The sequence below is a fragment of the Arthrobacter sp. AG1021 genome (genome assembly GCF_003633665.1).
Lineage (GTDB): Bacteria > Actinomycetota > Actinomycetes > Actinomycetales > Micrococcaceae > Glutamicibacter > Glutamicibacter soli.
In genome coordinates, this window is record NZ_RBLB01000012.1 from 1 (window position 1) to 56,696 (window position 56,696).

50 protein-coding genes and 1 pseudogene are annotated in these 56,696 nt (G+C 66.0%); 25 read left to right on the forward strand and 26 right to left on the reverse strand.

All coding sequences use genetic code 11. The features are described from left to right. A pseudogene (locus DFO58_RS16970) lies at positions 1 to 148 on the reverse strand (serine hydroxymethyltransferase); the annotation flags it as partial. A 153-nt stretch (positions 149 to 301) separates the two neighbouring features. On the opposite strand from DFO58_RS16970, the gene DFO58_RS16975 reads away from it, so the two are divergent. Further along, the gene (locus tag DFO58_RS16975; RefSeq protein WP_120991801.1) at positions 302 to 961 is read left to right on the forward strand and encodes a GntR family transcriptional regulator; all 660 of its coding nucleotides are present in this window, start codon (positions 302 to 304) and stop codon (positions 959 to 961) included. Here the strand turns inward: DFO58_RS16975 and DFO58_RS16980 are convergent. Beyond that, a complete protein-coding gene (locus DFO58_RS16980) occupies positions 927 to 2,477 on the reverse strand; it encodes a PucR family transcriptional regulator (protein ID WP_120991802.1) in 1,551 nt (516 codons plus the stop codon). The genes DFO58_RS16975 and DFO58_RS16980 overlap by 35 nt on opposite strands. Positions 2,478 to 2,714: 237 nt before the next feature. On the opposite strand from DFO58_RS16980, the gene DFO58_RS16985 reads away from it, so the two are divergent. The 8 genes from DFO58_RS16985 (at position 2,715) to DFO58_RS17020 (ending at position 11,917) form a co-directional block, all read left to right on the forward strand. Next, the gene (locus DFO58_RS16985; RefSeq protein WP_286163659.1) at positions 2,715 to 4,289 is read left to right on the forward strand and encodes a cytosine permease; all 1,575 of its coding nucleotides are present in this window, start codon (positions 2,715 to 2,717) and stop codon (positions 4,287 to 4,289) included. Positions 4,290 to 4,374: 85 nt separating this feature from the next. Further along, positions 4,375 to 4,854: a nucleoside deaminase gene (locus tag DFO58_RS16990; protein WP_120991803.1), complete on the forward strand. Its 480-nt coding sequence runs from the start codon at positions 4,375 to 4,377 to the stop codon at positions 4,852 to 4,854. Positions 4,855 to 4,989: 135 nt separating this feature from the next. Then, positions 4,990 to 5,784 carry a creatininase gene (locus DFO58_RS16995; protein WP_120991804.1) on the forward strand — a complete coding sequence of 265 codons (795 nt, stop codon included), beginning with the start codon at positions 4,990 to 4,992 and terminating at the stop codon, positions 5,782 to 5,784. A 1-nt stretch (position 5,785) separates the two neighbouring features. Continuing rightward, positions 5,786 to 7,528 carry a BCCT family transporter gene (locus tag DFO58_RS17000; protein WP_220668570.1) on the forward strand — a complete coding sequence of 581 codons (1,743 nt, stop codon included), beginning with the start codon at positions 5,786 to 5,788 and terminating at the stop codon, positions 7,526 to 7,528. Between the two features lie 266 nt (positions 7,529 to 7,794). Beyond that, positions 7,795 to 9,051, forward strand: a complete 1,257-nt coding sequence (locus DFO58_RS17005) for an aminopeptidase P family protein (RefSeq protein ID WP_120991805.1) — start codon at positions 7,795 to 7,797, stop codon at positions 9,049 to 9,051. Positions 9,052 to 9,147: 96 nt separating this feature from the next. Then, the gene (locus DFO58_RS17010; RefSeq protein ID WP_120991806.1) at positions 9,148 to 9,558 is read left to right on the forward strand and encodes a cupin domain-containing protein; all 411 of its coding nucleotides are present in this window, start codon (positions 9,148 to 9,150) and stop codon (positions 9,556 to 9,558) included. A 126-nt stretch (positions 9,559 to 9,684) separates the two neighbouring features. Beyond that, positions 9,685 to 11,031: an MFS transporter gene (locus tag DFO58_RS17015; RefSeq protein WP_120991807.1), complete on the forward strand. Its 1,347-nt coding sequence runs from the start codon at positions 9,685 to 9,687 to the stop codon at positions 11,029 to 11,031. Between the two features lie 73 nt (positions 11,032 to 11,104). Beyond that, entirely contained in the window at positions 11,105 to 11,917 is an 813-nt protein-coding gene (locus tag DFO58_RS17020; RefSeq protein WP_120991808.1) for an IclR family transcriptional regulator, read from the forward strand. A gap of 82 nt (positions 11,918 to 11,999) precedes the next feature. Here DFO58_RS17020 and DFO58_RS17025 read toward each other — a convergent pair whose 3' ends face one another. The 8 genes from DFO58_RS17025 to DFO58_RS17060 form a co-directional block, all read right to left on the reverse strand. After that, positions 12,000 to 14,585: a sialidase family protein gene (locus DFO58_RS17025; protein ID WP_120991809.1), complete on the reverse strand. Its 2,586-nt coding sequence runs from the start codon at positions 14,583 to 14,585 to the stop codon at positions 12,000 to 12,002. Between the two features lie 241 nt (positions 14,586 to 14,826). Then, positions 14,827 to 15,516 carry an N-acetylmannosamine-6-phosphate 2-epimerase gene (locus DFO58_RS17030; RefSeq protein ID WP_120991810.1) on the reverse strand — a complete coding sequence of 230 codons (690 nt, stop codon included), beginning with the start codon at positions 15,514 to 15,516 and terminating at the stop codon, positions 14,827 to 14,829. After that, positions 15,516 to 16,463 carry an ROK family protein gene (locus DFO58_RS17035; RefSeq protein ID WP_120991811.1) on the reverse strand — a complete coding sequence of 316 codons (948 nt, stop codon included), beginning with the start codon at positions 16,461 to 16,463 and terminating at the stop codon, positions 15,516 to 15,518. Before DFO58_RS17035 ends, DFO58_RS17030 begins: the two co-directional genes overlap by 1 nt. An 11-nt stretch (positions 16,464 to 16,474) precedes the next feature. Beyond that, positions 16,475 to 17,416, reverse strand: coding sequence for a dihydrodipicolinate synthase family protein (locus DFO58_RS17040; RefSeq protein ID WP_120991812.1), 942 nt, complete (start codon positions 17,414 to 17,416; stop codon positions 16,475 to 16,477). Positions 17,417 to 17,490: 74 nt separating this feature from the next. Then, complete coding sequence (locus DFO58_RS17045; protein ID WP_120991813.1) at positions 17,491 to 18,297, reverse strand: ABC transporter ATP-binding protein; 807 nt, start codon at positions 18,295 to 18,297, stop codon at positions 17,491 to 17,493. Beyond that, positions 18,294 to 20,312 (reverse strand): dipeptide/oligopeptide/nickel ABC transporter permease/ATP-binding protein, encoded by a 2,019-nt coding sequence (locus tag DFO58_RS17050; RefSeq protein ID WP_120991849.1) that lies wholly within the window; start codon positions 20,310 to 20,312, stop codon positions 18,294 to 18,296. The genes DFO58_RS17045 and DFO58_RS17050 overlap by 4 nt, the downstream gene beginning before the upstream one ends. A 12-nt stretch (positions 20,313 to 20,324) precedes the next feature. Continuing rightward, complete coding sequence (locus tag DFO58_RS17055; RefSeq protein WP_183043247.1) at positions 20,325 to 21,281, reverse strand: ABC transporter permease; 957 nt, start codon at positions 21,279 to 21,281, stop codon at positions 20,325 to 20,327. 115 nt (positions 21,282 to 21,396) lie between these two features. Beyond that, on the reverse strand, positions 21,397 to 23,016 hold the full coding sequence (locus DFO58_RS17060; RefSeq protein ID WP_220668571.1) for an ABC transporter substrate-binding protein: 1,620 nt from the start codon (positions 23,014 to 23,016) through the stop codon (positions 21,397 to 21,399). 141 nt (positions 23,017 to 23,157) lie between these two features. Here DFO58_RS17060 and DFO58_RS17065 point away from each other — a divergent pair, with 141 nt between their 5' ends. From DFO58_RS17065 to DFO58_RS17085, 5 genes are all read left to right on the forward strand, one after another. Next, positions 23,158 to 23,886 carry a FadR/GntR family transcriptional regulator gene (locus DFO58_RS17065; RefSeq protein WP_120991814.1) on the forward strand — a complete coding sequence of 243 codons (729 nt, stop codon included), beginning with the start codon at positions 23,158 to 23,160 and terminating at the stop codon, positions 23,884 to 23,886. A gap of 243 nt (positions 23,887 to 24,129) precedes the next feature. Continuing rightward, positions 24,130 to 24,906 (forward strand): electron transfer flavoprotein subunit beta/FixA family protein, encoded by a 777-nt coding sequence (locus DFO58_RS17070; RefSeq protein ID WP_053799065.1) that lies wholly within the window; start codon positions 24,130 to 24,132, stop codon positions 24,904 to 24,906. 13 nt (positions 24,907 to 24,919) lie between these two features. Further along, the gene (locus DFO58_RS17075; RefSeq protein WP_120991815.1) at positions 24,920 to 25,900 is read left to right on the forward strand and encodes an electron transfer flavoprotein subunit alpha/FixB family protein; all 981 of its coding nucleotides are present in this window, start codon (positions 24,920 to 24,922) and stop codon (positions 25,898 to 25,900) included. Between the two features lie 2 nt (positions 25,901 to 25,902). Then, a complete protein-coding gene (locus tag DFO58_RS17080; RefSeq protein WP_082344883.1) occupies positions 25,903 to 27,729 on the forward strand; it encodes a cytochrome b/b6 domain-containing protein in 1,827 nt (608 codons plus the stop codon). 110 nt (positions 27,730 to 27,839) lie between these two features. Next, on the forward strand, positions 27,840 to 28,490 hold the full coding sequence (locus DFO58_RS17085; protein ID WP_053799066.1) for a class I SAM-dependent methyltransferase: 651 nt from the start codon (positions 27,840 to 27,842) through the stop codon (positions 28,488 to 28,490). A gap of 99 nt (positions 28,491 to 28,589) precedes the next feature. On the opposite strand, the gene DFO58_RS17090 is transcribed toward DFO58_RS17085, so the two are convergent. The 5 genes from DFO58_RS17090 to DFO58_RS17110 are packed head-to-tail and all read right to left on the reverse strand — an operon-like array spanning position 28,590 to position 35,046. Then, positions 28,590 to 30,062 (reverse strand): rhamnulokinase family protein, encoded by a 1,473-nt coding sequence (locus tag DFO58_RS17090; protein WP_120991816.1) that lies wholly within the window; start codon positions 30,060 to 30,062, stop codon positions 28,590 to 28,592. Next, complete coding sequence (locus DFO58_RS17095; RefSeq protein WP_120991851.1) at positions 30,059 to 32,110, reverse strand: bifunctional aldolase/short-chain dehydrogenase; 2,052 nt, start codon at positions 32,108 to 32,110, stop codon at positions 30,059 to 30,061. Before DFO58_RS17095 ends, DFO58_RS17090 begins: the two co-directional genes overlap by 4 nt. 48 nt (positions 32,111 to 32,158) lie before the next feature. Then, complete coding sequence (locus DFO58_RS17100; RefSeq protein WP_220668572.1) at positions 32,159 to 33,466, reverse strand: MFS transporter; 1,308 nt, start codon at positions 33,464 to 33,466, stop codon at positions 32,159 to 32,161. A gap of 2 nt (positions 33,467 to 33,468) precedes the next feature. After that, the gene (gene rhaI, locus DFO58_RS17105) at positions 33,469 to 34,641 is read right to left on the reverse strand and encodes an L-rhamnose isomerase (protein WP_120991817.1); all 1,173 of its coding nucleotides are present in this window, start codon (positions 34,639 to 34,641) and stop codon (positions 33,469 to 33,471) included. A 57-nt stretch (positions 34,642 to 34,698) separates the two neighbouring features. After that, a complete protein-coding gene (locus DFO58_RS17110) occupies positions 34,699 to 35,046 on the reverse strand; it encodes an L-rhamnose mutarotase (protein ID WP_120991853.1) in 348 nt (115 codons plus the stop codon). 261 nt (positions 35,047 to 35,307) lie between these two features. On the opposite strand from DFO58_RS17110, the gene DFO58_RS17115 reads away from it, so the two are divergent. Beyond that, positions 35,308 to 36,315: a LacI family DNA-binding transcriptional regulator gene (locus DFO58_RS17115; RefSeq protein WP_353616390.1), complete on the forward strand. Its 1,008-nt coding sequence runs from the start codon at positions 35,308 to 35,310 to the stop codon at positions 36,313 to 36,315. Between the two features lie 32 nt (positions 36,316 to 36,347). Here DFO58_RS17115 and DFO58_RS17120 read toward each other — a convergent pair whose 3' ends face one another. Continuing rightward, positions 36,348 to 38,114 (reverse strand): plasmid pRiA4b ORF-3 family protein, encoded by a 1,767-nt coding sequence (locus DFO58_RS17120; RefSeq protein WP_120991819.1) that lies wholly within the window; start codon positions 38,112 to 38,114, stop codon positions 36,348 to 36,350. A 183-nt stretch (positions 38,115 to 38,297) separates the two neighbouring features. Further along, positions 38,298 to 39,098, reverse strand: a complete 801-nt coding sequence (locus tag DFO58_RS17125) for an IclR family transcriptional regulator (RefSeq protein ID WP_120991820.1) — start codon at positions 39,096 to 39,098, stop codon at positions 38,298 to 38,300. Between the two features lie 254 nt (positions 39,099 to 39,352). Here DFO58_RS17125 and mhpD point away from each other — a divergent pair, with 254 nt between their 5' ends. The 5 genes from mhpD to DFO58_RS17150 all read left to right on the forward strand — a co-directional run bounded on the left by mhpD (position 39,353) and on the right by DFO58_RS17150 (position 44,113). Next, positions 39,353 to 40,168 carry a 2-keto-4-pentenoate hydratase gene (gene mhpD, locus DFO58_RS17130; protein WP_047120418.1) on the forward strand — a complete coding sequence of 272 codons (816 nt, stop codon included), beginning with the start codon at positions 39,353 to 39,355 and terminating at the stop codon, positions 40,166 to 40,168. After that, positions 40,168 to 41,142: an acetaldehyde dehydrogenase (acetylating) gene (locus DFO58_RS17135; protein WP_183043248.1), complete on the forward strand. Its 975-nt coding sequence runs from the start codon at positions 40,168 to 40,170 to the stop codon at positions 41,140 to 41,142. Before mhpD ends, DFO58_RS17135 begins: the two co-directional genes overlap by 1 nt. Next, positions 41,139 to 42,146 carry a 4-hydroxy-2-oxovalerate aldolase gene (gene dmpG / locus DFO58_RS17140; protein ID WP_120991821.1) on the forward strand — a complete coding sequence of 336 codons (1,008 nt, stop codon included), beginning with the start codon at positions 41,139 to 41,141 and terminating at the stop codon, positions 42,144 to 42,146. Before DFO58_RS17135 ends, dmpG begins: the two co-directional genes overlap by 4 nt. 32 nt (positions 42,147 to 42,178) lie before the next feature. Next, complete coding sequence (locus tag DFO58_RS17145; protein ID WP_120991822.1) at positions 42,179 to 43,360, forward strand: flavin reductase; 1,182 nt, start codon at positions 42,179 to 42,181, stop codon at positions 43,358 to 43,360. Between the two features lie 312 nt (positions 43,361 to 43,672). Next, positions 43,673 to 44,113 (forward strand): hypothetical protein, encoded by a 441-nt coding sequence (locus DFO58_RS17150; protein WP_113607380.1) that lies wholly within the window; start codon positions 43,673 to 43,675, stop codon positions 44,111 to 44,113. A gap of 25 nt (positions 44,114 to 44,138) precedes the next feature. On the opposite strand, the gene DFO58_RS17155 is transcribed toward DFO58_RS17150, so the two are convergent. From DFO58_RS17155 to DFO58_RS17185, 7 genes are all read right to left on the reverse strand, one after another. After that, on the reverse strand, positions 44,139 to 44,387 hold the full coding sequence (locus DFO58_RS17155) for a hypothetical protein (RefSeq protein ID WP_146956027.1): 249 nt from the start codon (positions 44,385 to 44,387) through the stop codon (positions 44,139 to 44,141). Between the two features lie 422 nt (positions 44,388 to 44,809). Next, the gene (locus DFO58_RS17160) at positions 44,810 to 46,111 is read right to left on the reverse strand and encodes a TetR/AcrR family transcriptional regulator (protein WP_120991823.1); all 1,302 of its coding nucleotides are present in this window, start codon (positions 46,109 to 46,111) and stop codon (positions 44,810 to 44,812) included. A 209-nt stretch (positions 46,112 to 46,320) separates the two neighbouring features. Next, a complete protein-coding gene (locus DFO58_RS18845) occupies positions 46,321 to 47,691 on the reverse strand; it encodes a cytochrome b/b6 domain-containing protein (RefSeq protein WP_286163655.1) in 1,371 nt (456 codons plus the stop codon). After that, positions 47,691 to 48,680, reverse strand: a complete 990-nt coding sequence (locus DFO58_RS17170) for an electron transfer flavoprotein subunit alpha/FixB family protein (protein WP_053799073.1) — start codon at positions 48,678 to 48,680, stop codon at positions 47,691 to 47,693. Before DFO58_RS17170 ends, DFO58_RS18845 begins: the two co-directional genes overlap by 1 nt. 1 nt (position 48,681) lies before the next feature. Next, the gene (locus DFO58_RS17175; protein WP_120991824.1) at positions 48,682 to 49,467 is read right to left on the reverse strand and encodes an electron transfer flavoprotein subunit beta/FixA family protein; all 786 of its coding nucleotides are present in this window, start codon (positions 49,465 to 49,467) and stop codon (positions 48,682 to 48,684) included. A gap of 55 nt (positions 49,468 to 49,522) precedes the next feature. Beyond that, a complete protein-coding gene (locus DFO58_RS17180) occupies positions 49,523 to 50,329 on the reverse strand; it encodes a MaoC/PaaZ C-terminal domain-containing protein (protein WP_120991825.1) in 807 nt (268 codons plus the stop codon). After that, positions 50,326 to 51,228, reverse strand: coding sequence for an SDR family oxidoreductase (locus tag DFO58_RS17185; RefSeq protein ID WP_047120426.1), 903 nt, complete (start codon positions 51,226 to 51,228; stop codon positions 50,326 to 50,328). The genes DFO58_RS17180 and DFO58_RS17185 overlap by 4 nt, the downstream gene beginning before the upstream one ends. A 108-nt stretch (positions 51,229 to 51,336) precedes the next feature. Between DFO58_RS17185 and DFO58_RS17190 the strand changes: the two genes are divergently transcribed. From DFO58_RS17190 to DFO58_RS17210, 5 genes are all read left to right on the forward strand, one after another. After that, positions 51,337 to 52,083, forward strand: coding sequence for an enoyl-CoA hydratase family protein (locus tag DFO58_RS17190; RefSeq protein WP_120991826.1), 747 nt, complete (start codon positions 51,337 to 51,339; stop codon positions 52,081 to 52,083). Between the two features lie 2 nt (positions 52,084 to 52,085). Further along, the gene (locus DFO58_RS17195; protein ID WP_047120428.1) at positions 52,086 to 52,931 is read left to right on the forward strand and encodes a CoA-transferase; all 846 of its coding nucleotides are present in this window, start codon (positions 52,086 to 52,088) and stop codon (positions 52,929 to 52,931) included. Beyond that, entirely contained in the window at positions 52,924 to 53,691 is a 768-nt protein-coding gene (locus DFO58_RS17200) for a CoA-transferase (protein ID WP_053799076.1), read from the forward strand. Before DFO58_RS17195 ends, DFO58_RS17200 begins: the two co-directional genes overlap by 8 nt. After that, positions 53,688 to 54,779, forward strand: coding sequence for a nitronate monooxygenase (locus tag DFO58_RS17205; RefSeq protein WP_120991827.1), 1,092 nt, complete (start codon positions 53,688 to 53,690; stop codon positions 54,777 to 54,779). The genes DFO58_RS17200 and DFO58_RS17205 overlap by 4 nt, the downstream gene beginning before the upstream one ends. Before the next feature lie 114 nt (positions 54,780 to 54,893). Then, positions 54,894 to 55,325 carry a hypothetical protein gene (locus DFO58_RS17210; protein WP_120991828.1) on the forward strand — a complete coding sequence of 144 codons (432 nt, stop codon included), beginning with the start codon at positions 54,894 to 54,896 and terminating at the stop codon, positions 55,323 to 55,325. 447 nt (positions 55,326 to 55,772) lie between these two features. Here the strand turns inward: DFO58_RS17210 and DFO58_RS18345 are convergent, their stop codons facing one another. Both DFO58_RS18345 and DFO58_RS17220 read right to left on the reverse strand, forming a co-directional pair. Next, positions 55,773 to 56,051 carry a hypothetical protein gene (locus DFO58_RS18345; RefSeq protein WP_146956024.1) on the reverse strand — a complete coding sequence of 93 codons (279 nt, stop codon included), beginning with the start codon at positions 56,049 to 56,051 and terminating at the stop codon, positions 55,773 to 55,775. 159 nt (positions 56,052 to 56,210) lie between these two features. Further along, complete coding sequence (locus tag DFO58_RS17220) at positions 56,211 to 56,660, reverse strand: MarR family transcriptional regulator (RefSeq protein WP_231735873.1); 450 nt, start codon at positions 56,658 to 56,660, stop codon at positions 56,211 to 56,213. Positions 56,661 to 56,696: the final 36 nt, after the last annotated feature.

Genomic DNA, 56,696 nt, shown 5'->3' on the forward strand with positions numbered 1-56,696 from the left:
CCTGGGCCGTGTGGTTTTCCGAGGCGATCATTTCCAGGCCGCGCTGCTGGCGGGCCAGCTCAGCATCGATCCGCTGCGCCACCTCCGGATCCAGCGAAGCAAGGGACTCGGTCAGTGAATCTACGACAAGTGATTGGGTGTGAAGCAAAGCATTCTCCCTAAATGTACGAATTGCCGACGGTTGATATATCAATGTTTGAACACTAGCGTATGATCTAACTCACAGCGCGTCAACGGGTCGACCAAAATATTTCTCCCCGGCTTCATATCGGGGCAGAATTGAAACGAAGGGAGCATGGGAATGACAAGCACGACCGAACTGATAGCTGGCAGCGAGTCCATGGCGGAACGCTCGTATCGCGTCCTGCGAGACCGGCTGATCATGATGGACATCGGCCCCGGCGATCCAATTAACGAGGCGGCATTGGCAGCGGACCTGGGCATGGGACGCACGCCCATCCGCGAGGCGCTCAAGCGCCTTGAGGTGGACCACCTCGTGGTTTCCTACCCGCGCCGCGGAACCTTCGTCACCAACGTGGACATCACCGAGCTGGCGGCCATCTCGGAGATGCGCATGGTGCTTGAGCCGCTGGCCTCGCGCAAGGCGGCGGAGAACCGCGGAGGCATCCACCGCACCGAGCTGGAACGCACCATGCAGGCCATCTTGTCGCTGGACCCCAAGGGGAACCGCCGCGAACTGATGGAATACGACCTGGAGGTGCACCGCCTGATCTACCGGGCGACGCAGAACCACCACCTGGAGGAAACGCTGGTCCGGCTGGACAATCTGGCCACCCGGATCTGGTGCATGGTGCTGGACCGGCTGCCCGATATCCACGAGCACATTTCAGAGCACGCCACGCTCATCCGGCTCATCCTGGAGGGCGACGACCTGGAGGCTTCGCGCCTGGCCGCCGAGCATGTGGTCAGCTTCGAGCAGACGGTGCGCGCAGTCCTCTAGCGACCGGCTCATGGCCCCGCGGCACCCCTAGGGCCATCCGGCAGGCCAGGTGCACAACCAGGATCCGCCCGTCCTCGCGCGGGTCGCCTCCGATCAGCGCAAAGATCTTGCCCAGGCGCTTGTGCAGCGTCTGGCGTTCCAGGTACAGCTTGGCGGCGGTGGCAGTCGTATTGCATCCGGTGTCCAGCCAGGTCAGCAACGTGGTTACCAGTTGTCGGCTGCGCGGCTGGCCCAGCTCCAGCAGCCCGTTCAGCTGCTCGCGCACATACTCACCCAGTTCCGAGGCGTCGGGGAATTTCACCGCAAGCCGCTCCAGCGCGTAGTCGCCGGCATCGCGCACCCGCCCCTCGGCCGGATTCAACGCGGCAAATGACTCCAGCTGCAGCGCCTCTTCCAGCGAGCGAGCGGCGCGGCCCACGCCGTCCACGACCGGCCCCACGCAGCATTCGACGGAGATCCCGGACAGCGCATTGCGCAGGGTTTCGACCAGCGCCGTCCGGGTGGCGCGCGGCTCGTCGCCGGCCAGGACCTGCAGCGCATAGAGCCGGCTTCCCTCCAGGTAGGTGCGGATTGCCGGCACATGCTGGCGCAGCACGCGCTCCATGCTGGCCCTGATGCGCGACATGTCGTAACTCTGGAACACCATCAGGCATACCGGCATCTCGACATCCAACTGCGCCTGGTGCGCCAATTCCACGACGTAGTTCTCCCCCGCGCCATTCACCACCGCCTGGAGCAGCGAGGTGGTGGCCAGCTGCACCGCGCTGGGGCGGTAATGCTGCGCATAGGCCAGCCCCACGATACTGCCCAGCCGGTCCGCGATCACCTCTAGGCGCTCGCGCGTGAACCCCCCGCCGCTGCGCAGGACCAGCTGCGCGGCCACATCGCTGCCGACGAACAGGTCCGTGGCCACCTCGACGCCCTCGTCCTCGGACGCAGCGGTGCCCGGCATGGCAGATTCCAACATCACCCTGCCGGCCAGGTCGACCAGACTCGCGCGCACCGAAAGCGCGTGAGCGATCATGTCCAGCAGCGGACGCAGGTTGGGTCCGACCGAGGCGATGTGCCGGGCCAGGTACTGCGAGACCTCGTCGGCCTGCTGCAGCGTGACGGCCTGGTCCGAGACGATGCGCCGGTTCACCTTCTCCGCCAGTTCCACAAAGGGCACCGTGGATTGCAATCGGTACAGCGGCAGTGACAGCCGGTCGGCCTCGGCAATGAAATCGGTCGGAATCAGCGTCTCGGGTACCAGCGGTTCCAGCACCAGCGCGGCGACCCCGCGCTCTGCCAGCGACTGCAGGTAGGCGTGCTGCGCCTCGGGCCGCAGCTTGAACACCGCCTCACCGGTGGTCAGTAACATTTCGTTGCCGTGCAGCAGGCTCGCAATTTGCACCACCTCGCTGGGATGCACCCAGCGGACCTGGGATTCCGCGACTTTTGCGGCGCCGGCAAGCAGCTTCGGACGGGCGCTGCGGAATAACGGCTCGTTAATAATTGAGCCCAGTGATACGAGCATGAATACCTCTAAAACTGCAGGTCAGAAACTTGATTCGATGAAGTAGGTGTCATTTTGTCACCTTTTTGATGACAAAATACGACGATATGAGTGTATCGCCGATCACATTCAATCCCTAGGCTTTGTAGCGATCCACTAACCACTAGGTAGCCGCAAACTCGCTGCGGCATGGAATGAGGAGACATGGACGTGCAAAGTCCCAAGGGTTCCGAAGAGGCAACCCATGAAGTTGAGGACATGCTCCAGCCAATTCCCGAATCGGTACGCACCACCAAGCTGTCCGGACAGTTCTGGATCTGGGCCGGCGCCAACGTCGCCCCGATCAACTGGATCCTCGGAGCACTGGGCATCCAATTGGGCCTGGGCTTCGCCGACACCATCACCGTTCTGGTCATCGGCAACGTCATCGGCATGCTCGGCTTCGGCTGCTTCGTCCTGCTCGGACAGAAGACCGGCGCGACCGGCATGCTGCTCGCCCGCGGAGCCTTCGGCCGCCGCGGCGCCTACCTGCCGGCAGCCATCCAGGCGGTCATCGCCATCGGCTGGTCGGCCATCAACACCTGGGTCATCCTCGACCTGGTGCTGGCACTCTTCGGCAAGATCGGATGGGTCGACCCGGAGCAGGAAAACATGCTCATTCGCATCGCCGTTGCTGCGGTCATCATGACCCTGCAGGTCATCATCTGCTACCGCGGCTACCGCGCCATCTCGCGTTTCGAACGCCTGACCATGCCGCCGACCGTGATCGTACTGGTTGCCATGTCGATCATCGCCTGGACGCAGCTGGACATCGACTGGAGCTACGCAGGCCCGGAAGGCGCCGTGCTGACCGGCATGCCGCGCATTGCCGCCATGAGCTCGATCATGACCGCCATCGGCATCGGCTGGGGCATCGGCTGGTTCACCTACGCACCCGACTACTCGCGCTTTGTCTCCAAGAGCATCAAGCCGCACAAGCTGTACATCGTCTCGGTGCTCGGTCAGTTCCTGCCGGTGGTCTGGCTCGGCGTACTGGGTGCCTCGCTGGCAACCAAGCACGGCACCGCCGATCCGGGCGAGCTGGTCGTCGAGAGCTTCGGCGCCCTGTCCATCCCGGTGATCCTGCTGGTCATCCACGGACCGATCGCCACCAATATCATTAACATGTACACCTTCGGCGTGGCGGTCCAGGCCCTGGACATCGAGGTCTCGCGCAAGAAGATCTCCATCCTGGTCGGCGTGCTGGCCATGGGTGCGGTCATCGCCTTCCTCTACGCGCACGACTTCGCCGAACTGCTGCACAACTTCATCGCCTCCATCGCAGCCTGGGTCGCCACCTGGGGCGGCATCATGGCGGTGCACTACTTCATCTTCGAGCGCAAGCACAAGGACTTCTCCTACCTGTTCCTCGATCCGAAGTCCTCGCGCCTGAAATCGGTCAACTGGTCGGCATTCATCGCGTTCGCCGCCGGCATCGTGATGACGTGGATGTGCATGTACGGCTCGGTTCCCGCACTGCAGGGCCCGATCGCCAGCGCCGTGGGAGGCATCGACTTCTCCTGGCTGGGCGGCACGCTGACCAGCGCCGCGGTCTACTTCGCCCTGGGCTACCCACGCTTCCGCGCCCGCATCAACGCCGGGGTCCCGCTGGGGCTGAAGATGGACCTATCCGAGGGTGAATTCCTCAAGGAGTTCGGCAGCGCCGAGGACCTGCGCCTCGAACAGCGTTACGACCTGGGCACCGCCCAGGCCCCGGATGCCGCGGCCCCGCCGGTGAACCGGCCAGAGGCCCCGGGTGCCACGGAGTCCACCAAGGCCACCGTCGACAGTTGAACCCAATCAATAATCCCCATTCCATGGCGCCGACCCCGAGTTCTCGGGATCGGCGCCGTGGCGCACCCACCGAAAAGGACAACCCATGAACCTGACGAGCATCGACCACGAAGGCTACCGCGCGGCGCTGGACGCTGCCCGTGCCGGCGCAGCTGAGGGTGGGGTCCCGATCGGCTCATCGCTCGCCGACTCCCGGGGAGTCATCGCCGCGGGTCACAACCGCCGCGTGCAGCAGGCGGATCCGACCGCGCACGCCGAGATTGACGCGCTGCGTGCCGCCGGGCGTCGCGCGGACTACCGCGACACCACGCTCTACACCACCCTGGCCCCCTGCGACCTGTGCTCCGGGGCCATCGTGCAGTTCAAGATCCCTCGGGTCGTGATCGGAGAGGCCGAGAATTTCCCTGGCGAGCTGGACTGGCTGCGCCAGCGCGGCATCCAGGTGTTGGTCTTGGATGACCCGGAAGCCACGGGGCTGATGGAACGCTTCATCCGCGAGCAGCCGGCGCTCTGGCACGAGGATATCGCCGAGGAGGCTCCAACGCGGGTCGAGCCGCGCAGCTGAGCACCAACCCCTTGACTGTGACTGGTGTCACTGGCAAGATTTTGCACAACCCTGTTGCACTGGACGCAACACAACGCTGCGTCCCCGCGTAAATAGTTCCCGCGGCCTTCGGCCGCCATCACCGAGGAGAGCCCAGTGCCCGCCATTTTCCTTGAAGATCTTGACGCCGAGACCTTCGCCGCCCGAGTCGCCCAAGAGGGCTCGACGGTCATCATTCCCACCGGCGCCACCGAGCAGCATGGCCCGCACATGCCGCTGGGCGTGGATGCCATGCTGTCCCGGGCCATCGCCGGCCAGATCGCAGAAAAGATCGGCGCCCTGGTGGCCCCGGTCTTCTCCTACGGCTACAAGTCCCAGCCGCGCTCCGGCGGCGGCAACCACCGCATCGGAACCACCAGCCTGGGCGCCGCAGCGCTAACCGGAATGGTCGACGACGTGGTCTCCTCCTTCATTGTCCAGGGCTTCACGAACGTCGTGGTGCTCAACGGGCACTTCGAGAACTACCAGTTCATCTACGAGGGACTGGACAACGCCGTGGCCCGCTCGCGGCGCGACGGCTCCGGATCCCGCGCCGTGCTGCTGTCCTACTGGGACTTCGTCAACGAAGACACCTTGCAGAAGGTCTTCCCGGATGGGTTCCTGGGCTGGGACATCGAGCACGGCGGGGTGCTGGAAACCTCGCTAATGCTGCTGCTGCACCCGGAGAAGGTCGACATGTCGCGCGTGGTGGACCACCCGCCGGCCAAGCTGACCCCATACGATATCTTCCCCGAGGACCCGGCACGGACCCCGGCCAGCGGCTGCCTGTCCAGCGCTGTGGGCGCCAGCGCCGAGAAGGGCAGGCTGCTGCTGGACGCGGTCACCACCGCGGTCAGCGAATCGCTGCAGGCCGAGCTGATCCTCGGCTCGCTGCCGGCGGAGGTCAAGTAGCATGTCCCGCAACGACATAGACCAACGCGACAACCGCGAACCCCTCACCACTGCGAAGAATGACCTGCCCCCTCCGGCGGTGGAGGTGCCGCGCTTCATGGGGCGCAACATCCCGCCGCTGGACCGCCTGCTCATCCGCCTAATCCCGCCCACGCTGATCATCGGCGTGCTCGTCTGGGTGCTGCTGCAGCCAGCAGCGGCCGCGGAGACCATCTCGCAGCTGCGCACCTTCGTCACCGGTCGCTTCACCTGGCTGTTCATCCTATATTCGGTGTTCACCGTGGCGGTGTGCATCTGGCTGTCCACCAGCAAGGTCGGCCGCATCCGCCTAGGCGGGCCGAAGGCCAAGCCCGAGCACAGCAAGTTCGCCTGGTACTCGATGCTCTTCGCCTGCGGCCAGGGCATCGGGCTGATTTTCTGGTCAGTCGCCGAGCCGATCATGCTGCGTGACGAGAACCCGGTGATCCCCGCGGCCGATGGGCAGGGCGCGGCCGAGGGAGCCATCGTGTGGACCTATTTCCACTGGGGCCTGACCGCCTGGGCCATGTACTGCGCCGTGGCGGTGTGCCTGGCCTATTCGCACCACAACCTGGGCAAGACGCTGACCTTCCGCGAGGCCACCGTGGACATCCTGCCGCGCTGGTCCCAACGCGGGGCTGGGGTCATCGTCGAACTGCTGGCGATCATCGCCACCGTGCTGGGGCTGGCCACCTCCTTCGGCTTCGCCGCGCTGCAGTTCACCTCCGGGCTGGCCTCCTTCACCGGGCTGTCCTCGACCCCCATGATCTGGCTGATGGTCATCGCGATCTTCGCCGGCATCACCTGCATTTCCGCGATCGTGGGCATCAGCAAGGGCATGGCTCGCATCTCCAGCCTGAACTCGATCCTGAGCATCGTGCTGGTTGCCGGCGTGCTGATCTTCGGCCCCACCCTGTACATCATCTCGATGATCTCGCAGACCTTCGGCAGCTTCATGGCCAACTTCGTGAACATGAGCCTGTGGACCGATGCGGGGATCACCGCGAACCCGCTGGCCAGCTGGCAGGACAGCTGGAACGGCTGGTGGACGGTCTTCATTTGGTGCTGGGTCATCGCCTTCTCCCCCTTCGTGGCCGGGTTCATCGCACGGATTTCGCGCGGGCGCACCATCCGCGAATTCGTGCTCGGCGTGACCGTCATCCCGACCCTGATCGTGATGATCTGGGTTGGAGTGATCGGCGCCAGCGCCATCTACTACGACGACCAGACCAACCGCGCGGTCAGCAACGCTGTCGGCGAGGATACCTCGGCCGGGCTGTTCGCGATGCTGGAGCACCTGCCCTGGGTGGGCACCATCCTCATGGTGGTGGCCACGATCCTGGTGGCGACCTATTACGTCACCTCGCTGGACTCGGGCATCTACGCCCTGAGCGAGTTCGTCTCCGCACCGCACAAGTCCGGCCCGGTGTTCCGCGTCGTGCTGGTGCTGAGCATCGGCACCGTGGCCACCGTGCTGCTGACGCTGGGCGGCACCGCAGTGGTGGATACCGTGCAGACCGGCACCATCATCGGCGCATTCCCGTTCTCCTTCGTGATCATCCTGATGATCATTAACCTGATACGACGCCTGATCAAGCGAGACAAGGCGATCAAGCAACTGGAGAAGGACATCAACAACCCTGACCCGTCGCTGACCTTCGTCCCGGATCCCGATGGGACCCAGGCATTACGCGCCCCGCAGGACCGCGGCTCAATGGAGCAGTAACCGCGCTTCAACGACACCGGGGTCGCCGCCGAAAGGTTGGCGGCCCCGGTGTCGTATTTAATCCCCGCGGATGACGCCGGAGCGGCGTGTGAAGTGCCCGCGAAAATTCTTTTCCTGCAGCCCTTGACAGTGACGTGAACCACAAATAGTCTAAGTGCAACAGCGTTGCAGACAATGCAACTTGGATGTGAATAAGTTGACTGAAAGCGCTGACCACTTTTCTTCTTCAAGCTCTATTTGAGCCCTAGACTCCAGGAGATTTCGACATGACCACTACCGCAAACAACGCAACCAACGTCTCCGAGCTGGAGCGCCTGAAGACCCTGCACAACGGCACCAAGCAGCAGCTGACCTTCTCGGACGCCGAGTTCGAGCGCCGCCTGACCGGCCTGCGCCAGATCATGGCCGCCAAGAACCTGGACGCCGCGATCCTGACCAGCTACCACGGCATCAAGTACTACTCGGACTTCCTCTACACCACCTTCGGCCGCAACTACGCGCTGGTGGTCACCGCGAACAACACCACCACCATCACCGCCAACATCGACGCCGGCATGCCATGGCGCACCAGCTACGGCGACAACATCGTGTACACCGACTGGCGTCGTGACAACTTCTACTTCGGCCTGCAGGAGGCCCTGCGCCGCGATGGCGTCAAGGCCCGCCGCATCGGCGTCGAGGACGACTTCCTGCCGGGCCTGACCCGCGAGAAGATCGCCGCCGCCTTCGACGGCGCCGAGCTGGTCGACGTCTCGCAGGACGCCATGCGCCAGCGCATGATCAAGTCCGCCGAGGAGATCGAGGTCATCAAGCACGGCGCACGCATCGGCGACCTGGGCGGCGAGGCCATCAAGGCAGCGATCCGCGAGGGCATCACCGAGTACGAGGTCGCGCTGATCGGCACCGAGGCCATGGTCCACGAGATCGCCAAGACCTTCCCGCACCGCGAAGTGCGCGACACCTGGGTCTGGTTCCAGTCCGGCATCAACACCGACGGCGCCCACAACTGGGCCACCACCCGCAAGCTGGAGCGCGGCGACATCCTGTCGCTGAACTGCTTCCCGATGACCTCCGGCTACTACACCGCACTGGAGCGCACCCTGTTCCTGGGCGAGCCGGATGCCCGCAGCCTGGAGCTGTGGAACATCAACGTCGAGGTGCACAAGCGCGGCCTGGAGCTGATCAAGCCGGGTGCAGTCTGCAAGGACATCGCCGCAGAACTGAACGAAATCTACATCTCCCACGGCCTGCTGCCCAACCGCACCTTCGGCTACGGCCACTCCTTCGGCGTCCTGTCGCACTACTACGGCCGCGAAGCGGGCCTGGAGCTGCGCGAGGACATCGACACCGTGCTGCAGCCGGGCATGGTCGTCTCGATGGAGCCGATGATCACCGTCGCCGATGGCGAGCCGGGCGCCGGCGGCTACCGCGAGCACGACATCCTGGTGATCAACGAGGACAACACCGTTGAGAACATCACCAAGTTCGGCTTCGGTCCGGAAAACAACATCATCGATGCCTAAGGCCCCGCAGGCCTGAAGCCCCAGTGCCGGGACGCCGTTCAGCGTCCCGGCACTGGGGCGTTAAAAGCCCCCGCAGACCCCCAGGAGTAACCCACCATGTTTGAACGGCGCGATGACTCGGCGTTCGACTACTGCATGCACGAAGGCACGCCCCTACAGGTCAGCCACCACTTCCTCGGCAGCACCGGGCTACCGGTGGCGATCCAGACCTGGAGCATCCCGCCCGGCGGCTTCGAGGGATTCCACCGCCACGAGGGCGAGGAAGCCCTGACCGAGTTCTACCAGGTGCTCAGCGGCACCGCACGCATGCGCATCGGCGAGGACACCCGCATCCTGGGCCCCGGCGACAGCGCACTGGCCCTGCCCGGGGTGGACCACGACCTGGTGAATCCCGGCCCGGAGGAGCTACGCGTCCTGGTGGTCTGGGGGCCGCCGGGAGAACTCGACCTATCGGGCTTCGGCTCCCACCGGGCGGCCCTCGCGGCCCGCAAAACCGCGGAAAAATGACCCCCGGCGCACGCACCGGTCACATTCCACAAAACCCTTGACCGTGAGCCAAATCACCCATAGCTTTAAGCAACGAAGTTGCAATCACTGCAACCAATATTCCTTCGACACCAATGGCGGTGGCACATGACAACCCCCGAGCATTCACCGGCACCCAGCGCGGTGCGCACCTCTTCCGAACCGCAGCAGGCACCGCGCAGCATCGACAGCGCCACCCGGCGCAAGGTCGTGGCCGCCAGCTTCATCGGCAACTTTGTTGAGTGGTTCGACTATGCCGCGTACGGCTACCTGGCGGTGACCATCGCCGCGGTCTTCTTCCCGTCCGAGGACCGCCAGCTGGCGCTGATGATGACCTTTGGCGTGTTCGCCATCTCCTTCCTGGTCCGTCCGCTGGGCGGCTTCATCTGGGGCCACCTGGGCGACAAGATCGGCCGCCGCGAGGCGCTGTCCTGGTCGATCCTGCTGATGACCGGCGCCACCGCCTGCATCGCCCTGCTGCCGGGCTACGCCAGCATTGGCTTCGGCGCCCCGCTGCTGCTGCTGGGCCTGCGCCTGATCCAGGGCTTCTCCGCGGCCGGCGAATACGCCGGCGCCTCCGCGTTCCTGGTCGAATACGCCCCGGCCAATCGCCGCGGGCTGTACGCCGCGGTCGTGCCCGCCAGCACCGCCACAGGCCTGCTGCTCGGTTCGCTGATGGCCGCGGTACTCACCGGCGTGCTGGAGCCGGCGCAGATGGAAAGCTGGGGCTGGCGTATTCCGTTCCTGCTGGCAGCGCCGATGGGCCTGATCGGCCGCTACATCCGCACCAAGCTGGAAGATTCGCCCGCCTTCCTCGAGGCCTCCGAGGAATCCGAGACGCAGGAAGCCTCCCCGGTGCGCGATCTGTTCCGCAACTACTGGCGCCAGCTGTTGCAGGCCGCCGGCGCGGTGCTGCTGAACGCCGTGGGCTTCTACGTGATCCTGTCCTACATGCCGACCTACCTCTCCGAGGAACTCGGCCTGGACGCCACCCGCTCCTACCTGGCCACCACGGTGGCACTGGCCACCTACATCGGCTTCATCTTCCTCACCGGCATGCTGTCGGACCGCTTCGGGCGCAAGCGGGTGCTGATGAGCGCTTCGGTCGTGTTCGTGCTGTTCACCGTGCCGGCCTTCATGCTACTGGACACCGGCAACTTCCTGGTGATCATCCTGGTGCAGGTCCTGCTTGGCGGCATGCTGACCCTGAACGACGGTACGTTGCCCAGTTTCCTTGCCGAAATGTTCCCGACCAAGGTTCGCTACTCGGGCTTCGCGGTCTCGTTCAACCTATCGAATGCGCTGTTCGGCGGCACCGCGCCGTTCGTGGCGACGCTGCTCATCGCTACCTCGGGCAACCTCCTCGCCCCGGGCTGGTACCTGATGGGCGCCGCGGTCATCTCGCTGATCGCTGTGGCCTGCTCGATGGAAACCAGCCGCAAGCCGCTGGCCTAGCAACTGTCCGCCGAGTGCCTAGCGCACCCGGCTAGGATGATTTGTAGTTGAAGACAACCCCTCAGGAGTCCGAATGACCACCATCGAGAACGAAAGCTCCGCCAAGGCGCGCACCGAGAGTGCCGGCGAGGGCCGCGGGGCCTCGGTCATCGTCAACGTGATCGATGTCCTGCGCTGCTTCACCGTGGACCGCTCGCTGCTGGGAGTCACCGAGATCGCCGCCGAGGTGGGCCTGCACAAGTCCAGCGTCTCGCGCATCCTGGCGACCCTCGAGCAGGAGCGCATCGTGGAACGCGACGAGCAGTCGCGCAAGTACAAGCTCGGCCTGGGGCTGATCGCGATCACCGGTCCGCTGCTGGCCAACCTGGACGTGCGCCAGGTCGCCTACCCGCTGCTCAAGGAGCTGCGCGACAGCACCGACGAAAGCGCCGCGCTGACCATCTGGGACGGCGGGGAGTCGGTCACAGTGGAGCAGATCCCCTCCACCCGGCTGGTCAAGCACACCTCGGTCATGGGCAGCCGCTACCGCACCGCGTTGAGTGCCACCGTCCAGGTGTTCCTCTCCGCCCAGCCGCATGAGCTGGTGCGCGGGCTGCTGGACTCCGGGAAGATCGAGCTACCCCAGGTGATGGCACCCGAGGACTACCTGACCCGGCTGGAGGTGGCGCAGCGCCGCGGCTACGCGTTCAACTACGGGGAGACCTCGCGCGACGAGGTGGGCGTGGCAGCCCCGGTCTACGACCACCGCGGCGAGGTGATCGCCAGCGTCATGGTGGCCGCCCCGTACTACCGCATCTCCTCCGAGGACCTGGAGCGCCTGTGCACCGAGGTGGTGCGCACCGCGCGGAGAATCAGCGCACGGCTGGGCTACCAGGACAACTCCTAGTGTTCCGGGCAAGAAGTTCGGCCCCAACCCCGTGACGGGGGTGGGGCCGAAATTCTGGGTTCAGGCGCTGTTCCGGCCGGGACTATCCGGCGCGGTCCACCTTGACCGTCTGGGTGGCGGTCTTCTTGCTTCCCGCCTCATTGACCAGCACGCCCTGGAAACGGTGGTTGCCCTTGGACAGGCCGGGCACCTCCACGAGCGCCTGTTGTACGCCGCCGGTGGCGGCAGTCAGCTCCTGGCGCGCGATGTCCTTGCCGTCCTGCAGGAGGATGAACTCGGTGGCGTTCGCTCCCGAGCGCAACTGCATGCGGATGGCGAAGGTATCGCTGCCCGGCTCGCCCTGGCTGGAGAGCACTGCCTTGCCCGGCTTGGCGGAAGCCTGCCCGGCAGGGGCCAGGGTGAGCGTGGTCTCGGCCAGCCGCACCTGAGTGGCAGCCTGCTTCAACCCGTTGGCACCTCCCAGCGGCACGGTCTGCGCTGCGAGCACGCCGGCCTCCAGGTCCGCGGCGCCCAGCTGGCGGGTGAGGGTGCCGGTGGCGCTGGCCCCGGCGGCCAGGTCACCGAGCTCCAGGCCGTTGCCGGCCACGCCGGTCAGCCGGACGTTGCCGGTATTGGTGGCGGTGACCTCGTAGCTGACGGTGTCGCCCTGGGAGGCGTAGCCGTCCCCGTCCAGGTCGTGGAAGACCGGCTCCGCGGACCGCGCATCCAGTGCCGGACGGCGGGTGAGCAGGTCGACCTCGCCGCCGTTGACCTGGTAGTCATTGACCACGGCGCGGTAGTCGCTGAGCTTTCCTGCGGTCCAGGTGCTCAGCGGGGCGAAGAAGCCGTCGGCCAGCTCCTGGGCGGTGACGGTGTGCCGTGGGGTGGTGCAGCGGTAGGAGGCCCCGGCGGCCAGGTTGGAGTAGCGGCAGTTGCCTGCATCGCTCGGCTCACCGACCGGGCGCGCGGCGAAGGGCGCGAAGTTGCCTTCGGTAGGGACCACCCACTGGTTGATATTGCCGGTGTTCTTCACCGAGAAGGTGTAGGGAAGCTTCTCCCCGGCCGTGTACGGGTTGGTGCCCAGGTCGCGGCCCGTGTCGGCGCGTTCGCCCTCGACGCTCAGGCCGGTGACTTCCTTGCCGGCGATGGACGCATCGATGAGCGACTGCGACATGGTGCCGTCCGCGGCGGTGAATTCGAGCTGGATACGGTGCTTGCCATTGGCCAGCGCCGACACTGCCACCGGGAGGGTGAGCGTGCGCTGCCCGCCGGCGGGCACGCTGTCCACGCGCAACGGCTCGGAGCTGATGGGCTGGCCCGCGGCAACCTGCAGCGTGCCCTCGATCGCGTGCTCCTCCTGGTTGCTGATGGTGACTTCCAGCTGGCTGTTGGCGCCTGCCTGGGCATTCAGTTGCGGGGCGCTCAGCGGTGCGCAGACGTAGTTGAGCCATTCCTCGTCGAAAGCGGCGAACTGCATCGAGTCCGTGTAATTGCCCTCGTAGAAGACACCGAAGCGCCCGTGATCCAGCGCGGTGGCCACCGAGTAGGCGGAGAAGCCGCGGCGGATGGTGCGCAGTCCCGGCCAGGTCTTGCCGTCGTCGCAGGACACCCGGGCCGACACGTTTTCGCGTCCGGTCTGCGAGTTGGCGCCGGTGTACAGCAGTTTCCTGGCGTCGTCGCTGCCGGCCTGCGCCTGGGGGAACATCTGGGTCAGATGCGCGTTGTTGGTCGGGTCCGGCAGCTGGCGGTCTTGGTTCACGGCGGAGTAGCTATGGCCGCCGTCCTCGGAGATGGCGACCTTGCGGAAGCCGCCGCCGGCCGAATCCCGCGAGTTGAGCATGATCCTGCCGTCGGAAAGCTCGACCACTTTGTTTTCGTCCATGGAGGTTCCGGTGAACTCGCCGCGCCGCCAGGTGGCCCCGTGGTCGTCCGAGTACACGGAGTACGCCTGGTAGGTTCGCGAGCCGTTGGCCTGCACCACGTCGCCGGCGTACTGCTGGATCAGCCGGCCCTTGTAGTCTCCGCGGGCGACCTGGATGCCGGCGCCCGAGGTGGCGAAGGTGCTGCGCACCGCACCGGGAACTGGCCCGTCCCCGGGCTTGACCACTTCGGTGATCAACCGCGGCGCGCTCCAGGTCTCGCCGCCATCCGAGGATTCGACCACAGCGGCACTGATCACCTGCCGGTTGCTGTCGTCATGGCCCCAGGTGCTGCCATGGAAGCCCTGGTCCTTGGAATAGACGAAGAAGTTGAAGACCTTTCCGGATTCCTTGTCGAAAATGTAACTCGGATCAGAGTAGCCGTACTTGCCTTCGGCGGCGCTGCCGGGGAAGCCGGCGGCCACGGTGGTCATCGGACCCCAGGTCTTGCCGTTGTCGACGCTGCGGCGCTGGACGATGGAGTTCGGGTTCGGCGCATCGGCCGCACTGCCCGGTCGCGCGTCCCAGGAGGCCAGCACGACGCCGTCGCCCAGATGGACCAGGGCGGGGATGCGGTAGAAGAAGTTCGCGTCGGTGCGGTCCTGCGCGAGGTTCTGTTCCTCGAACTGGCCAGGGGCCGCGGCCGGGTTGGCTTCGCTGAGCGAGCCGGAGGCCTGGGCCGGGGCGGCGAGCGACAGCGGCACCAGCAGGGATGCTGCCACCGACAGGGCAAGGGATCGTCGGCGGGTACGGGTCGAAGGCTGCGACATGGGGGCATGTTCCTCTCATTGGGGGTGCACTGCGATGCCATCCCTCGTCGGAGATCAGACGTAGGATGTCACCCCAGCCTAGGTGTTCCGCGTCACCTTGAGAAGCCTTTTAATCTTAAATCATGAATATTTCATAACCAGTCATCGCATTATTCGCTTAAAAAGAGAAAACACCCCCGCGGGCGGAGCTGTGCGGGGCTCCACCCGCTGGGATGGGGGTCAGGGTGCGCTGCGCGCAATCCTAGCCGCCTCTTAGTGCGTCCCCGAACCAGGAGGTGATGGTCGCCGGGTGGGTGATGGCGGTGCCCACGACCACCGCGAAGGCGCCGGCGTCCACGGCCGCGCGGGCCTGGGTGGGGGTGTGGATACGTCCCTCGGCCACCAGCGGGCGGTCCAGACCGGCACCGGCGATCTGGGAGATCAGCTCCAGGTCCGGGCCCTCGGTCTTCGCGCGTTCGCCGGTGTAGCCGGCCAGCGTGGTGCCGATCAGGTCGGCTCCGGCCTCGGCCGCGGCCAGCGCGTCGCCCAGCGAACCGCAGTCCGCCATGACCAGCGCGCCGCTGTTTTGATGCACGGCGCGGATGGTCTGTTCCAGGGTCTTGCCATCGGGGCGTTCGCGGCGGGTGCCGTCCAGCGCCACGATGTGCGCCCCGGCCTGCGCCACTGCCAGCGCATGGTGCACGGTGGGCGTGATGAACACGCCCTCGTGCCCGTCCTTGAACAGGCCGATGACCGGAACGTCCACCGCGGAACGGGTGAACTGGATGTCCGCGAGCCCCTGCACGCGCACCGCGGCCGCGCCGCCGATGACCGCCGAGGCGGCTACCTGCGCCATGGTCTGCGGCAGCCGCATGGGTTCGCCGGGGTAGGCCTGTGCGGAAACGATGAGTTTGCCCCGCAGGCTTTCAAGTTGGGCTGGGGTCAGCAGCATCAGGGAGTTGTCCTTTCGGGGGTCCAGAACAGGCTCGCGGCGCCATAGAAGGCAGCGGTGGTGCCCAGCTGCGCGGGCACCAGCTGCGTGCCCTGCAGCGAGTCGATCGCGGAGACGGCGTAGCCTTCGCGCAGCCACTGCCACCAGGCGGGTCCGGCATGGGCCATGCCGCCGGAGATGATGACCAGCTCGGGGTCCAGGATGTTCGCCAGCGATCCGGCGGCCATGCCCGCGGCCAGGGCTCCGGTGCGCAGCGCCGTCACTGCAAGTTCGTCGCCGGACTCGGCCAGCTGGGCCACCGCGCGGGTGTCTGCTGCGTCCGGGTTTCCGCCCAGCCGCAGGTAGTGGCGGTGGATTGCAGGCCCGGCGGCGATGGCCTCCAGGTGCCCGGTGCGCCCGCAGGAGCACGGGATCCCGGCGGCCAGCGGGGAGTCGATGTGGCCCATGTGCCCAGCCACGCGGTGGGCGCCGGAGTGTGCCTGCCCGTCGATGAGGTGGGATCCGCCGATGCCGGTGCCCACGGCCAGCAGCAGCACCTCGCGGGCGCCGCGGCCCGCGCCGAACCGGGCTTCGCCCAGCCCGTGCGCATGCACGTCGTTCACCGCGCGGGTTTCAAGGCCCGTGCGCTCGCGCATCTGCCCTGCCAGGTCGGTGCCCTCCCAGCCGGAAATTGTGTCGGTGGCCGAGAGCACGCGGGCGGTGGCCGGGTCGATGACCCCGGCCGCGCCCAGGCCCAGGCCGTCGATGCCGCACCGGGCCCGGGATCGCAGGTCGGCGACCAGTTTGGCCATGGCGTCGAGCACCGCGTCGGCGCCGGCGGTGGCCGGGGTGGGAAGTTCGCCCGTGGCCAGGATGCCGGCTTGGGGGTCCATGACGGCGCCGGCGATCTTGGTGCCGCCCAGGTCCAGGGCGATCACCGCACCGGCGCCGCGGGGGTTGTGCTGCATGCCGGGCGGACCTACTTGGCGCCCAGCAAGCCGGTCTCGGCCAGGATCTCGCGGATGGCGGCGGCCTCGGAGTCGTTCAGGTCGGCCATCGGCGCGCTCATGGTGTTGCCGGCGATGATGCCCATTTCCACCAGGGCGGTCTTGAAGGCGCCCAGGCCTGCGGCGCCGCCGGAAACGCGGGAGGAATCCGGAGTGTAGACGATGTCAAAGACGCGGGCCAGGCGGTCCTGCTCCTTGGCCGCCTGCGCCCAGTCGCCGGCCACGGCGGCGTCGAACAGACGGCGGTAGCCGGCCGGATCAACGTTGCCCAGGCCCGGGACCACACCGTGCGCGCCGCCGAGCAGCGCGCCGTCCACGACGACCTCGTGGCCGGTGAAGACGGAGAAGCCCTCGATGTGGCTGGTGGCCAGCAGCAGCTGGCGGAAGGAGACGTCATCGCCCGAGGAATCCTTGACGCCGGCAATGACCCCGTCCTTGGCCAAACGGATCGCCACGTCCAGCGGCAGCTTCACGTGGGTGCGCACCGGCACGTCGTAGGCGAAGATGTCGGTGTCCAGGGCGGCGTGGATGATGCGGAAGTGCGCCTCGATCTCCGCGGCGTTGGACAGCGCGTAGTACGGGGTGGTGACCACCAGCGCCTGGGCGCCGAGCTCGATCATGCGGCGGCCCTCCTCGATGACGCGCTGCGTGGTCTGCTCGTTGGCGCCGACGATCAGCGGCACGCGGCCGTTGTTGGCCTCGGCGATGGTGGAGAGCGCCAGCTCCCGTTCGGCGTTGGTCATGTAGGGGACCTCGCCGGAGGAGCCGAGCACGAACAGGCCGGTCACTCCCCCGGTAACCAGGTGCTCCACGACCGAGCGCAGGCCCGGCACGTCGATGGCGCCCTCGGCGGTGCGCGGGGTGACTACCGGCGGGATGACGCCGGTGTACTTGGGGTTGTTCGCAAATGCCACGAAACTTGTTCTTTCTACTGATGATCCGGCGGACGCCGGGTCGAATTCTTCTGTGCCCGCAAGGATGCCGGCGGCTAGTGCTCCAGCAGCGCGGGGGCGGCGCCGAGCAGGGTGCGGGTGTAGTCGTTGGACGGGGTGTCGAAGACCTGCGCCGCGTCGCCCTCTTCCACGATCTGCCCGGCGTTCATCACGCAGATGCGGTCCGAAACGTAGCGCACGGTCTGGATGTCGTGGGAGATGAACACCATGCCCAGGTTCAGCTGCGCCTTCAGGTCGGTAAGCAGATTCAGCACCTGTGCGCGCACTGAGACGTCCAGCGCGCTGGTCGGCTCGTCCGCGACGATGACTTCGGGCTCAAGGGCCAGCGAGCGGGCGATGGCCACACGCTGGCGCTGGCCGCCGGAGACCTGGCTGGGCAGCGCGGAGGCGGCCGAGGGCGGCAGGCCCACCACGGAGAGCAGCTCCAGAGCCTTGACCCGGCGGCTGGCCGCGGTGCCGATGCCGTGCACGCGCAGCGGATCGGTGAGCGTGTCCATGATGCTCATGCGCGGGTTCAGCGCGGTGGACGGGTCCTGGAAGACCACGCCGACCGAGCGTCCGAAGCTCTTGCGCGCGGCGGCGTTGCGCCGGCCCACCGGCTCGCCCTGGAACAGGACGGTGCCGCTGGTTGGCTCCTGCAGGCCGACCAGCACGGAGGCCAGGGTGGACTTGCCGCAGCCGGACTCGCCCACGATGCCCACGGTCTCGCCGCGGCTAACCGTGAAGTCCACGCCGTTCACTGCCTTGACCAGCCGCGGCGAGAAGAGCTTGCCGCCGCGGATCTTGTGGTGCACGTGGATGTCCTTGAGTTCGATGACCGGACTCTGCACGGTGTTACTCATCGCGCTGCTCCTGACTGTTCTGCAACCGGGGTGTCGCCCGCGCCGCGGTGGCTTGCCCAGCGGTGCTCGCTGCCGGCGGACACCGGCACGAAGGCCAGGTGCGCATCCGGGTCGGCATCCGGGCGCTGGGAGCGCTCGGCGAAGCGGTCGCCGTCGGCGAAGTCGTACGGGCTGGGGACCGTGCCGGGGATCTGGTGCAGGCGGTCGGCCTGCGACTCGATGGAGAGCACCGCGCCAAGCAGGCCGCGGGTGTATTCGTGGTGCGGGGCGATCAGCACGTCGCTGATCGGCCCGGATTCGACCACCTGTCCGGCGTACATCACGGTGACACGGTGCGCCAGCGAGGCCACCAAGGCCAGGTCGTGGGAGACGAAGACCATCGCGAAGCCTAGCTGCTCGCGCAGCTCGTTGAGCAGGTCCACGACCTGCTTCTGCACGGTGACGTCCAGCGCGGTGGTCGGCTCGTCGCAGACCACCAGCTTGGGGCTGCGCGAGAGGGCCATGGCGATCAGCACACGCTGGCGCTGTCCGCCGGAGAGCTCGTGCGGGTAGGACTTCATGGTCCGCGCCGCATCCAGCTTCACCAGGGTCAGCAGCTCCTCGGGGCTCTTGCGCCCGCCGCGGCGGGTCAGCTGGCGCAGCTGGTCGCCCACGAGCATCGAGGGGTTCAGGCTAGACAGCGCATCCTGGTAGACCATGGCGATCTGCTCGCCGCGCAGGCCCTTGTAGACCTTGTCGTCCCCGGCCAGGGTTCCGCCGTCGGCGGTGGCCGGCAGCAGCTCGCGGCCCTCGAAGGTGATGGAGCCCGACAACTTGGCGCTGGGGCCCAGCAGGCCCATGATGGCCAGCGAGGTGATGGACTTGCCGCAGCCGGATTCCCCGACCAGCGCCATGGTCTCGCCCTCGCGCACCGAGAATGACACGTTCTGCACGATCGGGGTGTCCTCGTAGCGTTCCGGGAAGCGGATGGACAGGTTCTTGACCTCGAGGATGGTGCGCGGGGTCCCGGAGGACGCGTCGAGCACCAGGCGGTCGGTGCGCGCGGCCTCGGCGGCCGCCAGCGCGGCGAGTTCGGCTTCCAGGCGTTCGGCTTCGGCGGTGTCAGCTGCCTGCTTGGCGACCTGCGCCTTTTCCTCGCCGGCGGCCTTCTTCTTGGCCGAGCCCTTGACGTTGACCAGCGCGTCGGTCATGCCTTCGGCCAGGATGTTCAACGCCAGCACGGTCAGCAGGATGGTCAAACCGGCGAAGGTGGTGGCCCACCAGGCGCCGTTGAGCACCAGGGTGCGGCCGTAGGAGATCACGTTGCCCCAGCTCGGAGCCGGGTCCTGGATGCCCGCTCCGAGGAAGGAGAGCGAGGCTTCGAGGATGATCGCGTCGGCGACCATCACGGTGGCGAACACCAGCACCGGGGCGGCGCAGTTGCGCACCACGTGGGTGATGAGGATGAAGAAGCGTCCGGCGCCGATCACGCGTTCGGCGCGCACGTAGTCCTCGCCCCACTGGGCCAGCACGTTGGCGCGCACCACGCGGGCGATCTGCGGGGTGTAGATCACGGCGATGGAGATGATGATGACCGGCAGAGTGTTGCCCAGCGAAGCCAGCAGCGCGGCGGCCAGGGCGATGCCCGGGAACGCCATGAGCATGTCCATGATGCGCATGATGGTCTCGTTGGCCCACTTGGAGCCGGTGGCCGCCAGCGAGCCGAGCAGGCCGCCGGCCAGCAGGGCCAGCGCTACCGAGCCGAGGCCCACGAGCAGTGAGGACTGGGCGCCGTAGAGCAGGCGCGAGAAGATGTCGCGGCCCAGGCGGTCGGTGCCGAAGGGGTTCTCGGCGCTGGGCGGCTGGGCGGGGATTCCGGTGGCCAGCGGGTCGTGCGGGGCGATCAGCGGCGCGATGACCGCGATGATGCCGATGACCAGCAGGAAGGCCAGGGCGATTTTCGAACCCAGCGTCAGTGACTTGAAGCGGGCGCCCGAGTCGCTCAGGCGCGCCACGAGCTTGTTGCGCGGTGCCATGATGGTCATTTGCTACACCGTCCTAATACGCGGGTTGATCAGCAGGTAGAGCAGGTCGACGACGATGTTCACCAGCACGAAGGTGATCGCGATGGCCAGCACCACGCCCTGGACCAGGTTGGTGTCCTGGTTGGTGATGCCGTTCATGATCAGCTGGCCCATGCCGGGCAGCGAGAAGATCATTTCGATGACCACCGCGCCGCCGAGCAGGTAGCCGATGCGCAGGCCCAGCACGGTCACCGGGGTGACCAGCGCATTGCGCAGCACGTTGCGGCTGATGACCTCGTTGCGCGGCACTCCGTTGCCGATGGCGGTGCGGACATAGTCGCGGTCCAGCTCCTCCACCATCGAGGTGCGCACCACGCGGATCAGCGAGGCGGAGACCGGGATGGCCAGCGCGAGGGCAGGCAGCGCCATGTGCTGCAGCCAGGTTCCCGCACCGGATCCGGCCGGGGCCGCGCCGCCGGAGGGGAACAGCGGGTTCTCACCCAGGGCCAGCCACTGGATCAGCAGGATGCCAAGCCAGAAGGACGGGGTGGCAATGGCCGCGATGGAGAAGATGCGCACCAGCTGGTCCGGCCACTTGTCGCGGTACAGCGCGCCGATGACGCCGAAGATGAGGGAGATGACCACGGCGATGATGACGCCCAGGAAGGTCAGCTGCAGGGTCAGCGGGAACGCCTTGGCGATCATCTCGGAGACCGGCTGGGCCGGCGGAGTGGTCACGCCGAAGTCCAAGCGGATCAGGCGGCCCAGGAAGGAGAAGTACTGGATGAATAGCGGGTCGTTCAGGCCGCGCTCCTCGCGGTAGGCCTCTTTGGCCTCGGCGCTGGCGCCTTCGCCCAGCGCGCTGGTCGCCTCATCGCCGGGGGCGAGTTTGAGGATGATGAACACCAGCAGCGAGATGCCCAAGATCATCACCGGCAGCGCCGCCAGGCGGCGCAGCAGCAAGTTCAGGAAATTTCCCACGCAATGACTCCGTTGGGTTTTGGGGAAGAATATTTCGGCGGGTGTGCAGGGCGCCGCACCCGGGTGCGGCCGGACGCGGCGCCCTGCACGAGGCCTTCATCGAAGCAGGAAGGCGCTAGCCCTTCGGTGCAACTCCGACGAAGGAGATTCCGGTGGTCGGCAGCGGCTGGAAGGCATCGAGCTTGGCCGAGTCCCAGGCCGTTGGCAGCTGGCGGTGCAGGATCGGGTACAGCGGCACCTGCGCGGCGACCAGGTTGATGGCCTTGGCCCAGGCGGCCTTGGCGCCGGCCTCGTCCTTGGCCTTCACCGCGGCATCAAGGTTCTTCTGCAGTTCCTTGTACTCGGCGGTGCCGGTCCAGCGGAAGCGGTTCTTCGGCCAGACGTCGCCGCGGTAGAACCAGGACAGCAACAGGTCCAGGTCGTTGCCGAAGACCGACGGGTCGCCCGGGGCGGCCACCACGGTGAACTTGCCGGCGTCCACGTTATCCGCGTACAGCGCGCCGGACTGCAGGTTCTGCATGGTCACGGTGACGCCTGGCAGCTTGTTCCAGGATTCGAGCATCAGCGGGGCGATGTCCCTGACCCAGGAGGTGTCGGTGGTCAGCAGCTCGAAGTTCAGCGAGGTGACGCCGGCTTCCTTGAGCAGCGACTCGGCCTTGGCCTGGTCGTAGGTGTAGACGGTGTCGGCTTTCACGTACTGCGGATGGGTGTCCTGCACGTAGGAGGTCGCGGCTTTGGCGTTGCCCAGCAGCGCGGTCTTGATGATCGATTCGGTGTCCAGCGCGTAGTGCAGGGCCTGGCGGACGCGGACGTCGGTGAACGGCTTCTGCTCGCAGTTGAACATCAGGAACAGCAGCCCGAAGGACTGCACGGACTCGACGTTGACCTTGGACTTCAGGCGGTCTACGTCCAGGTACGGCACGTCCTCGATGGCTGCGACGCGGCCGGACTCCATGGCGGTCACGCGGGCCGCGGCGTCCGAGAGCAGGAACCAGGTCATGGTGTCGGCCTTGGCGGCGTACTTGCCGTTGTAGTCAGCGAACTTGGCGAACTCGATCTTGTCGTCCTTGGTCGCCGAGACGAACTTGTACGGGCCGGAGCCGATCGGCTTGGCGTCGAAGCCTGCCTGATCTTTGGAGGCGACGGCCTTCGGGACGACCTTGACCACGGAGATGCGGGTCGGGAACAGCGGGAAGGCGTAGTTCAGCGTGAAGGTCACGGCGGAATCGCCCTTGGCCTTGACCGACTTGATGAACGGGATGAACTGGGCGAACAGCGAAGCGTTCTTCTCATCCAGCACGCGCTCGAAGGAGTAGACCACGTCGTCCACGGTCACCGGCTCGCCGTTGTGGAACTTCGCGTCCTTGCGCAGTTCGACTTCCCAGGTGGTGTCGTTGACCTGCTTCGGATCGGCCGCGGCGAGGGCCAGGTACGGCTCGCGGGTTGCCGGGTGGAGGTCGACCAGGCCTTCGAAGATGTGCATATTGGCGGCGAACGGGGTCGCGCCCGACGAGGTCATCGGGTCGAAGCCGGTCGACAGCGCGTAGGAGATGCCGGCGGTGAGCGCCAGAGACCCTGCCGCGCCGCCGGCATCAGCGCCGGTGCTGGTGCCGGTGTCGCCTGAGGAGCAGGCGGCGAGGGTCGACGAGAAGACCGCCGCGGCACCGATCATGCCGCTGATCTTGAGAAAATTTCGACGTTCCATGGATTTGTTTGCCACGTCCTTGATCGGCATTGTTTTCCACCTCCGAGAGAAAAATGTCTGTTCGTCGGACGTGGGATGTCCGATCTATGGATTAGACTGTAATAGGAATCACGCAATTTCGTCAACAGCGTCACATTCCGCACCGAAGCCCCCAGAAAGGAAACCCGAAATATGAGTACAGCCACTCGGCGATCCGACGCCAGATCTCGCCTTCGCGCTCTGACGAACGACATCACGGGGATCATTCTGGATCGCAACCTTGCTCCGGGCGATCCCATGCCCACCGAGCAGGAACTCATGGCCGAGCTGGGCGTCGGACGCAACTCCCTGCGCGAGGCGATCAAGGTACTCCAGGCCCAGGGCATCATCGACACCCGCCACGGCTTCGGCATGTTCGTCGCCGAGGAAAATCTCAGCGCCCTCTACGACACGCTGTCCTTCCGCGGCCAGATGTCGCTGCGCCAGAACGGCCAGAGCGCCAGCGAACTGGTTGACGTGCGCCAAGCCCTGGAAACCGGACTGATCGGCATCGCCATCGCCTCCGCCACCGAAAGCCACCTGCAGCGCTTGGGCGACTGCGTGCAGCAGATGGAGCAGCACGCCGCCGCCGGCGAGGGATTCACTGAAGCGGACCGCCAGTTCCACCAGATCCTCTTCGAACCGCTGGACAACCGGCTGCTCTCCAACCTGATGGGCGTCTTCTGGGACGCCTACCACTCGATCCACGATTCAATCAGCAACTTCCCGCACGACCAGGAAATACTGGTCGAGACTGCCCGCGGCCACCGGCGCATCCTGGATGCGGTCATCGCTAAGGACGTCCAGACCGCCCAAGCGCTGATGGCACACCACTTCGACGGCATCCGCACCCTGCTGGAACAGCGTTCCGCGGCGACCTGAAGAAGCTAGCGGCTCCGAGCCCCGCGCGCCCCTCCTCCCCCTGCCGGCGATTCGCGCTTCACCTCGCCTTTTCCATGACATGACGGTGAACCACGACCCGCAATCCGACACCAGGCGGCATTAATCAGTATTGTGTTTTACAACACATGCTTCATTTGGCGGTCGGCATCCTCGACCGCCCGACAGCGGCCCGACAACCACCGGGCTGCGTGCAGCGCGTGGCGATTAGCTGAGGAGAGATTGATGAAGATCGCTGTTCTGATCAAGGAAGTCCCCGACACGGGGGCGGACCGGCTGCTGAATCTGGAAACCGGTTTGGCGGACAGAGCGGCATCCGAGGCAGTCCTCGATGAAATCGGCGAGCGCACCCTGGAAGTCGCGCTCAAGTACGCCGACGGCACCCCGGGAACGGAGATCACCGTGCTGACCATGGGCCCGGATTCCGCCCAGGCAACCCTGCGCAAGGCCCTGGCCATGGGGGCCGCGTCCGCAGTGCACATCAGTGACGAGCAGCTGCTCGGCGCCGACCTCCTGCTCACCGCAGACACCTTGGCCGCCGCGCTGCGCCGCGGGAACTACGATCTGGTCCTGACCGGCAACATGTCCACCGACGGCGCCGCCGGGGTGCTTCCCGCCATGCTGGCCGAGCTGCTGGACCTGCCGGCCGCCACGGGACTCTCCGAAGTCCGGATCAGCCCGGAGGCTGTGGAAGGATCCCGCGAATTCGACGGTGTCCGCGCCCAGATCAAGGTGTCCCTGCCGGCCATCGCCTCCATCACCGAGTCCCTGCCCGATGCGCGGTTCCCGAACTTCAAGGGCATCATGGCCGCCAAGAAGAAGCCGATCGAGGCCCTCGGCCTGGCGGACCTGGGCATCGACCCGCTGCCGGCGGACACAGCGAGGACCATCATGCTCTCGGTGGCCAAGAAGCCGCCACGCGAGGCCGGCACCGTCATCACCGATGACGGCGAGGCGGGCAACGCCCTGGCCGATTTCCTGGTCAAGAACAACCTGGCGTGAACGGATGACACTCATGACAACTTTTGCCACCGATTCGATTCTCGTTCTCCTGGAAACCGCGCCGGGTCCCGCCTTGGCCAAGAACCATGCCGAGCTGCTGGGCGCCGCGGCGGCCGTGGGAACCCCCGTGGCACTGGTGTCCGGGCCGGCGCAGGCCCTGCCCGCGCTGGCGGCGCAGGCCAGCTCCTCCGGGGCCGTCCAGGTGCTGACGGTGCCGTTGGAGGGCCGGCCGACCGTCCCGCTGGTGGATGCCCTGCAGGCAGCCGCCGCTCTGGTCCAGCCGCAGGCGGTCCTGGCCGGCCACACCGACTCCAGCCGCGAGGTCGCGGCCCGTTTCGCCGTGCGCGCGCGGGCCTCGCTGAGCGTCGACGCCGTCGGAGTTTCCCGGGATGACCAGGGTGTTGTCGCATCGCATGCGATCTACGGCGGAAGCTTCTCCACCACCAGCGCCCCAACCTTCGGCGCTCCGGTGATCACCGTGCGGGTGGGCAGCATCGAGGCCCGCGCCGACGCGCAGCCGGAGCAGTCCACCGCATTGGAGGTCGCCGCCAGCGGCAAGCCGGACATCGAGGTCACCAACCTGGAGACCATCGAGTCGACTTCCTCTCGCCCGGAACTGCGTTCTGCGGACCGGGTGGTCTCCGGCGGCCGCGGTCTGGGCAGCGCGGAGCAGTTCGCGCTGGTGGAGCAGCTGGCCGATGCATTGGGGGCCGCCGTGGGCGCATCCCGCGCCGCAGTGGATGCGGGCTTCGTTCCCCATGCAGCGCAGGTTGGCCAGACCGGCGTCTCGGTCTCCCCGCAGCTGTATGTGGCGCTGGGAATTTCCGGGGCCATCCAGCACAAGGCGGGGATGCAGACCGCCAAGACCATCGTGGTCATCAACAAGGACGCCGACGCACCGATCTTCGACATCGCCGACTTCGGCGTGGTCGGCGACGTGTTCAAGGTGGTTCCGCAGCTGATCGCGGCGCTGGAAGCCGCGAAGGGCCGGTAGCCATGAGCACCCCGACTCGTCTGCCGCGCCAGGGGCTGCCGCGCATTCCCGGCGGCGAACCGTGGCCTCCTGCCAAGTTCCTGGCCGCGGCCTCCGAAGCGCTCCCTGCCGATCCCGGCCAGCTCGATGCCGCGCAGCCATCCGCCACGGCTCCCGCTATCGAAGGTCCCGCCGCCGAAAGTTCCACTGTGGACAGTCCTGCGGCCGGGAATCCGGTGGTTGAGGCTCCTGCGCCACCGGTGCAGTCCGCTTCCCCGGCGGCTGCAGTAGCAGGCACCCTGCGTCGCGGTCTGCCGCGTGTGCCGGGCGGGGAGTCTTGGCCTCCGGCGGAAAGGTCCGTGGCGCCGGCCGGTTTGGCCGATGCAACCGAAGCTGCCTCCCTGCCGGCGGAAGTCGCGCCCGCCGCAGAACCGGCCGTCGCCGCGTCAGCTGGCACGGTAGCTTCCGAACCATCTGCCCCTGAGGTCCAGGCATCGGCCGATCCGGCCGCTGAATCCGCTCCGGCGGGGAAGCTACGCCGCGGGCTGCCCCGGACACCCGGCGGCCAGCTATGGCCTCCGGTCTCGGCCGCTCCGGCCCACTCGGTTCCGGCGACTCCTGCCCCCAAGAGCACTGTACCCGCACAGCCCGCAGCCCCCGCTGCGCAGGAACCCGTCGCACCGGCAACGCCGACCAAACCTGCCGCGGCACGTGTGGCGAAGCCCGAAGCACCTGAACCCCAGGCTAAGTTGACCCAGCCCGTTGCGGCGGCGGCCTCGGTTGCCGAGCCCGCGCCAGCGCCTGCCCCAGCGGCGGCCGCATCGGCCAAGCCGACTGCGGCACCACAGCCGCGCAAGCCGCTCGCCCCGGCAACTGCCCCAGCAAGGCCTGCCGCGGCTGCCACGGCGGCACCCAGGAAGTCCGAGCCGAAGCGCCACGGCCCGCTGACCACCAGGCAGTGGGTGCTGGCCGGGGTGCTGGGCGCCTTCTGCGCACTGGGCATGGCCACCGCGGTCGTCCTGCTGGCCCGCTGGTTCGTCGGGTTCGACGCGATCTCCAGCTTCATCGCCCGCTACCCGGGCGAATACCACCTGCCCGAGTCGGCACCCGTGGGAATCCCGGGATGGCTGGCCTGGAACCACTTCTTCAACCTGTTCCTGATGGTCTTGATCATCCGTACAGGGTTGCAGGTCCGGCACCAGCGCAAACCGCCTGCCTACTGGTCTTCGAAACGCAGCCCCAAGGTGAGCATCAACCTGTGGCTGCACCAGAGCCTGGACCTGCTCTGGCTGGTTAACGGCCTGGTGTTCGTGGTCCTGTTGTTCGCTTCCGGGCACTGGATGAGAATCATCCCGACCTCCTGGGAAGTTTTCCCGCACGCCATCTCCGCCGCACTGCAGTACATGACGCTGGATTGGCCCACGGAGAACGGCTGGGTGAACTACAACGCGTTGCAGCAGCTGGCCTACTTCGCGACGGTATTCATCGCCGCGCCGCTGGCGGCCGCCACCGGATTCCGCCTCAGCGCGTTCTGGCCCAAGAACGCGACGGCGCTGACCAAGCGCTATCCGATCGAAGTGGCCCGCGCGCTGCACTTCCCCACCATGCTCTACTTCGCGCTGTTCATCGTGGTGCATGTGGCGCTGGTGTTGTCCACTGGGGCCCTGCGCAACCTGAACCACATGTTCGCAGCCCAGGGTTCCACGGATCCGACCGCGTTCGCCGACAATTGGACCGGTCTGTGGCTGTTCGCCGTGGCCATCATGGCCACCGCGGCCGCCTGGGCTGCCTGCCGGCCGATGATCCTGGCGTCCATTGCCCGGCTCTTCGGAAAGGTCAGCGCACGGTAGGCAACGTATGGGTTTTTGCCGGTGGCGCAAACTGCCTCGCCCGGCCCGCCGCCTGCGCCTAGGATCGTTGATGAGGACCCATCCGATAGGAACTAAAGGGGAATGCAGGCATGGACCACCATCACGATACCGAGGAGCTTCGCGGAGTCGAGTTCTGGGAGAAGCACTACGGCGGCTCCGAGCGCGTCTGGTCGGGCAAGGTCAACCAGGTCATCGAGCGACTGGTCACTCCGCTGGCCCCCGGAACCTCCCTTGACCTGGGCAGCGGCGAGGGAGGCGACGTGATGTGGATGGCCTCCCGCGGATGGCAGGCCACCGGTGTCGACATCTCCCCGACCGCGGTGGAGCGTGCCCGGCAGGACGCGGCGAAACACGGCTTCACCGAGCCGCAGGCCACTTTCATCGCCGCGGACCTGTCCGAGTGGAGCACCTCCCAGACCTTCGACCTGGTGACGCTGAGCTTCTTCCAGGCGCCGTTCGAGTTCGCGCGCGCCGAGATCCTGCGCAAGGCCGCGCAGCTGGTGGCCCCCGGTGGGCATCTGCTGGCGCTGTCCCATGCCGCACGGCCTTCCTTTGCCCCGGCCTTCGATGGCGAGGTTCCCGCCTTCCCGCAGCCGGATACCGAGCTCGAAGCGTTGCAGCTGGATTCCGATCAGTGGAGCGTCCTGCAGGCGGAAGTCATCGAACGCGAGATCACCGATCCCAACGGGAACCCGGCCACGCTTGAAGACACCGTGGTGTTCATCCAGCGCAAGCAGTAGACGCCAAAACCAAAGATCCCCTTGGACCTGCGCTGCAGCAGGTGCAAGGGGATCTTTGCCGGCCGGACTCACGGCCGAGACCTAGATGCCCACACGGATCTAGGCCAGACTATGGGTCCTTTCAGGCTGGTAGGTTTCCAACTTGACCGAAGCGCGGACCATTTCCCGCAGGTCCACTTGGCTGCCTGCCAGCGTGCGCAGTTGAACCAGCACGTTACCCAGAGCGGTGCACTCCACAGGCCCGGCGACCACCGGAACCCCCGCGAGATCTGCGGTACGCTGGCACAGCAGCCTGCCCTGCGACCCGCCCCCGACAACATGGATGTTCTCCGGCTCGAAACCGCCGAACGCCGCAGCCGCGAACGCCTCGGTTGCAAAGCTGGACGCCAAGGACTCGATGATCACGCGGATCAATTCCGCACGGGTGGACGGCGCCGCCCCTCCTGCAGCAACCACAGCTTCGCTGACGCGCTGTGGCATCCGTCCCGGTGCCAGGAATCTCTCGTCCTGCGGGGCGATGAGCACCGCCGGGACCGGCAAGGTCTGGGCTTCGGCCAGCAGCTCGTCAAGGATTGTTTCCGGCTCGCCGGACTGAGCGGACTGCTCGTTCCAGTAGCGGATGGACTCGCTGAGCAGGAATGTCCCGGTCACGTTCTTAAGGAATCGAACACTCTGGTCCAGCCCCAGCTCATTGGTAAAGCCAGCCTGTTGCGCCTCGCGGCTGAGTACCGGGGCTTCGAGTTCTACCCCGACCAGTCCCCAAGTTCCGCACGACACGTACGCCGAGCGCGGGCCCGCCAGAGGGGTCGCGGCCACGGCGCTGGCCGTGTCGTGCGAGGCCACCGCCACCACTTTCACCTCCGGCTCGGCACCTAGCTCGGCAGCCAGATGCGGGAGCAGGGTCCCCAGCACTTGGCCCGGATGAATCAGTTCGGGCAGCTTACCGTCTACACCCAGATATGAGGCAAGCTGCTCATCCCAACCACCGGTGCGCTGGTTGAGCAGCCCGGTGGTGGACGCATTCGTCCACTCGCAGCGCGCGACCCCGGTCAGCAGCCAGTTAATGTAGTCGGGAACGAGAAGCACTGCCTGCGCGTCCCGCAATCGCGACTGCGCACGCTCCGCCTCCAGCTGGTACACGGTATTGAAGGGCAGGAACTGCAGGCCGTTGCGGTCGAAGAGCTCCGCCCGGTCGAAATGCCGTTCCAGCGCCGGCACCGCGCGCTGGTTGCGCGGGTCCCGGTAGTGCCGCACCTGGCCCAGGCGTTGAGCGCCGTCCAGCAGCGCATAGTCCACCGCCCAGGAGTCCACGCCGATGGAGGCGATTTCCGGACGCTGCGCAAACGCCAGCCGAAGCCCGTGGCGGATCTGCGCCCACAGCTCGTCGATGTCCCAGGACAGGGCCTCGGCTGGCGCGCCCTCCTCCAGTGAGGATAAGGGCACCGGACCATTGGCAAAGCGGTGCACCAGCCGCAGCTCGAGCTTGCCGTCCACCAACTCGCCGATCATGACCCGACCGCTGGTGGCGCCCAGGTCAATCGCGGCGACCGGTGCCTGAAACTCGCGGCTCATCGCAGGAACGCTGCCGCGACGCCGGAGTCCACCGGGATGTGCAAGCCGGTGGTACGGGTCAGCTCCGGTCCGGTGAGCACGTACACCGCGTCGGCGATGTTCTCCGGAACGACCTCGCGCTTGAGGATGGTCCTGTTCGCGTAGAACTGGCCCAGGTCCTCCTCCGCCACGCCGTAGGTGGCGGCGCGGTTGGCGCCCCAGCCGGAGGCGAAGATGCCCGAGCCGCGCACCACGCCGTCGGGGTTAATGCCGTTGACGCGCACGCCATGCTCGCCCAGTTCCACGGCCAGCAGCCGCACCTGGTGCGCCTGGTCGGCCTTGGTGGCCGAATAGGCGATGTTGTTCGGGCCAGCGAAGACCGAGTTCTTGGAGGAAATGTAGATGATATCTCCGCCCAATTTCTGGTCGATCAGCACCTTCGCCGCGGCCTTGGAAATCAGGAAGGAGCCCTTGGCCATGACATCGTGCTGCAGGTCCCAGTCTGCTTCCGTGGTTTCCAGCAACGACTTGGACAGCGAAAGCCCGGCGTTGTTGACCACCAAGTCCAGCCCGCCAAAGGCCAGCACTGCTTGGTCAATGGCGGCCTGGACGGCAGCGGCGTCCGCCACGTTCGCGGCCACGCCGACGGCGACATCCGCATCACCGAGTTCGGCGGCCGCCGCTTGGGCCTTGGCAAGGTCCAAGTCGGCAATGACAACGCAGGCTCCTTCAGCGGCCAGGCGCTTGGCGATTGCCTTGCCGATACCGGAGGCTGCGCCGGTGACCAACGCAATTCGTCCCTGATGCGACTTGGGCTTGGGCATGCGCTGCAGCTTGGCCTCTTCCAGGGCCCAGTACTCGATGCGGAACTTCTCTGCATCGGAGATCGGGGTGTAGGTATCCAGCGCCTCGGCACCGCGCATCACGTTGATGGCGTTGAGGTAGAACTCGCCGGCTACGCGAGCGGTCTGCTTGTTCGCACCGAAAGAGAACATCCCGACTCCAGGCACAAGGACAATCAGCGGGTCCGCGCCGCGCATGGCCGGGGAATTCTCGTCCTTATGCGCGTCATAGTAGGCCTGGTAGTCCGCACGGTATTCGACGTGGAGTTCTTTCAGCCGATCCAGCTGTTCTTCCACGCTGGCAGTTGCCGGCAGATCCAGCACCATCGGCTTGACCTTGGTGCGCAGGAAGTGGTCCGGGCAGCTGGTGCCCAAGGCTGCCAGCGGCGACAGCTTCTCACGCGACATGAAGTCCAGCACACGCTCGTCGTCAGTGAAATGGCCAACCATCGGCTTGTCGGTACTGGCAAGACCGCGAATGGTCGGGGCCAGCGCGGCGGCGCGAGCAGTGCGCTGCTCAGCTGGGAGAGCTTCGAAACCGGCTACGACCGGACCGAATGGCTCCGCTGCTCCGTGCTCTTCGATGTACGCCGCGGCGGTGTCGATGATCCACAGCGAGTTCGCTTCGGATTCCTCGGAGGTCTCGCCCCAGGCGGTGATGCCGTGGCCACCCAAGATGCAACCAACGGCCTGCGGATTGCCTTCCTTGATGGCGGCGATGTCCAAGCCCAGCTGGAAGCCCGGACGGCGCCAGTCCACCCAGGCGACCTTGTCGCCGAAGATCTTTGCGGTCAGTTCGCGGCCATTGGCGGCCGTGGCGATCGCAATGCCCGAGTCCGGGTGCAGGTGGTCCACGTGGTTGGCGTCGACCAGGCCATGCATGGCGGTGTCGATGGACGGCGCGGCGCCGCCCTTGCCGTGCAGGCAGTAGTCGAAGGCGACGACCATTTCGTCTTCGCGTTCCACGCCAGGGTAGACGTTGACCAACGCGCGCATGCGGTCCAAGCGAAGAGTGGACAGCCCCTTTTCGGTCAGGGTGCCAAGGTCCCCGCCCGATCCCTTGACCCAGAGCAGCTCGATGTCCTCGCCGGTGACCGGATCGGTGGCGGTGCCCTTTGCCGAGGTGTTGCCTCCGGCGTAATTGGTGTTTTTCTTATCCGCACCCAACCGGTTGGATCGTTGAATCAGTTCCTGTGCGGTGGTGCGTGTCGCGATGGTGTTGCTCATGGTGTTCTTGTCTTCCGACTCGTTAATTTGCATTGGGAGCAGACGTTCTCAGGCCTCGATTTTGGAAGCCCTGGTTTCATATCCATAACGCTCCAGCTCGATCTCTTCCAGCGACTTGCCGCGAGTTTCCGGCGCCCAAATGGTGCCGATCAGCAAGGCGACTACCAGCAGGCCGATGATCAGCAGGCCCAGCTTTTCCAAGCCCCAGCTGGTGAGCAGCACCGGGAACACGAGTGAGAGCAGGCCTACCAGCACACGGGCAAGCATGAACAGCACCCCCTGTGCGCTGGCGCGATAGCGCGTGGCGAAGAGCTCCGCGGTCCATAGCCCGTAGAATGCCTGCGCGCCGATACCAGCGGAAATACCCCAAGCCACCGCGTAGAACAGCAGCGAGAAGGTGCCGGGAGGGGCGAAGATCAGCACGACCCAAGCTACGACGCCCAGCAAGGCGCCGGCGAAGTACAGCCAGCGTCGCGAGACCTTGTCGCCATACTTCATGAACCCGAAGTAGGTGGCTGCCGCGGTCAGCACCCAGACAAGGACCTGCAGCAGGTTCTGCTGGGTCGCCGATTCGACACCGGCAGCCTCGTAGACCCGTGGCTGGAAGATGCCAGCCTGGCCTGCCACGGTATTCCACAGCCCATAGACTCCGAGCAGGAAGAAAAGCGCGCTCCAGTTGCGACGGTCAGCCAGCAGCCCGCGCATGCCGGAGAAGAAGGATACCTCCACGCCAGCTGCCGTTTCCGCGGCCCGTTGTTCCTTCCAGCGGGTCGATTCGGGCAGCCCGCGGCGCACCCACCAGGTCACGGCCGCAACGATGAACAGGTGGAAGAAGATCATGCGGGAGCCGTTGACACCCCACGGTTCCACCAAAATAGCCAGCGCGAAACCGATGGCGGGGCCAATCGACCACGCCAGCTGGGCGGTGCCCACGTGCGCCGCACGCGATTCCCGAGGGGCTTCCTCGGCGATGTAGGTCCACGAGGCCGGCACACCGGCACCGACCGCGATACCCATGAGGACCACGCCAATGATCAGCAGGCTCGTACCCGAGGAGAAGGTGATCATCAGGGCACCGATCATGAACACGATCAGGTCATAGGTGTAGATGAACTTGCGTCCCAGGCGGTCGCACAGCGGACCACCGATCAATGCACCCAGCGCGGCGCCGAAGGCGTTGGCCGAGACGGCGGCAATCACGCCGACCAGCGCGTCGTCGAATCCGAACGCGCCCTGCCATAGGCTGAGGCTGGTGGCCAGCGCAATGATGGCTCCGGCTTCAATGTAGTTGCTCATTGCCACCGCGATGGTGGCCTTCCACCCTGTGATGCCGCGCTTCTTTGCAACGGTAGTCATCGTCATGCTCCCCAGCTTGCCTGGACGCCGCCAGCGCGTTCGTTTTCAATAGTTGATTGGTAATCCAAGGCGCGGAAGGCTTCCATCGGGTCGGCCGGCAACCCGCGCGAGGCGCGCCACTGGGCTAGTTCCTCTCGCACGTCGGTGTAGAAGGCATTCATGAAGATCTCGTTGGCCTTCAGCACGTCGCCGGAAAGCTGGGCTTCGGTCAGCGCGACCCTGTCGATCAGCAACGCCCGAGCGGTCATTTCCTGCACGTTCAGGACACTTCGAATCTGGCCCAGGATCTTGTTCTCGACATTGTGGCACTGGTCGAGCATGAAGGTGATCGGGGTATTTTCTTCGAGTCCACCCCCACGGTGGACCTCGGCCATGATGCGGAAGAGCTGATACGGATCGGCCGCACCAACGATGAGGTCGTCGTCCGCGTAGAATCGCGAGTTGAAGTCAAACGATCCCAGCTTGCCAAGACGCAGTAGCTGCATCACGATGAACTCGATATTCGTGCCCGGTGCGTGGTGGCCGGTGTCCAGACAGACCATGGCTTTCTCCCCCAGTGCCGCGACCTGAGCGTAGGAAGTACCCCAGTCCGGAACATCGGTGTGGTAGAAAGACGGCTCGAAGAACTTGTATTCAAGCACCAGGCGATGGTTCTCACCCAGACCGGAGTAGATCTCGGACAGCGAGTCGGCAAGTCGGTCCTGACGGCCGCGCATGTCTGCCTGGCCCGGGTAGTTGGAACCTTCGGCCAGCCAGATCTTAAGGTCTCGCGAACCGGTGGCGTTCATGACGTCGATGCATTCAAGATGGTGGTCGATCGCCTTGCGGCGGATCTTGGGATCTTCGTGGGTCAGCGCACCGAATTTGTAATCATCGTCTTGGAAGGTGTTGGAGTTGATAGTACCTAGCTCAACGCCAAGGTCCTGGGCATGGCGGCGCAGGATCGAGTAGTCCTCCACTTTGTCCCAAGGAATATGAAGGGCAACGGCGGGGGCGAGCCCGGTCAGCCGGTTCACCTGGGCCGCGTCGGCAATCTTTTCGAAGGGATCGCGCGGGGTGCCCGGCGTGCCGTAGACCTTGAAGCGCGTACCGGAATTGCCATAGGCCCATGAGGGGACTTCAACGGCCAGGCGTTCAAGGGTGGTTAGGATCTCGGGGCTCAACTTTGCGCCCATGGATCTCTCCGTTCTGTCGTGCGTTGATAGAGGTGGGATGTTTTTCTGGCCTGACTGCTAGTCCGCAGTCGGAACGAGTGCGGCCATCTGGGACTCAAGATTGAAGACTTCTCCCAGCCGAAGCGCACTCTGGTCAGGTCTGCCGTCAAGGGAGACGAAGAAGTCGGCCATGTCGGCCTCCCACTGTGCGGTCCGAGGATCCGCGTCCAGTGCCACTTGGGCCGCCTCGTCGTCATCGGTCTCGTAGTAGCCGATGAGAAGACCATCCTCGCGGAGGAACAGCGAGTAATTCCTGCGACCAGCGTCACTGATGGCTTGCAGCATCTGCGGCCAGACAGCGGCATGGCGGTGCACGTACTCCTCCAGACGATCCTGCTTAACCTGAAGCTGGAAGCAAACTCGCATTGCCATCGGCCTTCCTCGTTGAAATGTGCCTGATCAGTCGCAGGACACCTAGTCCCATAGGCCATAAATGAATCGTTTCAATTGATGCGACTTCACCGAGTTTAGATTACTTGAACCGCATTATTCAAGAGAGACCTCGCGTGATTGTGCAATATTTTGAAACCTTTCAATTAAGGATGCCCGGAGACCTTCAACCACGCGGAGGATATACTCGCAAGGAGCAGTGAAAAGCAACGGAATGGAACACCTGTGACAGTCAGCGTGAAGGAAGTCGCCGCCGAGGCGGGGGTTTCCGTGGGCACGGTCTCCAACGTGCTCAACCGTCCGCAGGTCGTTTCCGAACGCACGGTCGCCAAAGTTACGGCAGCTATCGACAAACTCGGGTTCGTCCGCAACGATGCTGCGCGCCAGCTGCGCGCAGGACGTAGCCGCAGTTTCGGACTCATCGTGCTGGACACACGCAACCCGTTCTTCATGGACGTCACCCAAGGTGCCCAACACCGGGCGCTGGAGAACGGCTATACCGTCCTGACTGGCACCAGCGACAATTCATTGAGTAACGAGCAGCAACTACTTGACCTTTTCGAGGAGCAACGGGTGGCCGGCGTGCTCATCTCCCCCATGCACGGAGACATGGGCAAATTATGGAAATTGCGCAACTCCGGAACCCCGGTAGTCCTAGTGGACCGCGATAGCGGCGACCGCAGTTTTTCCTCGGTGTCGGTGGACGATGTGGAAGGCGGTCGTCTGGCCGCATCCCACCTGGTCGGCCTCGGACGGCGCCGGATCGCCTACGTCGGAGGACCGGATAGCATCGAACAAGTACGCCACCGGCTGGAGGGCGCTCGCGAGATCGTTGCAGGAACCCCCCAGGCGATTCTCGAATACATCCCCACCAAAAAACTGACCGTCATGGAAGGTCGAGCTGCCGGCGAGCGCATTGCCGCCATGGAGCCAAGGATTCGACCTGACGCTGTATTCGCTGCCAATGATCTGCTAGCCATGGGCCTATTGCAGGCCTTTGTCATGTCCAGAAAGATTCGTGTTCCCGAAGACATCGCTCTGATCGGCTACGACAATATTGATTTCGCGGAGTCGGCCATCGTGCCGATCACCACGATCAGCCAGCCGGCAGCCGAAATCGGGCGCACCGCAGTGGACGTCCTATTGCGAGAAGCCGACGCCGGCGAGGATGCGGTCCGCGAGCAATTCGTGTTCGCTCCCAAGCTCGTGGTGCGCGCATCCACCGCAGGAATCAAAAACACCTAGTCCAAAGTCAGATTCCAGAGACGGACTACGCCCTAAAACTCCTCCATCAGCCGTTCGTTGACCGACTCAATGGTGAACTCCGCAGGATCCGGGATCTCAAAATACGTGTCGGCCAGCCACTCCTGGACTTCTTCGTGTTCCGGATGCCCAGCGTCCCGGATGATGTCCATTTTGGCGTCCCACCCCTCGGTTCCGCCCGAGTTCTCCAGCGGCGAGAAGCGCCGGCCTCCGGTGCACCGCGGCAGGAATTCCCCGTCCCCGTCGAGGACCTTCTCCACGTCGATGCGCACCCGCCAGTCGTCGCCGAAGTCGTAGCTGTACTCCAGCCTGTCCTTCTCGGCCTTGAGCACCCCCGAAACCAGGGCCGCGGTTTCATCGACGTCGACTTCCAGCTCGGGGATGTCCGCCCCGTAGCTGGTTCCGTCGTAGAGTCCGGTGCGGAAGATGTGCAGGTGGGTGTTGTCCCAGTCGAAGGCGGCTTGGATGATGTCATGCAGGTCGCCCAGGTGCAGGTCCATGGGCACCAGCACCCGGCGCCAGATCGGCGGCTTGGTATCCCGCAGTCCGAGCTTCAGCTGCAGGACCTTCCCGGTATACGGCTCGGTGCGTGCGGGGCGGAACAGCTCTTCTTCCTCCCAGTCCGCGGCGTCGCCGTAGAGTGATTCCTCGTCGTCTTCGGGGCCCAGCTCCTCGTCTTCCAGGTCTGCCAGAATGGTCTGCACCATGGGCGGCACCGTGTAGTAGTCGCCGGATTCGACGATTCCCAGATCAATCATTTCCCGCATTCGTGCGTGGGCCTTCGCCCAGACTTCCTCGCTGCGGTCCGGGTACCGATCTTCCGCCACCAAATGGGGCTCGCCGTCCTGGGCTGCGGTAAGCCAGCCCAGCGTCAGATCCCAAACTTCGTCGGCTTCCTCGTTGCCTTCTTCCGGCGTCGCGATCAGCAGCTGGACCATCGAACGCACCAGCAGATAGGTGGCACCCAAACCCACGTCGCCTTCGGCCGACACGAATCCCTCGGCATTCTCCATGAGCTGCGGCTGGCCGAAGTCGAGGCTCAGCACCCCTGCCATAGCCAGGCTCATGAAGACATAACCCATGATGATCTCACGGCGGTCGCCGGTAATTCCGGAGGGAATTGATGCTTCCAGCTCTTGCAGGGCGGACTGGATGAAAGGCTTGGGGTTTTTGGAGTTCCACCGGCGTTCCGGCGATTGGGCAACCCACGCGGCCATCGCGTGCCCGAGCGCGACTACCGGCATGGCATCGAACTGCGCTTTCGCAGCGGCCTCGCGCTCTTCCGTGCTCAGCTCGGCTTCTTCCTCCAAGATCCCGCCGATTCCAGGACCCCCGTTGAACGAAAACTGCGTGCTGTGCAGGCCTTCGCGCAGCATCTCCAGCTCTCTGGCGTGATGCTTCCAGAGTCCGGACTCCTCGAGGAACAGGCTGTAGGAAATCCAGGCCTCGGACAGGATCATGCCGAGGTGCTTCTGGTCCTCGCGGTGCTCCTCGCGCTCAACCAAGCCGTGGACAATGGCCACGATTGCCTGGGGATCGAAATCCGTCACCGAATCCAAACCAACGAGATCCGCGTAGAAGCTCAGCGAATCGCGCACCGCCATCAGATCCATTTCCACCGCACCGGTGCCCTGGTAGGTCTGCTCGTACCACCGCACGTAGTCCGGCGTCAGCGCGTCGAGACCCCGCTTGACCTTTGCATGGGCCAGCGACATCACGTTGGCGTTGACCTTCGCCGGATGCCCCTGCTTGCGTTGCGGCTTCTTCTTTTTCTTGGCCATGGGGACCACCTCTTTCCAGCGTCACCTTGCTTTCTTCAAGGTTACGGTGGTTCGCGTCCCGTTATCGCCTTATTGCCCGCGCAAAATACCGAACGACTGGAAATGCTGCCAGACTTCCGTGGAGCAGGGGCTGGCAGCATCCATGCGATGCCGGTCAACGAGCGGAGCGCCGCCGGGTGCGAGTCAGGCGGTCATGGAGGCCGGAGCGCTCAGCGCTTCGGAGATTCGATGCGCAGCCTGCTGGACCAGCGGAGCCACCAGCTCCATGGAGTCGCGGCCTCGCCCCACGAGCGACAAGGCGGCAACCGGCTTGCGGCGAACGCGGATGGCCGCTGCCACGCAGGTGATACCCTCATAGCTCTCGCCGGATTCGTAGGCCAGTCCCCCACGGCGTCGAATGCGGGCGAGTTCAGAGTACAGCAAGGTCGAGTCGGTCAGCGTCTTGCCGGTGACCCCGGGCAGGCCGTTGGCGAAAATCTCGTCCAGGTCCTCCGGATCCATCCACGCCAGCATCGACTTGCCCAGTGCGGTGCCGTGGGCAGGGTTGACGCCGCCCACGCGGGACGGGATGTTCACCGCGGTCGGGCCGCCCAGCTTATCCAGATAGCGGATGTTCGCGCCCTCCAGCACCGCGAGGTGCACCACCTTGCCGGTGCGGATCTGCAGATCGTGCAGCAGCGGCGCAGCTTCAGCGCGGATGCGGCTGCTGATCGAGTCGTTGTTGCGGTACTTCAGCGAGCGCCACCCCATGCCATAGCCGTCGGGTGCGTGCTCCAGCCATCCGAGTTGCACCAGCTGGTCGAGGATGCGGTGGGTTGTGGACCGCGGAAGGCCGGCACGGACGGTGATCTCGTCCAGAAGCAGGCGAGCATCCTGCGGCTCGAAGGCCTCCATGATCATCGTCATCCGGGAGACCATGGACGGTGCCTGGGTGGTGGCCTGAACGGTCGGGACAAGGGTTGGGACAGAGGTCAGAACGCTCATTTGGAAACCTTCCTGGGAAAAGGGATTCAGGTCTTCTACTGCGCTTCGCTGCGCAGGCCATGCTTGTGTCCACCTCGCGGAAGCTGCTGCAAAACTTCCATGTGATGTGAACCACGTCTTCGTTTTCATTCACTGTACACGTCACTACAGAGAAAAACTAGAACTAGTTTCAATTTATTTATCCCGCTCTCTGAGACAACAGAATCACGCCCCGAAGCGAGCTGTAGATACTGGAGTTTCACTTTGGAGGACGGATGACTACACACACTCAAACGGTTCGCGCACAGTCCACGGCACTGGCGGATCTCGCCCTGCGTCTGCGCGAGGCTGAACTCAACGGCGTTGCCATCAGCCCCATCCGCGACGAGCTGGCAGCCGGCGGCATCGAAGCCGCCTACGAGGTCCAGCGCCTGAACGAGGACCACGCGATCAGCGCCGGGCGCCGTGTCGTCGGCCGCAAGATCGGACTGACTTCGCCGGCCGTCCAGGCCCAAATGGGTGTGAACCAGCCTGATTTCGGGGTGCTGTTCGCAGACATGTGCCTGGCCGACGGCGAGCCGCTGGCCGCCAACGCGGTGCTGCAGCCGCGGGTCGAGGCGGAAATCGCGCTGGTCCTGAACAAGGACCTGCCGCACCCGGACACCACCATCAACGAGCTGATCTCCGCGGTGGACCACCTGCTTCCGGCCATTGAAATCGTCGGCTCCCGCATCGAGAACTGGGATATCTCGATTCTGGACACGATTGCGGACAACGCCTCCTGCGGGCAGATCGTCACCGGCACGGTGCCGGTGCTGCCCACGGCGCTGGACCTGTCGGCCGTCGGCATGGCCATGGAAGTCAACGGCAAGGTCCGCTCGGTCGGATCCGGCGCCGCCTGCCTGGGCCACCCGTACCGCGCCGCGCTCTGGCTGGTGCGCCGCATGGCTTCGCTCGGCCGGCCGCTGCGCGCCGGAGAAATCCTGATGACCGGGGCGCTGGGCCCCATGGTCGACTTCCCCGCCGGAGCCAACGCGGTGGCAACCATCCAGGGCCTGGGACAGGTCCGCATCACGCACGAGGAGAACTAATGGAACAGCACAATCGCTGGCCGGTGGCCATCATCGGCTCCGGCAACATCGGCACCGATTTGATGATCAAGGTCATGCGCGGCTCGACGCGCCTGGAAATGGGCGCCATGGTCGGCATCGACCCGGAATCCGACGGTCTGCGCCGCGCGGCCAAGTTCGGGGTGGCCACCACCGCTGAGGGCATCGACGGGCTGCTGGCGCTGCCGAACTTCAAGGACATCAAGATCGTTTTCGACGCGACCAGCGCCGGCGCGCACCGCGCCAATTGGGAGAAGCTGAAGGACACCGGGGTCCGCGTCCTTGACCTGACCCCTGCCGCCGTCGGCCCGTCCTGCATCCCGGTGGTCAACCTGGAAGACCACCTGGATGACTCGAACCTGAACATGGTCACCTGCGGCGGCCAGGCCACCGTGCCGATGGTCGCGGCCATCAGCGCCGTCGCCCCGGTGCGCTACGCGGAAATCGTTTCCTCGGTCTCCTCGCGCTCCGCAGGCCCGGGCACCCGCGCCAACATCGACGAATTCACCGAGACCACCTCGCAGGCGCTGGTGGACATCGGCGGCGCGGGCCGCGGCAAGGCCATCATGATCCTGAACCCCGCCGAGCCTCCGATGCTCATGCGCAACACCGTCTACGCGCTGGTGGAGGGCGATCCGGACCTGGGCCGGATCGAATCCTCGATCCTGGAGATGGCCGCCAAGGTGCAGGGCTACGTCCCGGGCTACCAGCTCAAGCAGGCGGTGCAGTTCGAGACCTTCACCGAGGAGAACCCGCTGCACCTGCCGGAATCCGGCAACTTCACCGGCGTGCGCGTCACCGTGATGCTCGAGGTCACCGGTGCGGCGCACTACTTGCCGGCCTACGCGGGCAACCTGGACATCATGACCTCGGCCGCCATGGCCGTGGCCGAACGCTGGGCGCAGCACCACTCAACCACCGCAGAAAACCCAGAACTCCAGGAGGCCCGGGCATGAGCAAGCTCTACATCTCAGATGTCACCCTGCGCGATGGCATGCACGCCATCCGCCACCAGTACAGCGTCGAGTCGGCAGTCGCCATCGCCACCGCCCTGGACAAGGCAGGGGTCGCCTCCATCGAGGTGGCCCACGGCGACGGCATCAACGGCTCCTCCTGCGTCTACGGCTTCGGCGCCCACACCGACCTGGAGTGGATCTCCGCGGTGGCCGCCGCGGTGAAGAACGCCAAGGTCGCCACCCTGGCGCTGCCGGGCATCGCCACCATCACGGATCTCAAGGCCGCCAACTCGGCCGGCGCCACCGTAGTGCGCATCGCGACCCACAGCACCGAAGCCGACGTCTCCGCGCAGCACATCGCCGCCGCGCGCGAGCTGGGCATGGACACCGTCGGCTTCCTGATGATGTCCCACATGACCGAGCCGGCCGAGCTGGCCCGCCAGGCCAAGCTCATGGAAAGCTACGGCGCGACCTGCGTGTACGTGGTGGACTCCGGCGGAGCGTTGACCCCGAAGGGCGTGGGCGAACGCGTCGACGCCTTCCGCCAGGTGCTGGATCCGGCCACCGAGATCGGCATCCACGCCCATGAGAACCTCTCGCTGAGCATCGCGAACTCGCTGACCGCCGTGGAGCACGGCGCGAACCGGGTGGACGCGTCGCTGGCAGGCATGGGCGCAGGAGCGGGCAACGCCCCGCTGGAGGCGTTCATCGCCGCCGCGGACAAGTACGGCTTCGAGCACGGCTGCGATTTGACAACCCTCATGGACGCCGCGGACGACCTGGTCCGCCCGCTGCAGGACCGCCCGGTGCGCGTGGACCGCGAGACCCTCTCGCTGGGCTACGCCGGGGTGTACTCCAGCTTCCTGCGCCATGCCGAAGCCGCCAGCGAGCGCTACGGCATCCCGACCACCGACATCCTCATGGAACTGGGCAAGCGCCGCATGGTCGGCGGCCAGGAAGACATGATCGTGGACGTCGCGCTGGACCTCATCGGCCAGAAGTAGCTGCGCCAGCGAAGTACTGAAAGGAAAAGACCGTGAATGCAGTAGCACTGGGGGCACAGACCCCGCCCGTCTCAGATCCGATGGCGTTCCGCAACGTCCTGGGACACTTCCCGACCGGCGTCGTGCTGATCACCGGCATCACCGAGGACAGCGAACCGGTCGGCATGATCGTCGGTTCCTTCACCTCGGTGTCGCTGGATCCGCCGCTGGTGGGCTTCCTGCCCACGGTGGCCTCCTCCACCTTCAAGAAGCTGCGCACCGCCAGCTCCTTCTGCGTGAACGTGCTGGCCGCCGACCAGGAAGAGCTGTGCCGCCGCTTCGCCGGCCGCGCGCCGAACAAGTTCGAGGACATCGAGTGGACCCTCGCTCCGTCCGGAGCCCCGGTGCTGGAGGGAGCGGTCGCCTACATCGACTGCACCTTCGAATCCATCACCGACGCCGGGGACCACTACATCGTGGTCGGCGCGGTGCAGGAGCTGCAGGTCTGCTCCCCGGTGGCCCCGCTGCTGTTCTTCCAGGGCGGCTACGGGCGCTTTGCCCCGCTGTCGCTGCATGCGCCGTTCGAGACCGACCTGATCCGCGGGGTGCGCCGCGCGGAACGCCACAGCTCGACGATGAAGCAGCTCGCGGCATCGCTGGACGCGGATATTTCCACCATGGCGGTCATCGGCGACGAGATGGCGGTGATCGTCTCCGGCACCGGCGAGTTCCACGACGGGCAACGCCTAGGCGAACGCATCCCGCTGATGCCGCCCATGGGCGAAATGTGCCTGGCCTGGGAGGACGAGGAAACCATCGAGCGCTGGCTGGCCCGCGCCCTGCCGGCGGACGAATGCACCCCCCAGGACTACCGCGCCCGCCTGCAGGTGGCCCGCGACCGGGGCTGGTCGGTGACCATGCGCGGGGACTACGCAGATGACGAGGTCTACTCGGTGCTGCGCGAATACTCCTCGGGCCTGTACACCCCGGCCCAGGAGCGCAGGCTGCGCGAGATCATCGCGCAGACCTCCTCCGGCTACGCCCCGGTGGACTTCGGCGCAGAGGGAAGCTACGACGTGGATTCGCTGCTGGCTCCGGTCCGCGACGCCGCCGGCAAGGTCCGTCTGGTGCTGCGCGCCTCCGGCCTGCCGCAGGGCGCTTCCGGCGCCCAGGTGCTGGCTTGGGCCCAGGAACTGGTGCGCACCGCGGAAGAAATGAGCGGCGCCGAAGACTAGGCCGCCTCATCCTCCAGCCCGGGTAAGACCTCCGACGGAAATTTTCCGCCGGGGGTCTTCTCCGTCGCATTGCTCACAAGCGCCGAGCCGGATCGACCGCCGAGGGACAATCCGAACTCGCAGAGCGTATTATCCGTACATAGTGGTAGACAGCGAATGTGATATTCGGGATTATGGGCGTATTGTCAGAGGAATACTCCACGATGATCACCGAGCGCCGAAGGCGACACCCGGGGATTCCTGCGGGCACGAGCTGCCTCAGGATTTCGTGGGCAATCACCTTGCGGAGAGCTGCCGTCAGCGGAGGAAAATATGGAATACCCGGAGCTGCGCACATACGCCAGCCAGCGCGTCGAAGAGCTTCTCAGTTCTCCCGCCGCCAAACGGCATCTAGCTAGCTACGGTTGGGTCGAAGGCATGCCCGTGGTGCTGGCCGACCCCACCGAGCGGGTCGACGACGTGATGGGATTTGTATCCATCCACGGCCGCGCAGTGCTTCTCGCGTTATGCGACACGGACAGCGAGCATTTGGAGCTGTGGCACATTACCATCCCCAGCCCCATTTTCACCAGAGTCGAGCCCTTGCGGCCCGAAACCACCTTGGCCGAACTATGCGTCAGGAACGACCGCAGCCGGCTTTCGCCATTCCGGGTATCTTTTTGGGCCCATAGCGCTGCGATCCACGAGGTGCCGTGCTTCGTCCGCACGGATGCATGCTGGGCTAGGACAGCGACGCCCGCAGAGCCGCATTAGGATCGGAAATTCAGGCGGTCCGCCGCTAGGATTCCTCGTAGCCCGCCGTGCGCGAGCCGAGGTCATCTTCGCCGACCAGGCGATGCACCGTGTCGAGCAGGTTCTGCACATCATCCACCCGCCCCTGCCAATAGGTGGAATCCAAGCCGAAACCCAGGCTGGCTTCCGCAGCCAATTTCTTGAATCCGTCGCGATGCGCTTCCAACGCACTGACGAGATCGTCCAGCTGGTCGCTTGTCAGCGACAAGGGAATGGCGGTCTGCCGACCCATCATGATCTCCTCGGTAATCCAATAGATTCATGTTCCCTTGGCATTGAGCACTGCAATCATCGTCACGCGCTGTGGCCAGGCGCCGCATTCCACCAGCGTGATGGAGTATCGAGGAGCCTGCATTTCGTTACCTGCGGAAAAGCTCGACGGGGAATATGAACGTTCTTCCCTAAAGTATAAGCATCAGGGGCGAAGCGCGGAACATTGGCGTATGTATGACTCGGCGCATCGCGCTTCCGAGGTCCCCAATCGTCTGGTTCCGGCATCCGGACAGCCTTGCCTGATGCCGCCGGATGGAGCCATCCTGCGGCTCGGGCGCATACCTGCCAGGATCGGACCCCTGCGGGGTGGCACCGTTGCCGCGGCCAAACCGCCTGTAGGCAGCTTGTACGGAATTCTCCGGAAAACGATGCCCCGCGGAGGATTCACGCGGCTTGGGCGTCCCGTTGCGCAATCTGGACGATGGCGTTGCTGATCAACGTTGCCAGCAGCTGCGGATCATAGAACTGATCGTCAACCCGGCGTCCGATGAGCATCCCGTCAAGCATGCGGAACAGGCAGATGGCGACATCCTGGGCATGGCGGCGTTGCGGCCCGGCTGCGGAGCCCAGCAGCGCGGCGAACCATTCGACGGTCGCTTCGAATGTCTCCTGCAGGACTCCTTCGAGCTCGCTGCGGCCTGCGTGGACGTGCTCGGCACGCTGCAGGAGCAGCAATAGGCTCATCGGCACCGCGCTCTGGCCGTGCTCCGAGCCCTTAAGCGATGGCAGGATGAACGAGCGGATCTGTTCGGCCCAGTGCTCGCCCGGGGGCAGCGCGAATTCCTTTTCGCGCAGCTGCTTCCACCCAGCGCAGGCGTTGGATATCACCGTGGACAGCAGCTCGTCCTTGTCCTTGAAAGACCAATACAGGGAGCTGGCGGGAAGCCCGGCACGTTCGCAGACCTTGGAGATGCTCACCCCGTCATATCCGGACTGGCCAATGACCTCCTGCGCAGCACGCAATAAGGCTTCACGCCCCGATTCCGCGTCTTCGGCGGATACCAGCACCGCCATCTGCGGCGGGGTCGGCGTGGATGGAGTGAGGTCATGGGTCTCGGCCAGCACCGGCAGCTGCTCTGCCACCGTGTCCAGAGCGGCGGCGATCATCCGGGTCAGCCGGGCGGTATCGGTGGTCCGCGGGCCGCGCAGCTTCAGGAAGCTGCCTTCGCGCTCGGCGACCGTGAAGTTCCCCATGAGCCGGGCCGCGTCCCGGCGTTGCGGCATGTTTTCCGGCAGCGTGCGCTCCCACCAGTCAGCCGTCCATTCGATGGCTTCTGCGCGGATTTGCAGGAAGCGGTCGCGGGCCGGGATCGGTTCTCCTGGTTTGGTCAGCGCCAGCTGGAGGCCTACGCGCCAGTACCCCATTTCGCCTTCGCCATTGGGCGAGTGCATGAGCTGCGAATACAAGTCGTGCGCACGCGAGGAGGACGGCGGGGTGTCCAGCCAGTTCGGCAGCCGCTGGGCCTGGGATCGGTAGGCGTGCTCGAGGGCGGCCGCGACCAGCTCCTCCTTGCCCGAATAGTGCCAGTAGATGGAGCTTGCGGATACGTTGCACGCCCTGCGCACCATGCTGAGGCTGGTTCCGGAGTACCCGTGGACCGCGACCAGTCGCATGGTCTTTTCAAGAATTCTGGTTCGGGTTTCTTCGCCCTGCAGGTTCTTTCGTTCTGTCTTGCGCTGTGCCAAACGTCTACTCGTTTCTCGATCCTGCCCGGTCCCCAACCCGAAATGATGGACTCTCGATATTCAAGTGAACCCCGCGCGAGGGAACCCTGCAAGGGCAGTCCCACTTTCGCACTCTCAAGGATCAATTAATCGCTTATCATCCCGTTGGAAACCACGAAGGACCGCCCCGACGCAGAAATGCGCGGAGCGGTCCTTCCAGAGTGCAGCAGCTAGCGCCCGACCTTGCCGAACAGCGAGGCCAGCGGGGCCAGCAGGATCGGCCGGGCGGCGAACCAGCCGCCGACGATGACCAGCAGCGAAGCGAAGAAGATCCAGAATCCGGTCCAGTTCACCGCGTCCCGCGCCGCGTACATGTGGTTCAGGTTGCGCAGCGCCCCGGTGGAGAAGACCAGGGCCACGTGCACCACGATGAATGCCACGAAGTAGAACATCACCGGCAGGTGGATCGCCCGGGCTACCTCGATCGGGTAGGCGCGCGACAGCTTCTCGGCCCTCGTAGGCCAGGCTCCGGACATCCGAAATCCCGTGATCGCGGCCAGCGGCGCGGCCAGGAAAATGGTCGCGAAGTAGGCCAGCACCTGCAGGCTGTTGTAATTCACCCAGCCGTTCTCGGTCGGCCAGTCCAGGGACAGGTACTGCAGCGCGGCCGAGAGCGCGTTCGGGAAGACTTCCCAGCTGGTCGGCACCACGCGCATCCACTGGCCGGTGGTCAGCAGCAGGATGACGAACACCGCGCCGTTGACCAGCCAGAGGATGTCGAGGAACTGGTGGAACCACAGGTTGATGCTGATCTTCTTGGGGTTCTTGCCGAATTTCGCGGTCCAGCTGGCTGGCGGGCGGCGCTGCGTGCGCACCTGCCATCCCGAACGGATGATCAGCACCATCAGGAAGATGTTGAAGAAGTGCTGCCATCCCATCCACGCCGGCAGCCCGACCGGAGCTCCTTCGGGCAAGTGGGTCTCTCCCGGGTAGCGGGCCAGGAAGGATTGCACCGAGTCCAGCGAGACCAGCCAGCGGGCAGCAAGCACCGCGGCGCCCAGCAGCACCAGCAGTCCCACGGCCAGCAGCAGCGTTTTGCCGCGGGCGGTGGCCCAGAGCTTGGCCAGGGCGCCGGGCGCGCTCGGAGCCGGCTTGGCCGGCGCCGCAGACGGCTTGGCGGCAGGCTGGGCCTGCGTCTTCGCCGCCGCGGGTTGCGGCGCGGCAGGGACCTGCGCTTGCTCCGGAGCCGGTGCAATAGGCGCGGCGGGTGCCGATTCCGCAGCGGCCGGGGTGCTTGCGGCACCCGGGCGCGGAAGCCCGCGACGTCCGGACGCGGCGGCCAGCGGCGCGGACACCGGCTCGGCGGGCTGCTCAGCCTGTTCAGCTGCCGCCGAAGCGGCCTGCTGCGCCGGAGCTTGGCCGGCCGCCGCCTGCGTGGCGCCTGTACGCGGCAACCCGCGGCGCACGCCGCCCGAGGCCGCCGGCGCCGGGGTGGCGGCAACGGGCTCGGCGGCCTGCTGGGGCTGTTCGTTTTCCTGCACCGGAGCCGGAGGCTGGGCCGGGGCGGCCCCGGGGGTGCGCGGTAGTCCCTGCCGTGCCATTAGTTAGCCCGCTTCCCCTCGATAGCCTCGACCAGCTGGGGAACCACCGTGAACAGGTCTCCGACCACGCCGAAGTCGGCGACGTCGAAGATCGGCGCCTCCGGGTCCTTGTTGATGGCGATGATGGTCTTGGAGGTCTGCATGCCGGCCCGGTGCTGGATGGCACCGGAGATTCCCAGCGCGATGTACAGCTGCGGGGCGACGGTGACGCCGGTCTGGCCCACCTGCATGGTCTGCGGCACGTAGCCGGCGTCCACTGCGGCGCGGGAAGCGCCAATGGCACCGCCCAGGGCGTCGGCCAGCGACTCGACCAGGGAGAAGTTCTCCCCCGAGCCCAGCCCGCGTCCGCCCGAGACCACGATGTCAGCTCCGCGCAGGTCGGGGCGCGAGGACTCGATAACCGCTTCTTCGCGGGAGGTGATCACGGCGTCTGGCGCGCCCGAGGGCTGCACGGCCAGCAGCTCGAGCTGGGCCGGCTGCGCGGTGGCGCGGGCCTCGCTGGAGCCCTGGCGCAGGGTGATGACCAGGGCGCCGGTGGTGGCTGCCGAATCAACCAGGTAGGCGCCGCCGTACACCGAGTGGTGCGCGATGATGCCTTCCTCGTCGCGGTCGATGCCCACGGTGTCCACGGCCAGCGCCAGGCAGGCGCGGGCGGCGAAACGCGCGGCGGCGTCGCGGCCGCGGATGGAGTTCGGGGCCAGCACCGCCTCGGGCTGCACCTGTGCGTAGGCGGCGGCCAGCGCATCTACCAAGGGCGCGATGACCGCGTTGCCGGCGGCCGCGGAGTCGGCGACCAGTACGCGCGTCGCGCCCAGTTCAGCCAGCTCCTGCGACAGGCGCTCGGCCTGTGCGGCGGGGGCCAGGGCCAGCGCCACGGCGCTGCCCACCGAGGCGGCCGCGCCGAGAAGTTCGCCCGCGCCTGCGCGCAGCTGCCCCTCCGGCGAGGTGTCCACCAGGACCAGGATCGGGTTCCCGGAATTGCTGCTCATCTTAATGCCCCTTGATCAGTTGGTTCTTGGCCAGGAATTCGGCGATCTGCTCGCCGGCGTCGCCTTCGTCGACGATCCGCGTACCGGCGCTGCGCGCCGGGCGGGCGGCGGCGGAGATCACGATGGACCGCGCTTCCTCTTCGCCCGGGGCCACGCCCAGGGCCTGCAGGTCCAAGGTCTCGAACGGCTTCTTCTTGGCCGCCATGATGCCCTTGAAGTTCGGGAAGCGGGCATCCGGCAGCGCCTCGGTGATGGAGATGACGGCCGGCAGGTCGGCGCTGGCTTCGTAGCGCTCCACGTCGGTGTTGACCTGGCCTGCCACGGTCAGCTCGTCGATTTGCACGCTGGACAGCGCCGCTAGCCCGGCCACGCCGAGCAGTTCGGCCAGCATGGACGGCAGTGCGCCGCCTCCGCCATCCGTGGACACGTTGCCGGCGATCACCAGGTCGAACCCGATCTGCTTGGCCGCGGCGGCGATCACCTGGGCGGTCAGCGTCAGGTCCGCGCCGAGCAGCGCGGGATCCTGCACGTGCACCGCGCGGTCCGCGCCCATGGCCAGGCCCTTGCGCAGGGTGGTCGGCAGGCTGCCTTCCGGACCCACGCTCAGCAGCACCACTTCGGTGCCCGGCTGCGCTTCGCGGTGGCGCAATGCCACCTCCAGTGCGCGCTCGGTGATCTCGTCGAGCACCGGCTCGGCGTTCGCGCGCTTCAGCAGCCCGGTTTCCAGATCTATGGCGCGTTCGCCGTAGGTGTCCGGGACTTCCTTCATCAAGACGATGACTCTCATGTGTTCCCTCTATCTAGCTGTCGTGGCGCTGCAGCGCCCCGGTCTGCGGCTGTGCTTAGCCGAAGACCGCCAATCCGTCGGCGATTACCGTACGGTCGGCCACTGCGGCCTCGAATCGTCCGTTGTCCCAGGTCTTGACCTCGATGCGGTCCCCGGGGAAAACGACCCCGGAGAAGCGTCCGCCGAATTGAACCAGGTCCGCCGGGTGCGCCCCGGCCAGTTCGGCCAGCGGCAGCGTGGTTGCGGCCAGCGAGGACAGCCCGTGCAGGATCGGGCGGTCCTGCCCGATGCGCTTGGCTGCCTGCGGATCGATGTGGATGTGGTGCTTGTCCCCCAGCAGCCGGTAGAGCGCGGCCTGGTTAGGCGCGGTCTGCATGCTGGCGGTGCCCGTGGCCGGGGTTTCGGGGGCGGCGGCGCGGGCCGGGCCGCGATCGCCGTCGAAACCGCCGAAGCCGGGGGCGAAGATCTGCCAGGTGGCCTGGAAGTAGTCGCATTCGACGATGATGTTGAAGACGGCGGCGCCGCCCTTGTCCCAGACCTCGCCCACGCGGGCGTTCAGCGCCAGCTCCCCGCTGCGCGGCAGCGGCTTGGAGACCAGCAGCTCCTGGGCCCCGTGCACGGCGCGGTTGTCGAAGGCGCCGCGGTCGGCCAGCAGGTCCGGGGCCCACTGGGCCAGGGTCAGGCCGAAGGACGGCAGCACGCGCAGCCGGTCCTCGAAGATCAGGTCGAGGTCGGTGGGCCGGGCGCCGACGGCGAGCGCGTACAGGATCGCCTGGTCCTGGGTGTAGCCGACGGTCTTCTCGCCCAGATGCTGGCCGGCCCAGGCGCCGGCGGTCATCGGGTCTACTCCTGCGGTGCTCATGATCCGTACACCGGTTCCGGGACGGCGGCCTGGGCCAGCAGCTGCTCGATCTGGGCGCCGACGGCCGCGGCCTCCCAGCGGGCTCCGGAGTCGACCTGCGGGCCGTGGTTCCAGCCTTCCTCGATGCATACGCGGCCGCCTTCGACCTCGATGACGCGGCCGGTGACTTCACTGCCGGCGCTGGCCAGCCAGGCCACGACCGGGGAGACGTTGGCCGGGTTCATGGCGTCGAAGCCCTCTTCCGGGGCGGCCATGGTCTCGCCGAAGGCGTCTTCGGTCATGCGGGTGCGGGCGGCCGGGGCGATGGCGTTCACGTTGACGCCGTAGCGGGCCAGTTCATGGGCGGCGACCAGGGTCAAGCCGGTGATGCCCGCCTTGGCGGCCGAGTAGCTGGCCTGTCCGACGCTGCCCTTCAGGCCTGCGCCGGAGGTGGTGTTGATGACGCGGGCCTGCGGGGTGCGCCCGGCCTTGGCCTCGTCGCGCCAGTACTTGGAGGCGTGGCGCAGCGGGGCGAAGTGGCCCTTGAGGTGCACGCGGATGACCGCGTCCCATTCCTCTTCGGTGGTGTTCACCAGCATGCGGTCGCGCACGAATCCGGCGTTGTTGACCAGGATGTCCAGCCGGCCGTAGGTGTCGATGGCCTGCTGCACCATGGCGCCGGCCTGCTCGAAGTTCGCCACATCGGCTCCGTTGGCCACGGCCTGCCCGCCCTCGGCGCGGATGGCCGCGACCACTTCGTGGGCCGGGTTCGCCGGGTCGATGGCGCCGCCCAGGGTGGTGCCGAAGTCGTTGACCACGACCATCGCTCCCTGGCGGGCCAGTTCTAGTGCATGTTCGCGTCCGAGTCCGCGGCCTGCGCCGGTCACGATGGCGACGCGGCCGCTCAAAATGCCAGTCATGGGCTTTTTCCTTTTCGTCGATGTGGTGCTTATGGATTGCCAGTGTACCTGAAACCAAGCAAGTGCTAGGGTAACAAACAAGCAAACGTTTGGTACAGGGAGGTCCCAATGTCGATCACTTCAGCAATGCACTCCAACGGAGTCCGCGTCATCACCATGAACTACCCGACGGTCAACGCGCTGCCGGTCGCCGGATGGTTCGGCGTCGCGGACGCCATGAACGAAGCCACCAAGGACGCCAAGACCCGCGCGGTCATCCTGCGCGCCGAGGGCCGCGGCTTCAACGCCGGCGTGGACATCAAGGAAATGCAGTCCACCGAGGACTTCAACGCCATCCTCGGCGCCAACCGCGGCTGCTTCGCCGCATTCAAGTCCATCTACGAGTGCGCGGTGCCGGTCATCGCCGCGGTCAACGGCTTCTGCCTGGGCGGCGGCGTGGGCCTGGTGGGCAACGCGGACACCATCGTGGCCAGCGACACCGCCTACTTCGGCGTGCCGGAGGTGGACCGCGGCGCGCTGGGCGCAGCCACCCATCTGGCCCGGCTGGTCCCGGCCCACATGCTGCGCACCTTGTACTTCACCAGCAAGAACATCAGCGCCCAGCGCCTGGCGGAGCTGGGCTCCGTAGCCGAGGTGGTCAGCGCCGACAAGCTCGACGAGACCGCGTTCTCCTACGCCAACGAGATCGCCGCCAAGGACCCGCGCGTCATCCGCGCGGCCAAGGAGGCGCTGAACTGCATCGACCCGATCGACGTGAACCGCAGCTACCGCTTCGAGCAGGGCTTCACCTTCGAGCTGAACCTCGGCGGCGTCGCCGACGAGCTGCGCGACGACTTCGTCGCCACCGGAGCCTAGGCATGACCGGCAAGGTCATCGCGGCGCAGTCGCTGCAGGGCTTGTTCCAGGACGGGATGACCATCGGCATCGGTGGCTGGGGGTCCCGGCGCAAGCCCATGGCCCTGGTCGCCGCGCTGGTGCGCTCCGGAGCCAAGGACCTGCGCATCGTCAGCTTCGGCGGCCCGGACGTCGGCACGCTGTGCGCCACCGGGCAGGTGCGCGAGGTCGTCCACGGGTTCGTCACCCTGGATTCCATCGCAGTTGACCCGCACTTCGCGGCCGCCCGCCAATCCGGGGCCATCGCCACCACGGAACTTGACGAATCGATGCTGGTCTCCGGGCTGCGCGCGGCCGGCCGGCGCCTGCCCTTCGAGGTCACCCGCACCGGACTGGGCTCGGACGTGCTGACAGTCAACCCGCAGATCCGCACCATCACCTCACCCTACGAGGACGGCGAAACGCTGGTGGCGATGCCTGCGGTGCCGCTGGATCTGGCGCTGATCCACCTGAACCGCGCCGACGCGCTGGGCAACGGGCAGTGCCTGGGCCCCGACCCCTACGTGGACGACCTGTTCGCCCGGGCCGCCGCGCGCACCGTCCTCAGCGCCGAATCGGTGGTTAGCACCCGGGAACTGACCGAGGGCGCGCACCCTTCCACGCTGCTGCTGAACCGCACCATGGTGGACCACGTCTACGAGGCCCCCGGCGGCGCCCACTTCACCACCTGCCTGCCGGCGTACCCGCGCAACGAGGAGCTGCAGCGCGAGTACGCCCGCGCGGCGTCCGATCCCGCACTGTGGGAGCGCTACCGCGCCGGGTATCTGGAAAATGAGACCATCTGGCGGAAGGAGGCCGTACATGCCTGAGACCCTGAGCACCGCCACCCGCGCGGAGATCGCCGTGGCAGCCTGCAGCGACCTGTTCCGCGGGCAGCACGACATCCTCGCCAGCCCGGCCGGCATCATTCCCACGCTCGGCGCCCGGCTGGCCGCGCTGACCCACGCGCCCTCGCTCATGCTCAGCGACGGCGAGTCCACCATCTACGGGGACGTCCCGGCCCTGGGCGGGGTAAGCGAGTTCAGCGCCGGCTACCTGCCCTACCGCGAGCTCTTCGAGCTGATCGCCGCCGGCAAGCGCCATGTGGTGATGGGCGGAGCGCAGATCGACCGGGAGGGAAACCACAACTTCTCGGCCATTGGGGACCACTTCCAGCCGCACCGCCAGCTGCTCGGCTCCCGGGCCGCGGCCACCAACACCATCAACCACGCCACCAGCTACTGGATCGCCCGGCAGTCCACGCGCAGCTTCGTGCGCGACGTCGACTTCGTGACCGGGGTCGGCGCGAACCGCGCCAAGGCCGCCGGCCCCGGGGCGGCGCGCTTCCACCACGTGCACCGGGTGGTCACCAACCTCGGAGTCTACGACTTCAGCGGGCCGGGCGGCACCATGGCGCTGCTCAGCCTGCACCCCGGGGTTCCCCTGGACGAGGTGCTGGACGCAACCGGCTTCGAGCTGCACGTGCCGGAAACGATCCCTGCCACCCGCCTGCCCGACGAGCAGGAGCTTCGACTGATTCGCGAGGTCCTGGACCCCGCCCACCGCAGAGAACAAGAGGTCAGCCCTTGAGCACCACGAACCGCATCCGCACCTCCCTGACCGAGCTCACCGGAATCCAGCATCCAGTGGTGCAGACCGGCATGGGCTGGGTCGCCGGGCCAAGCCTGGTCACCGCCACCGCCGAGGCCGGCGGCCTGGGCATCCTCGCCTCGGCGACCATGACCTACGACGAGCTTGAAAAGGCCATCGTGGAGACCAAGTCCCGCACCGACAAGCCCTTCGGCGTCAATCTGCGCGCCGATGCGGCCGACGCGATGGACCGGGTGAATCTGCTAATCAAGTACGGCGTGAAGGTCGCCTCCTTCGCACTGGCGCCCAAGCGCGAGCTGATCGACAAGCTCAAGGAAAACGACGCGGTGGTCATCCCCTCGGTCGGCCTGCCGCGCCATGCGGAGAAGGTCGCCTCCTGGGGCGCCGACGCGGTGATGATCCAGGGCGGCGAGGGCGGCGGCCACACCGGCGCCACCCCGACCACCCTGCTGCTGCCCACCGTGCTGGACGCGGTGGACATCCCGGTGATCGCGGCCGGCGGATTCTTCGACGGGCGCGGCCTGGCCGCCGCGCTGTCCTACGGCGCGGCCGGCATCGGCATGGGCACCCGCTTCCTGCTCACCAGCGACAGCGCCGTGCCCGAGCTCATCAAGAAGCGCTACCTCGAATTCGGGCTGGACGGCACCGTGGTGACCACCAAGGCCGACGGCATGCCGCACCGCCTGCTGCGCACCGAGTTCATCGACAGCCTGGAATCCGGCTCGCCGCTGGGCCGAATGCTGGGCACCGCGCGGCGCACCCTGCAGTTCAAGGAGCTTTCCGGGCAGTCCTGGCTGGGACTGGCCCGCGACGGACTGCGCATGAAGCGCAGCACCGGACGCAGCTGGGGCCAGATGATGCTCGCCGCCAACACCCCGATGCTGCTCAAGGCAGGTCTGGTCAATGGCGATACGCAGGCAGGCATGCTGGCTTCCGGGCAGGTAGTCGGCGTCATCGACGACCTGCCGACCTGCGAGCAGCTTGTGGACCGCATCATCGATGACGCGGTTGAACGCCTTTCGGTGCTTCCGGGCTTCGTGCAGAACAGCAAGGATGCCCTCGCGTAGGACAGTCCCTCAGGCCATGCAGCCCGCCGTGCGGGCAGCGAGTTTTCGCTGCCGGCACGGCGGTTTCTGCGTGCCGCCGCGTCCGCGCGGCAGTTCCAGCGACCGGACCGCGGGATGCGCGCCCTGGAATCACTCGAATTCTGGCAGGGCCCGATAGTTCTTGCCAGGCGATTCGACATGTTTGCGCCAGTGCAGCGCACCCTGGATTCGAAAAACAATTACCAGCCCGCTGAGGGAACCAGTCCGACTTTGTCGCGAAGCTCCGGGCGCTTTGCATGGGAGATCCCCGGCGCGAACTTCACCGTCCACCGGAACATTCACGTGGGGCTTCGCGCAAGTTCCTCGAAAAGTGGACTACTTTTTCCCATGGTATTTCTTGGACACTGCGCAGCATCGCGAATCCACGCCGAAACCTGCGTTGGCGAGGTGTGCGCCGTGACTGATGTGGCCGCTCGGAAAGATACAAACAAGGTGGAGCCAGTACACATGCCGGTTGCCATGATTGGAGCCAAGGAATCCGTCACCGATGCCATGGGCCTGGTGTGAATGCGCGGGAAAACGGTCCTCGTGGCCATCATCGACCCAGCTTCCGATGAGCTCAAGCTACTGAGTTGCCAGGCCCAATCAGGCATTGAAAACCGTTGACGTTGAAGCGGATGCCATGCAGATCGGATCGCTGTTCGCGCGAGCCGAGCTCGAAGTCATGCTCACCTGCCGGGTGAAGTATCGGAAGCACAGCGCAGTCGCGCATCTGGTCCCGAGTTTCCGGGTACGCCGGCACCAGGATGCCGCAATACGTGCGGCGGCTCGCCATCTAGTCCGACACGGCCATTGCGGAGCGTCGGTACGCCGCCCGCGCATGATTGAGGCCGTTCCATCAAGATGGAACGGCCTCAACTCTTGTGCCAAGCAATCCTGCTCCGGAAAGCTCGGACGCCGCGAATACAGCTGGCAACTCGAATCGCCCTTTCGACTATCAATATGGACTGCCCGTCATTTGGGAGGGAAGCGCCTCGACGAATTACCTGAAGCATCATTGACTCCGGAGGAATTTTCGCCTTGCGCAAGCCGGCGCACACAGCTCAAAAGCTCCTGGACTTCCTCGGCCCGCCCATTCCAGTATCCGGAACCCAGACCGAAGCCGTTGGCGGCTTGGCCGGCGATGCGGCGCAAGCCGTCACGATGCGCTTCCAGCGCGGTTGTCAGGTCGTCATATTGATCCGTTGTCAGGGACAGTGACAAGTTGTAGTTTTTGCTTTCGCATCCATCCATTGTTCACTCCTCGCTGGTCCAAACGTTCAACGGTCGTCCCGAGACTACGCTTCAATACACCGATCTTCGATGCATCCAAGGTTTCATTCAGACTTCGTGCCCGTCTGGCCATGGTCGAGATGGCAGCTGGAAAAGCCCCGCACGCGGCTACCGCGGGGGTCAACGTGAATTCTTGACGTCCCGGAACTCCTCGATGGCTCCGTTGTAGCGCCGCAGCAGTTCGGCAAAAGTGTTGACGTCCTCCGCCGACCAGTCTGCAGTGATGGCGTCGAGGTCCTGGATATATCCGTCACGGTCGGTTTCCAGCATGTCGCGGCCATGCGAGGTCATCGTCAGCTTTCGGGCGGCGCTTCCGTTCGGGTCCAAGCCCCGCTCCAGCAACCCGTCGCGCACAATCGCGGCCACTTGCCGCTGCAAGGTCGAGGCGTCCAGACGCAGCGCGGAGCTCAGCTCGCCGATCGTCATCGGCCCGCGCGCATCGATGTGGCTCAGGATCAGGTACGCGCTGCGGTCCAATCCGTTTCCCCGCCGATGCTGCGCCACGAAATAGCGGCTGAGAAGCATCTGCTCGTACTCGATATCTGCAGTGTGTCGCTTGATGGTATTCACGCCCTTTCAGGCCTTCCATCGTACCCCGGAATGTGT

What these genes read in the sequence shown, in the direction of transcription:
- DFO58_RS16975 (WP_120991801.1), top strand. Translation starts at nt 302, where the DNA reads ATGACAAGCACGACCGAACTGATAGCTGGCAGCGAGTCCATGGCGGAA.
- DFO58_RS16980 (WP_120991802.1), bottom strand. Translation starts at nt 2,477, where the DNA reads ATGCTCGTATCACTGGGCTCAATTATTAACGAGCCGTTATTCCGCAGC.
- DFO58_RS16985 (WP_286163659.1), top strand. Translation starts at nt 2,715, where the DNA reads ATGCTCCAGCCAATTCCCGAATCGGTACGCACCACCAAGCTGTCCGGA.
- DFO58_RS16990 (WP_120991803.1), top strand. Translation starts at nt 4,375, where the DNA reads ATGAACCTGACGAGCATCGACCACGAAGGCTACCGCGCGGCGCTGGAC.
- DFO58_RS17000 (WP_220668570.1), top strand. Translation starts at nt 5,786, where the DNA reads ATGTCCCGCAACGACATAGACCAACGCGACAACCGCGAACCCCTCACC.
- DFO58_RS17005 (WP_120991805.1), top strand. Translation starts at nt 7,795, where the DNA reads ATGACCACTACCGCAAACAACGCAACCAACGTCTCCGAGCTGGAGCGC.
- DFO58_RS17010 (WP_120991806.1), top strand. Translation starts at nt 9,148, where the DNA reads ATGTTTGAACGGCGCGATGACTCGGCGTTCGACTACTGCATGCACGAA.
- DFO58_RS17015 (WP_120991807.1), top strand. Translation starts at nt 9,685, where the DNA reads ATGACAACCCCCGAGCATTCACCGGCACCCAGCGCGGTGCGCACCTCT.
- DFO58_RS17020 (WP_120991808.1), top strand. Translation starts at nt 11,105, where the DNA reads ATGACCACCATCGAGAACGAAAGCTCCGCCAAGGCGCGCACCGAGAGT.
- DFO58_RS17025 (WP_120991809.1), bottom strand. Translation starts at nt 14,585, where the DNA reads ATGTCGCAGCCTTCGACCCGTACCCGCCGACGATCCCTTGCCCTGTCG.
- DFO58_RS17030 (WP_120991810.1), bottom strand. Translation starts at nt 15,516, where the DNA reads ATGCTGCTGACCCCAGCCCAACTTGAAAGCCTGCGGGGCAAACTCATC.
- DFO58_RS17035 (WP_120991811.1), bottom strand. Translation starts at nt 16,463, where the DNA reads ATGCAGCACAACCCCCGCGGCGCCGGTGCGGTGATCGCCCTGGACCTG.
- DFO58_RS17045 (WP_120991813.1), bottom strand. Translation starts at nt 18,297, where the DNA reads ATGAGTAACACCGTGCAGAGTCCGGTCATCGAACTCAAGGACATCCAC.
- DFO58_RS17050 (WP_120991849.1), bottom strand. Translation starts at nt 20,312, where the DNA reads ATGGCACCGCGCAACAAGCTCGTGGCGCGCCTGAGCGACTCGGGCGCC.
- DFO58_RS17060 (WP_220668571.1), bottom strand. Translation starts at nt 23,016, where the DNA reads ATGCCGATCAAGGACGTGGCAAACAAATCCATGGAACGTCGAAATTTT.
- DFO58_RS17065 (WP_120991814.1), top strand. Translation starts at nt 23,158, where the DNA reads ATGAGTACAGCCACTCGGCGATCCGACGCCAGATCTCGCCTTCGCGCT.
- DFO58_RS17070 (WP_053799065.1), top strand. Translation starts at nt 24,130, where the DNA reads ATGAAGATCGCTGTTCTGATCAAGGAAGTCCCCGACACGGGGGCGGAC.
- DFO58_RS17075 (WP_120991815.1), top strand. Translation starts at nt 24,920, where the DNA reads ATGACAACTTTTGCCACCGATTCGATTCTCGTTCTCCTGGAAACCGCG.
- DFO58_RS17080 (WP_082344883.1), top strand. Translation starts at nt 25,903, where the DNA reads ATGAGCACCCCGACTCGTCTGCCGCGCCAGGGGCTGCCGCGCATTCCC.
- DFO58_RS17085 (WP_053799066.1), top strand. Translation starts at nt 27,840, where the DNA reads ATGGACCACCATCACGATACCGAGGAGCTTCGCGGAGTCGAGTTCTGG.
- DFO58_RS17090 (WP_120991816.1), bottom strand. Translation starts at nt 30,062, where the DNA reads ATGAGCCGCGAGTTTCAGGCACCGGTCGCCGCGATTGACCTGGGCGCC.
- DFO58_RS17095 (WP_120991851.1), bottom strand. Translation starts at nt 32,110, where the DNA reads ATGAGCAACACCATCGCGACACGCACCACCGCACAGGAACTGATTCAA.
- DFO58_RS17100 (WP_220668572.1), bottom strand. Translation starts at nt 33,466, where the DNA reads ATGACTACCGTTGCAAAGAAGCGCGGCATCACAGGGTGGAAGGCCACC.
- rhaI (WP_120991817.1), bottom strand. Translation starts at nt 34,641, where the DNA reads ATGGGCGCAAAGTTGAGCCCCGAGATCCTAACCACCCTTGAACGCCTG.
- DFO58_RS17110 (WP_120991853.1), bottom strand. Translation starts at nt 35,046, where the DNA reads ATGCGAGTTTGCTTCCAGCTTCAGGTTAAGCAGGATCGTCTGGAGGAG.
- DFO58_RS17120 (WP_120991819.1), bottom strand. Translation starts at nt 38,114, where the DNA reads ATGGCCAAGAAAAAGAAGAAGCCGCAACGCAAGCAGGGGCATCCGGCG.
- DFO58_RS17125 (WP_120991820.1), bottom strand. Translation starts at nt 39,098, where the DNA reads ATGAGCGTTCTGACCTCTGTCCCAACCCTTGTCCCGACCGTTCAGGCC.
- mhpD (WP_047120418.1), top strand. Translation starts at nt 39,353, where the DNA reads ATGACTACACACACTCAAACGGTTCGCGCACAGTCCACGGCACTGGCG.
- DFO58_RS17135 (WP_183043248.1), top strand. Translation starts at nt 40,168, where the DNA reads ATGGAACAGCACAATCGCTGGCCGGTGGCCATCATCGGCTCCGGCAAC.
- dmpG (WP_120991821.1), top strand. Translation starts at nt 41,139, where the DNA reads ATGAGCAAGCTCTACATCTCAGATGTCACCCTGCGCGATGGCATGCAC.
- DFO58_RS17150 (WP_113607380.1), top strand. Translation starts at nt 43,673, where the DNA reads ATGGAATACCCGGAGCTGCGCACATACGCCAGCCAGCGCGTCGAAGAG.
- DFO58_RS17155 (WP_146956027.1), bottom strand. Translation starts at nt 44,387, where the DNA reads ATGATGGGTCGGCAGACCGCCATTCCCTTGTCGCTGACAAGCGACCAG.
- DFO58_RS18845 (WP_286163655.1), bottom strand. Translation starts at nt 47,691, where the DNA reads ATGGCACGGCAGGGACTACCGCGCACCCCCGGGGCCGCCCCGGCCCAG.
- DFO58_RS17170 (WP_053799073.1), bottom strand. Translation starts at nt 48,680, where the DNA reads ATGAGCAGCAATTCCGGGAACCCGATCCTGGTCCTGGTGGACACCTCG.
- DFO58_RS17175 (WP_120991824.1), bottom strand. Translation starts at nt 49,467, where the DNA reads ATGAGAGTCATCGTCTTGATGAAGGAAGTCCCGGACACCTACGGCGAA.
- DFO58_RS17180 (WP_120991825.1), bottom strand. Translation starts at nt 50,329, where the DNA reads ATGAGCACCGCAGGAGTAGACCCGATGACCGCCGGCGCCTGGGCCGGC.
- DFO58_RS17185 (WP_047120426.1), bottom strand. Translation starts at nt 51,228, where the DNA reads ATGACTGGCATTTTGAGCGGCCGCGTCGCCATCGTGACCGGCGCAGGC.
- DFO58_RS17190 (WP_120991826.1), top strand. Translation starts at nt 51,337, where the DNA reads ATGTCGATCACTTCAGCAATGCACTCCAACGGAGTCCGCGTCATCACC.
- DFO58_RS17195 (WP_047120428.1), top strand. Translation starts at nt 52,086, where the DNA reads ATGACCGGCAAGGTCATCGCGGCGCAGTCGCTGCAGGGCTTGTTCCAG.
- DFO58_RS17200 (WP_053799076.1), top strand. Translation starts at nt 52,924, where the DNA reads ATGCCTGAGACCCTGAGCACCGCCACCCGCGCGGAGATCGCCGTGGCA.
- DFO58_RS17210 (WP_120991828.1), top strand. Translation starts at nt 54,894, where the DNA reads ATGCGCGCCCTGGAATCACTCGAATTCTGGCAGGGCCCGATAGTTCTT.
- DFO58_RS18345 (WP_146956024.1), bottom strand. Translation starts at nt 56,051, where the DNA reads ATGGATGGATGCGAAAGCAAAAACTACAACTTGTCACTGTCCCTGACA.